At 39.3% G+C, this 57,671-nt stretch carries 55 protein-coding genes; 38 read left to right on the top strand and 17 right to left on the bottom strand.

Features of this window, described 5'->3' with window-relative positions; all coding sequences use genetic code 11:
* Positions 1–197: 197 nt before the first annotated feature.
* Both rpe and trpS read left to right on the top strand, forming a co-directional pair.
* The gene (gene rpe, locus H4J59_RS10605) at positions 198–869 is read left to right on the top strand and encodes a ribulose-phosphate 3-epimerase (protein ID WP_182137327.1); all 672 of its coding nucleotides are present in this window, start codon (positions 198–200) and stop codon (positions 867–869) included.
* 61 nt (positions 870–930) lie between these two features.
* Positions 931–1,935 (top strand): tryptophan--tRNA ligase, encoded by a 1,005-nt coding sequence (trpS, locus tag H4J59_RS10600; protein WP_182233750.1) that lies wholly within the window; start codon positions 931–933, stop codon positions 1,933–1,935.
* A gap of 226 nt (positions 1,936–2,161) precedes the next feature.
* Here trpS and H4J59_RS10595 read toward each other — a convergent pair whose 3' ends face one another.
* Together H4J59_RS10595 and H4J59_RS10590 are read right to left on the bottom strand one after the other, a co-directional pair.
* Positions 2,162–3,130, bottom strand: coding sequence for an FHA domain-containing protein (locus tag H4J59_RS10595; protein ID WP_182239208.1), 969 nt, complete (start codon positions 3,128–3,130; stop codon positions 2,162–2,164).
* Entirely contained in the window at positions 3,121–4,374 is a 1,254-nt protein-coding gene (locus tag H4J59_RS10590; protein ID WP_182239206.1) for a serine protease, read from the bottom strand. Before H4J59_RS10590 ends, H4J59_RS10595 begins: the two co-directional genes overlap by 10 nt.
* A gap of 586 nt (positions 4,375–4,960) precedes the next feature.
* Here H4J59_RS10590 and H4J59_RS10585 point away from each other — a divergent pair.
* The 5 genes from H4J59_RS10585 to H4J59_RS10565 all read left to right on the top strand — a co-directional run bounded on the left by H4J59_RS10585 (position 4,961) and on the right by H4J59_RS10565 (position 10,671).
* Positions 4,961–5,191, top strand: a complete 231-nt coding sequence (locus H4J59_RS10585) for a FeoA family protein (protein ID WP_182239204.1) — start codon at positions 4,961–4,963, stop codon at positions 5,189–5,191.
* Positions 5,188–7,368, top strand: coding sequence for a ferrous iron transport protein B (gene feoB / locus H4J59_RS10580; protein WP_182239202.1), 2,181 nt, complete (start codon positions 5,188–5,190; stop codon positions 7,366–7,368). Before H4J59_RS10585 ends, feoB begins: the two co-directional genes overlap by 4 nt.
* Positions 7,369–7,523: 155 nt before the next feature.
* Complete coding sequence (locus H4J59_RS10575; RefSeq protein WP_182137333.1) at positions 7,524–7,916, top strand: MmcQ/YjbR family DNA-binding protein; 393 nt, start codon at positions 7,524–7,526, stop codon at positions 7,914–7,916.
* Positions 7,917–8,416: 500 nt separating this feature from the next.
* A complete protein-coding gene (locus tag H4J59_RS10570; RefSeq protein WP_259369483.1) occupies positions 8,417–9,355 on the top strand; it encodes an ABC transporter substrate-binding protein in 939 nt (312 codons plus the stop codon).
* Between the two features lie 26 nt (positions 9,356–9,381).
* Positions 9,382–10,671 (top strand): GGDEF domain-containing protein, encoded by a 1,290-nt coding sequence (locus H4J59_RS10565; RefSeq protein ID WP_182239200.1) that lies wholly within the window; start codon positions 9,382–9,384, stop codon positions 10,669–10,671.
* A 239-nt stretch (positions 10,672–10,910) separates the two neighbouring features.
* Here H4J59_RS10565 and H4J59_RS10560 read toward each other — a convergent pair whose 3' ends face one another.
* A complete protein-coding gene (locus H4J59_RS10560) occupies positions 10,911–11,798 on the bottom strand; it encodes a LysR substrate-binding domain-containing protein (RefSeq protein ID WP_182239198.1) in 888 nt (295 codons plus the stop codon).
* A 130-nt stretch (positions 11,799–11,928) separates the two neighbouring features.
* On the opposite strand from H4J59_RS10560, the gene H4J59_RS10555 reads away from it, so the two are divergent.
* The 3 genes from H4J59_RS10555 (at position 11,929) to H4J59_RS10545 (ending at position 14,231) form a co-directional block, all read left to right on the top strand.
* Entirely contained in the window at positions 11,929–12,387 is a 459-nt protein-coding gene (locus H4J59_RS10555; RefSeq protein WP_182239196.1) for a DoxX family protein, read from the top strand.
* Positions 12,388–12,460: 73 nt separating this feature from the next.
* A complete protein-coding gene (locus tag H4J59_RS10550; protein WP_182239194.1) occupies positions 12,461–13,411 on the top strand; it encodes a glutathione S-transferase family protein in 951 nt (316 codons plus the stop codon).
* Positions 13,412–13,523: 112 nt separating this feature from the next.
* The gene (locus tag H4J59_RS10545; RefSeq protein WP_182239192.1) at positions 13,524–14,231 is read left to right on the top strand and encodes a pirin-like bicupin family protein; all 708 of its coding nucleotides are present in this window, start codon (positions 13,524–13,526) and stop codon (positions 14,229–14,231) included.
* A 168-nt stretch (positions 14,232–14,399) separates the two neighbouring features.
* Here the strand turns inward: H4J59_RS10545 and H4J59_RS10540 are convergent, their stop codons facing one another.
* On the bottom strand, positions 14,400–17,372 hold the full coding sequence (locus tag H4J59_RS10540) for an EAL domain-containing protein (protein ID WP_182239190.1): 2,973 nt from the start codon (positions 17,370–17,372) through the stop codon (positions 14,400–14,402).
* 314 nt (positions 17,373–17,686) lie between these two features.
* On the opposite strand from H4J59_RS10540, the gene H4J59_RS10535 reads away from it, so the two are divergent.
* Both H4J59_RS10535 and H4J59_RS10530 read left to right on the top strand, forming a co-directional pair.
* Positions 17,687–18,304, top strand: coding sequence for an HAD family hydrolase (locus H4J59_RS10535; protein ID WP_182239188.1), 618 nt, complete (start codon positions 17,687–17,689; stop codon positions 18,302–18,304).
* A 74-nt stretch (positions 18,305–18,378) separates the two neighbouring features.
* Positions 18,379–18,990, top strand: coding sequence for a CIA30 family protein (locus H4J59_RS10530; protein WP_259369482.1), 612 nt, complete (start codon positions 18,379–18,381; stop codon positions 18,988–18,990).
* 386 nt (positions 18,991–19,376) lie between these two features.
* Here H4J59_RS10530 and H4J59_RS10525 read toward each other — a convergent pair whose 3' ends face one another.
* From H4J59_RS10525 to H4J59_RS10490, 8 genes are all read right to left on the bottom strand, one after another.
* Positions 19,377–20,123, bottom strand: a complete 747-nt coding sequence (locus H4J59_RS10525; protein ID WP_182239186.1) for an SDR family NAD(P)-dependent oxidoreductase — start codon at positions 20,121–20,123, stop codon at positions 19,377–19,379.
* Positions 20,086–20,511 carry a thiol-disulfide oxidoreductase DCC family protein gene (locus tag H4J59_RS10520; RefSeq protein WP_182186169.1) on the bottom strand — a complete coding sequence of 142 codons (426 nt, stop codon included), beginning with the start codon at positions 20,509–20,511 and terminating at the stop codon, positions 20,086–20,088. The genes H4J59_RS10525 and H4J59_RS10520 overlap by 38 nt, the downstream gene beginning before the upstream one ends.
* A 131-nt stretch (positions 20,512–20,642) precedes the next feature.
* Complete coding sequence (locus H4J59_RS10515) at positions 20,643–21,302, bottom strand: flavin reductase family protein (RefSeq protein ID WP_182239184.1); 660 nt, start codon at positions 21,300–21,302, stop codon at positions 20,643–20,645.
* Between the two features lie 259 nt (positions 21,303–21,561).
* Positions 21,562–23,319, bottom strand: coding sequence for an alpha-amylase family glycosyl hydrolase (locus tag H4J59_RS10510; RefSeq protein WP_182239182.1), 1,758 nt, complete (start codon positions 23,317–23,319; stop codon positions 21,562–21,564).
* Between the two features lie 15 nt (positions 23,320–23,334).
* Positions 23,335–24,561: a glycosyl transferase gene (locus H4J59_RS10505; protein WP_182195928.1), complete on the bottom strand. Its 1,227-nt coding sequence runs from the start codon at positions 24,559–24,561 to the stop codon at positions 23,335–23,337.
* Positions 24,562–24,574: 13 nt separating this feature from the next.
* On the bottom strand, positions 24,575–25,417 hold the full coding sequence (locus H4J59_RS10500) for an HAD-IIB family hydrolase (protein WP_182239180.1): 843 nt from the start codon (positions 25,415–25,417) through the stop codon (positions 24,575–24,577).
* The gene (locus H4J59_RS10495) at positions 25,414–26,295 is read right to left on the bottom strand and encodes a kinase (protein ID WP_182239178.1); all 882 of its coding nucleotides are present in this window, start codon (positions 26,293–26,295) and stop codon (positions 25,414–25,416) included. Before H4J59_RS10495 ends, H4J59_RS10500 begins: the two co-directional genes overlap by 4 nt.
* A 348-nt stretch (positions 26,296–26,643) precedes the next feature.
* Positions 26,644–27,516, bottom strand: a complete 873-nt coding sequence (locus tag H4J59_RS10490; protein ID WP_182239176.1) for a LysR family transcriptional regulator — start codon at positions 27,514–27,516, stop codon at positions 26,644–26,646.
* A gap of 107 nt (positions 27,517–27,623) precedes the next feature.
* Here H4J59_RS10490 and H4J59_RS10485 point away from each other — a divergent pair, with 107 nt between their 5' ends.
* The 4 genes from H4J59_RS10485 to H4J59_RS10470 all read left to right on the top strand — a co-directional run bounded on the left by H4J59_RS10485 (position 27,624) and on the right by H4J59_RS10470 (position 29,059).
* Complete coding sequence (locus H4J59_RS10485) at positions 27,624–28,127, top strand: lactoylglutathione lyase family protein (protein ID WP_182137349.1); 504 nt, start codon at positions 27,624–27,626, stop codon at positions 28,125–28,127.
* A gap of 184 nt (positions 28,128–28,311) precedes the next feature.
* Positions 28,312–28,581, top strand: a complete 270-nt coding sequence (locus tag H4J59_RS10480; protein ID WP_182239174.1) for a DUF6482 family protein — start codon at positions 28,312–28,314, stop codon at positions 28,579–28,581.
* Entirely contained in the window at positions 28,581–28,847 is a 267-nt protein-coding gene (locus H4J59_RS10475; RefSeq protein WP_259369481.1) for a DUF3081 domain-containing protein, read from the top strand. Before H4J59_RS10480 ends, H4J59_RS10475 begins: the two co-directional genes overlap by 1 nt.
* On the top strand, positions 28,844–29,059 hold the full coding sequence (locus H4J59_RS10470) for a TIGR02450 family Trp-rich protein (RefSeq protein ID WP_182137351.1): 216 nt from the start codon (positions 28,844–28,846) through the stop codon (positions 29,057–29,059). Before H4J59_RS10475 ends, H4J59_RS10470 begins: the two co-directional genes overlap by 4 nt.
* Before the next feature lie 428 nt (positions 29,060–29,487).
* Here the strand turns inward: H4J59_RS10470 and H4J59_RS10465 are convergent, their stop codons facing one another.
* Together H4J59_RS10465 and H4J59_RS10460 are read right to left on the bottom strand one after the other, a co-directional pair.
* On the bottom strand, positions 29,488–30,522 hold the full coding sequence (locus H4J59_RS10465; protein ID WP_182239172.1) for a GGDEF domain-containing protein: 1,035 nt from the start codon (positions 30,520–30,522) through the stop codon (positions 29,488–29,490).
* Positions 30,523–30,872: 350 nt separating this feature from the next.
* Positions 30,873–31,289, bottom strand: coding sequence for a DUF3429 domain-containing protein (locus H4J59_RS10460; protein WP_182239170.1), 417 nt, complete (start codon positions 31,287–31,289; stop codon positions 30,873–30,875).
* A gap of 147 nt (positions 31,290–31,436) precedes the next feature.
* Between H4J59_RS10460 and H4J59_RS10455 the strand changes: the two genes are divergently transcribed.
* From H4J59_RS10455 to H4J59_RS10380, 16 genes are all read left to right on the top strand, one after another.
* Positions 31,437–31,949, top strand: coding sequence for a DUF2878 domain-containing protein (locus H4J59_RS10455; RefSeq protein WP_182239168.1), 513 nt, complete (start codon positions 31,437–31,439; stop codon positions 31,947–31,949).
* Complete coding sequence (locus tag H4J59_RS10450) at positions 31,939–32,574, top strand: chalcone isomerase family protein (protein ID WP_182239167.1); 636 nt, start codon at positions 31,939–31,941, stop codon at positions 32,572–32,574. Before H4J59_RS10455 ends, H4J59_RS10450 begins: the two co-directional genes overlap by 11 nt.
* The gene (locus H4J59_RS10445; RefSeq protein ID WP_182239165.1) at positions 32,571–33,122 is read left to right on the top strand and encodes a DUF3833 domain-containing protein; all 552 of its coding nucleotides are present in this window, start codon (positions 32,571–32,573) and stop codon (positions 33,120–33,122) included. The genes H4J59_RS10450 and H4J59_RS10445 overlap by 4 nt, the downstream gene beginning before the upstream one ends.
* A 411-nt stretch (positions 33,123–33,533) precedes the next feature.
* Positions 33,534–34,100 carry an LON peptidase substrate-binding domain-containing protein gene (locus tag H4J59_RS10440; protein ID WP_182239163.1) on the top strand — a complete coding sequence of 189 codons (567 nt, stop codon included), beginning with the start codon at positions 33,534–33,536 and terminating at the stop codon, positions 34,098–34,100.
* Between the two features lie 76 nt (positions 34,101–34,176).
* Complete coding sequence (locus tag H4J59_RS10435) at positions 34,177–34,803, top strand: sigma-70 family RNA polymerase sigma factor (RefSeq protein ID WP_182239161.1); 627 nt, start codon at positions 34,177–34,179, stop codon at positions 34,801–34,803.
* Positions 34,796–35,485, top strand: coding sequence for a ChrR family anti-sigma-E factor (locus H4J59_RS10430; protein WP_182239159.1), 690 nt, complete (start codon positions 34,796–34,798; stop codon positions 35,483–35,485). The genes H4J59_RS10435 and H4J59_RS10430 overlap by 8 nt, the downstream gene beginning before the upstream one ends.
* An 11-nt stretch (positions 35,486–35,496) precedes the next feature.
* A complete protein-coding gene (locus H4J59_RS10425; RefSeq protein WP_182239157.1) occupies positions 35,497–36,456 on the top strand; it encodes a DUF523 and DUF1722 domain-containing protein in 960 nt (319 codons plus the stop codon).
* Positions 36,457–36,643: 187 nt separating this feature from the next.
* Positions 36,644–38,050: a deoxyribodipyrimidine photo-lyase gene (gene phrB / locus H4J59_RS10420; protein WP_182239155.1), complete on the top strand. Its 1,407-nt coding sequence runs from the start codon at positions 36,644–36,646 to the stop codon at positions 38,048–38,050.
* Positions 38,051–38,218: 168 nt separating this feature from the next.
* Positions 38,219–38,698 carry a nuclear transport factor 2 family protein gene (locus H4J59_RS10415; protein ID WP_182239153.1) on the top strand — a complete coding sequence of 160 codons (480 nt, stop codon included), beginning with the start codon at positions 38,219–38,221 and terminating at the stop codon, positions 38,696–38,698.
* Positions 38,695–39,492 carry an SDR family NAD(P)-dependent oxidoreductase gene (locus H4J59_RS10410; protein ID WP_182239152.1) on the top strand — a complete coding sequence of 266 codons (798 nt, stop codon included), beginning with the start codon at positions 38,695–38,697 and terminating at the stop codon, positions 39,490–39,492. Before H4J59_RS10415 ends, H4J59_RS10410 begins: the two co-directional genes overlap by 4 nt.
* Positions 39,489–40,772 (top strand): NAD(P)/FAD-dependent oxidoreductase, encoded by a 1,284-nt coding sequence (locus H4J59_RS10405; RefSeq protein WP_182239150.1) that lies wholly within the window; start codon positions 39,489–39,491, stop codon positions 40,770–40,772. The genes H4J59_RS10410 and H4J59_RS10405 overlap by 4 nt, the downstream gene beginning before the upstream one ends.
* The gene (locus H4J59_RS10400) at positions 40,765–41,613 is read left to right on the top strand and encodes a DUF1365 domain-containing protein (RefSeq protein ID WP_182239148.1); all 849 of its coding nucleotides are present in this window, start codon (positions 40,765–40,767) and stop codon (positions 41,611–41,613) included. The genes H4J59_RS10405 and H4J59_RS10400 overlap by 8 nt, the downstream gene beginning before the upstream one ends.
* Positions 41,614–41,655: 42 nt before the next feature.
* The gene (locus tag H4J59_RS10395) at positions 41,656–42,882 is read left to right on the top strand and encodes a cyclopropane-fatty-acyl-phospholipid synthase family protein (protein ID WP_310733181.1); all 1,227 of its coding nucleotides are present in this window, start codon (positions 41,656–41,658) and stop codon (positions 42,880–42,882) included.
* A 351-nt stretch (positions 42,883–43,233) separates the two neighbouring features.
* On the top strand, positions 43,234–44,817 hold the full coding sequence (locus tag H4J59_RS10390) for an alkaline phosphatase (RefSeq protein ID WP_182239146.1): 1,584 nt from the start codon (positions 43,234–43,236) through the stop codon (positions 44,815–44,817).
* Between the two features lie 24 nt (positions 44,818–44,841).
* A complete protein-coding gene (locus tag H4J59_RS10385) occupies positions 44,842–46,665 on the top strand; it encodes an alkaline phosphatase (protein WP_182239144.1) in 1,824 nt (607 codons plus the stop codon).
* A gap of 96 nt (positions 46,666–46,761) precedes the next feature.
* Complete coding sequence (locus H4J59_RS10380; RefSeq protein ID WP_182239142.1) at positions 46,762–47,469, top strand: hypothetical protein; 708 nt, start codon at positions 46,762–46,764, stop codon at positions 47,467–47,469.
* Between the two features lie 212 nt (positions 47,470–47,681).
* On the opposite strand, the gene H4J59_RS10375 is transcribed toward H4J59_RS10380, so the two are convergent.
* Positions 47,682–48,647: an NAD(P)-dependent oxidoreductase gene (locus H4J59_RS10375; RefSeq protein WP_182239140.1), complete on the bottom strand. Its 966-nt coding sequence runs from the start codon at positions 48,645–48,647 to the stop codon at positions 47,682–47,684.
* Positions 48,648–48,714: 67 nt separating this feature from the next.
* On the bottom strand, positions 48,715–49,197 hold the full coding sequence (locus H4J59_RS10370; protein WP_182239138.1) for a putative 4-hydroxy-4-methyl-2-oxoglutarate aldolase: 483 nt from the start codon (positions 49,195–49,197) through the stop codon (positions 48,715–48,717).
* 693 nt (positions 49,198–49,890) lie between these two features.
* On the opposite strand from H4J59_RS10370, the gene prmA reads away from it, so the two are divergent.
* The 6 genes from prmA to purD all read left to right on the top strand — a co-directional run bounded on the left by prmA (position 49,891) and on the right by purD (position 56,470).
* Positions 49,891–50,772, top strand: coding sequence for a 50S ribosomal protein L11 methyltransferase (gene prmA / locus H4J59_RS10365; RefSeq protein ID WP_182192496.1), 882 nt, complete (start codon positions 49,891–49,893; stop codon positions 50,770–50,772).
* A 207-nt stretch (positions 50,773–50,979) separates the two neighbouring features.
* On the top strand, positions 50,980–51,957 hold the full coding sequence (dusB, locus tag H4J59_RS10360; RefSeq protein WP_182239136.1) for a tRNA dihydrouridine synthase DusB: 978 nt from the start codon (positions 50,980–50,982) through the stop codon (positions 51,955–51,957).
* A gap of 5 nt (positions 51,958–51,962) precedes the next feature.
* Positions 51,963–52,250, top strand: coding sequence for a DNA-binding transcriptional regulator Fis (fis, locus tag H4J59_RS10355; RefSeq protein ID WP_044832893.1), 288 nt, complete (start codon positions 51,963–51,965; stop codon positions 52,248–52,250).
* A 184-nt stretch (positions 52,251–52,434) separates the two neighbouring features.
* Positions 52,435–54,048, top strand: coding sequence for a bifunctional phosphoribosylaminoimidazolecarboxamide formyltransferase/IMP cyclohydrolase (gene purH / locus H4J59_RS10350; RefSeq protein WP_182239134.1), 1,614 nt, complete (start codon positions 52,435–52,437; stop codon positions 54,046–54,048).
* A 238-nt stretch (positions 54,049–54,286) separates the two neighbouring features.
* Positions 54,287–55,114 carry a class I SAM-dependent methyltransferase gene (locus H4J59_RS10345; protein ID WP_182239132.1) on the top strand — a complete coding sequence of 276 codons (828 nt, stop codon included), beginning with the start codon at positions 54,287–54,289 and terminating at the stop codon, positions 55,112–55,114.
* 69 nt (positions 55,115–55,183) lie between these two features.
* Positions 55,184–56,470, top strand: a complete 1,287-nt coding sequence (gene purD, locus H4J59_RS10340) for a phosphoribosylamine--glycine ligase (protein WP_182239130.1) — start codon at positions 55,184–55,186, stop codon at positions 56,468–56,470.
* A gap of 82 nt (positions 56,471–56,552) precedes the next feature.
* On the opposite strand, the gene H4J59_RS10335 is transcribed toward purD, so the two are convergent.
* Positions 56,553–57,296 (bottom strand): hypothetical protein, encoded by a 744-nt coding sequence (locus tag H4J59_RS10335; RefSeq protein WP_182239128.1) that lies wholly within the window; start codon positions 57,294–57,296, stop codon positions 56,553–56,555.
* Positions 57,297–57,671: the final 375 nt, after the last annotated feature.

The raw sequence follows: 57,671 nt of genomic DNA, 5'->3' as shown, positions 1-57,671 counted from the left end.
GACTAATGTACAAAAAAGGTGCACAGCATTGCTGACAATAACCACCAGTATTGAGCGTAATATGGCGTCATTGGCGTAAATTTTAACTTTAATCTACTGGTTATTATTACTTTTAATATCGATTTTTGTGCGGGTTCTCAGTCGCAAAATTACGGAAATTGAGGTAAAGTAGCGAAAATTTTTTTAAGGTTATCATTATGTCTAATTTTTTAATTGCTCCCTCAGTTTTATCGGCAGACTTTGCTCGTTTGGGTGAAGATGTTGCTAATGTGCTCAGCGCTGGTGCTGATGTAATTCATTTTGATGTAATGGACAATCATTTTGTGCCCAACCTGACTTTTGGTCCAATGATCTGTAAGTCATTACGAGATTACGGTATTACCGCGCCGATTGATGTGCATTTAATGGTAAAACCTGTTGATCGTCTTATTCCTGACTTTGCCAAAGCGGGCGCTGATATTATTACCTTTCATCCCGAAGCGAGCGATCATATTGATAGAACTTTGCAGTTGATTAAAGATCACGGCTGTAAAGCAGGTTTAGTGTTAAACCCAGCAACGCCGCTGCATGTGTTAGATTTTGTCATGGATAAGCTCGACGTTATTTTATTAATGTCAGTGAATCCTGGTTTTGGTGGCCAATCTTTTATTCCTACCACCTTAGATAAGCTACGTTTAGTCCGTGAAAAAATTGCGGCCAGTGGTTACGACATCCGCTTGCAAGTTGACGGTGGTGTTAAAGCTGACAATATTGCTGAAATAGCCGAAGCGGGGGCTGACATGTTTGTTGCGGGCTCAGCCATTTTCTCCAAGCCAGATTACAAAGTCGCGATTGATGAAATGCGTGCAGAACTTGCAAAAGTAAAATAAAAAAATATTGATTAAAACACGATTAAATCACATTACATTAAGAAAAGTTGAAGGATAAAAAATGAGTAAACCTATTGTATTAAGCGGCTGTCAGCCATCGGGCGAGTTAACTATTGGTAATTACCTTGGCGCGTTAAAGCAATGGGTGGACATGCAAGATAGCCACGAATGTTATTACATGCTGGTTGATCAACATGCGATTACGGTGCGTCCTAAACCTGAAGACTTACGTAAAGCGACCTTAGATGGTTTAGCCTTGTATTTAGCTTGTGGTGTTGACCCAGAAAAAAGCACCATTTTTATTCAGTCGCATGTGCCAGAGCACGCGCAATTGAGTTGGGTATTAAATTGCTACACCCAAATGGGTGAGTTAAACCGCATGACACAATACAAAGATAAGTCGGCAAAGTCTGAAGCTAATATGAACTCAGGTTTATTTACTTATCCGGTATTAATGGCGGCAGATATTTTATTGTATGGCGCGAACAAAGTGCCAGTTGGCGATGACCAAAAGCAACATTTAGAATTAGCCCGCGATATAGCGACTCGTTTTAATAATCTACATGGTGAAACCTTTAAAGTACCAGAGCCTTATATTCCAGAATTTGGCGCCCGGGTGATGAGTTTATTAGAGCCCACTAAAAAAATGTCAAAGTCTGATACTAACCCGGGTAATTTTATTGGTTTATTAGAAGATACCAAGAAAATTACTAAGAAAATTAAACGTGCGGTAACTGACTCTGACGAGCAAGCGAATATCTATTTTGACATAGCTGAAAAACCAGGTGTGTCAAACTTGTTGTCACTTTTATCGTGCACAACCGGTAAATCAGTGGCTGAACTTGTGCCTGAATATGAAGATAAAATGTATGGTCATTTAAAAGGTGATGTAGCTGAAGCCGTGGTTGCTTTATTAGCGCCCATTCAAGCGCGTTATCATCAATTTCGTAATGACCAAGCTTATCTAGATGAAGTGATGCGCAAAGGTGCTGAAAAAGCCTCTGCGCGTGCGAGTAAATTGCTTGCTGAGGTTTATCAGGCGGTTGGTTTTATTGCTAAGCCTTAATCTCTGCACTACTCATGCTGACGAGTTATTAAACTAGCGATTAAGTCAGTCACTAAGTAAATCACTAAGTCAGTCACTTAGTAAATCAATAAGTAAGTCACTTAGTAAATCAATAAGTAAGTCATTAAGTCAGACATAAAAAAGCCGTCGTATTTACGACGGCTTTTTAGTTTTTATTTTTCAATTCAGTCTTAAAGCTGTTTAAGTGTTCAGGGCTGAATGACCGCTATTCTTTATTATCTTCAGCGGCCTCTTTCGTTACTTTTTCAAATAACTTAGCACTGTCACTGACAAAGTTTTCAACATCACTGCTCGGTGTAAACAAAAAGGCTGGCGACATTATGGTGGTGTCAAACTGCGGCCGGGGATTAAAGTCGGGTTGTTTACTTAATTGGACGATAAAACTACCGCCAAATAACAACAATACCAAACATAAAGACACGAAACTTCTGCGTTTTAATGTCATATGAAAGCCGACGTAACAGTTGAGCCAAAACAAACAAAAAGCCAATAACAAAGGAATAATGGCGAGTAGCGATAACATTGAAGCGTTGCTTGAGGTATTAAAGTGCACAATGTTTTCAAAAATATCACTGAGCCACATCAAGTTGAAGAAGATATAGCTAATGCCCATTTGGGTCCAAAAACGGCCATCGTGTTTGGTTAAATGCGACACTAAAGCAATACCTGCTGGCCATAAGGCAAAACCTAGCGTTAAGCCAATGGTTGGCACGAGTATTTGCGTTAAGCTAACTTCGTTAACATTGTTTAAATTAATAATCCAACCGCCAATAAAGGCAAATAAGGTCATGCTTAACGCCACTACCATAGGGTGACGCGCTAAGTTAATTAAGCCTTCAAACGGGCTAATTGCTATGCTTTTTGAAACCGGATGGCTGGGAAAGACAAAACGAACTTGGCTTTTTCCAATGGTGATAATGTCACCAGAATGCACTTGGTGTTGAATAACGTTGTCTTTACTGTTTTCAAGATAACTGCCATTCATTGAACCTTGATCATTAACTAGCCAATGTTCACCATTAAAATGCAGTTGCAGGTGATCAGCGCAAACGTGAGGGTCACTAATGATTATATCGTTATCGTAACCGCGGCCAATGGTAATGTTATTTGAGGCAAACTTGTGGCGGCTTAATAATTTGTGGCCATGGCTGATTTCTTCAATGATTATTTCCATGAAACCGACTCCATAAATTTAGCTAGAAAGGCTAATGAGGTTTCTTGTGCAACACCTGAAATCGTAAAATGGCTGAGCAATGCGTATTGTTCGTGATCTACCGAGATGGCAATGTAAAGCACATCGTAAAGTGCGGGGAAGTCTTTATAAGCGCGGGTACAAAATACCGCTTTATTCTTAATATTACTGCTGTTGGGCATAACAATGTCATGGTGGCATTGATATTCAGTGACATCCTCTTTACCGGCTTTATTACCTGGTGCGGCTTGGTTTAACTGGCGTTCAAAAATATGGTAAAACTTAGTGCTACCAATTTTATCTGATTCCATATAGCGGTATTCCATTTCTAACGAACCGGTAAAAAAGTCAGAAGAAATGTAAGTGTTCTCATCTAGGTCACAATTAGCAACAGCCGCCATAATTTGTGCGTCGGTTTTATCTGAGTTGGATTCACCCCAGCAACGTATAAAAGGTACGTCAATGGTTGGAATTAAGCCTTGTCCTAACTGTTTTAGTTGCCAATCACTGTTCAGTATTGTGGTGATTAACTTTTCTTGATTTTGCATAAGTTGTGCAGCCATTTGCTGCTCAATACTTTCTGGTGGCTTATTTTTATAGGCCTGATAAAGCTCAATTAGCTTGTCGTGTGGCACTAAAAAGCCAATTTGATTACCCGAAGTAGCGACATTAATACCAACAACTTCGGTATTTTTGTTAACCACTGGGCCGCCGCTCATACCTGAGTTAACCGAGCCGGTAAAATGAATGCGGTCATTAAATGATTCCTTTTTTAAACCATTATAAGTGCCGGGTACGACTATCATGCCTAAATCATGTGGGTTGCCTAATGAATATAGTTCTTCACCTTTAGTCGGGGCTTGTTGGGCAAGCTGAAAAAAGGGCATTTCAGCCGTGACTTCACGTTGCACTATAGCTAGGTCATTAATGACATCAACGCTTTTTAAGGTTAATGGCGCTTGGTTACCTTGGTTGTCTAAATATTCAATGTTGTATTTATTGGGATGACGGGCAAAACCGGAAATAACATGATAATTAGTGGCAATAAGGCCACTGCTGCTAATTTGAAAACCCGAACCAATGGATGATTTTTCACCACTGGCTTTGTCAATTAAGCGAATTTGATAAAGTGATGGGGCCAGTTGTTTAAAAATTTCTTCGGCCTGCTCAGCTGCGAAACTTAATGTACTAAAGCACATAAGTAGCAGAGCAAAAATAGCTTTCATTGCATATCCTTTTGTATTATTACCTTGGGAACTGTTTGATATTTAGGCAAAGCAGAACTTGTCTGATTACCATTGTGCCAGTGTAATCAAATTTGTCATCTTTTATCCGACAATATGACTATTTTGCTTGATGTAATGCACTAGTTTAAAGGGATAAAAAATCCCATGATGAATAGCCAAGCTAATTTGTGCTATTTGAATACCCGTTTAATGCCTGCAGAAGCTTATGAAACTAATAGCTGCCTATTTAAGCAATAAAAGCGTGAGATTATTGCGTTCGTCACTAGCATTAAATTTGTGATCTTATTGTGTTCAGATAACGTAAATAAAATCGTTATGTTTATTGTTCCAGATTAAGCACAAGTGCCGAAATATTTTTTGGTAAACTGCTCTCAATTACCCTAGCAGGTTATTGTGATGGACAGCTAAATTACCTTGGTGTGTTTTAATCAGCATAAGTGGGTAATAATTTAATGAAAGTGGTACCAGATCAAGGTAAGGTTAAACATTTATTTAATATCTTGTTGTCTGCTACTAGTTTTAGTATGATTAAATGATAATTGTTATCATTTAGATGTAGGCTACTATGACCTTATACGAATTGCCCCTTAATCAGCCAGCTCATATCAGTTATTTACCGGCAGACTTTGCATTAAGTGCGCAGTTAATTGAACAGGGCTTCGCATTGAAAAGTGAAATATCACTAGCCCATAAAGCGCCTTTTAATGGGCCGCTTGCCTTTCATTTGCATGGTACAAAAATGTGCCTGCCAGCTAATATTGCCAAGCAAATTAATATTGAGTTATTAACCAAATGATCGAACAAAATATTGCACTGGTCGGTTTTGCTAATTCAGGAAAAAGCACGCTTTTTAATGCGTTGGCGGAGGCAAAACAGAAAACAGGTAACTGGACAGGTGTCACAGTTGCCGCCAAGCAGCAGCAATGTCAGCTAAATAACAAACTGACATTACTTTCTGATTTACCTGGCATTAGCTCGTTAGCGCAGCGAAGTCAGCAAAGTAAAGATCTGTCGGTTACTCATGATTTTATTAAGCAAAACCCCATTGATTGTTTAATTAATGTGATTGATGCCACACAACTTAAGCGCCAGTTGTATTTAACTACACAACTGCTTGAGCTTGGTTTACCTATGATAGTGGTGCTAAATAAATCAGATCGTAAAGAAGCTGCCAATATAGATTTGCAAAAACTGTCTGCTCAGTTAGGTTGCCCAGTAGTTACTGAAAATAGTGTTGGAAAAGATGCGGGCAAAAAAATTACCGCCGCATTACAACATATTCCTAGCCCGCGGGTCGCTGGGCACTTATTGACCCTACCCGAAGCATTAGCTGATTACTCAGGCATGCCACTTGAACTAGAGCGCCAAGCTTGCGGCAAAACATCTGGCTGCCAATCAACCGATAAAAAGGCTATGGCGGTGATGCAAGCAAGGTATGACTTTATTCATCAACTGGTTGCTGACGTGGTTACGGCCCCCAGTAATAATGCTCAATTTAGTGACAAGTTAGACCGTTGGATGTTGCATCCGGTTTTAGGTGTGCCGATTTTTTTAGTAATGATGTACTTGCTATTCATGTTTGCGATTAATGTTGGCGGTGCTTTTATTGATTTTTTTGATATTTTAGCTGGCGCAATATTTGTTGATTATCCACAACACTTTTTAAGCGCTTTTAACTTACCCGCTTGGCTAAGTACTATTATAAGTGGTGTTGGTTTAGGTATTCAAACCGTGGCAACATTTATTCCGATTATCGCCAGTTTGTTTATTGGTTTATCACTGCTAGAAAGCAGTGGTTATTTAGCTCGAGCTGCATTTGTGGTAGATGCCGCGATGCAAAAAATTGGTTTGCCGGGTAAAGCCTTTGTGCCATTAATTGTTGGTTTTGGTTGTACCGTGCCAGCGGTAATGGCAGCGCGTATTTTGGATAACGAAAGAGAAAGAATCACCACCATAATGATGTCGCCATTTATGTCTTGCGGTGCTAGATTACCTGTTTACGCCTTATTTGCGGCGGCTTTCTTTCCAGAATCAGGACAAAATTTAGTATTCTTGTTGTACCTTATTGGCATTGCTGCCGCGGTATTGACTGGACTGATGTTAAAGAAAACTATTTTAATGGGTAAAAACTCTATTAATATTATGGAATTACCTTTGTATGAATGGCCAAAGCTGTCATATTTGTTTAAACGGGTTTGGCAACGTACACGCTCCTTTATTTTTGGCGCGGGTAAAACCATCATAGTGGTGGTCTGTGTTTTAAACTTCTTTAATTCTTTAGGCACAGACGGTGAATTTGGTCATCATGACACGCAAGACTCTTTGCTAAGCAAAAGTGCGCAGGTGCTGACACCCTTGCTTGCGCCAATGGGGGTTAAAGAAGATAACTGGCAAGCCAGTGTCGGTATTATTACTGGGCTGTTTGCAAAAGAGGCGTTAGTTGCTACTTTTAATAGTTTATATTCACCGGTTTCACAAGCGCCAACAGCACCCGATCCCATGCCGGTATTATGGCAGCAAGCGCTAGCGAGTATTAGCGATAATTTACAAGGCATAGCAGCAGACGATCCCTTAGGTACTGATATTGGTGATGTGTCTAGCGTAGAAGTGGCCGCACAAGCACAAGGCGTTGAACAAAGTACCATTACCATTATGCAAGCCGCTTTTGCCGGTAAAATTGGCGCATTTTGTTATTTACTTTTTATTTTACTTTATACACCATGCGCGGCGGCAATGGGGGCAATTAAAAATGAAGTGGGTACACGTTGGGCAATGTTTGCTGCATTATGGAGTTTTACGTTAGCCTACTTATCGGCAGCAGGATGTTACCAACTTGCGGTGTTTTCATCACAACCTGTTCACTCGTTCATCAGTATTATGGTGATCATGGCAATATTTTTTAGCATATATTACGGTTTAAAACGAGCAGGTAAAAACATTCTGACCATACCTACGTTGGTTTCTTATCGTTAACACTCAGGCCTTTAATTATCGTTAAGTCATCAATTCGACTGATATAGCACCTGATAACGCTATCTTTGAACAACACAGCGTTATTTATCTTGTCGAACATTACTAAACAGCTTAGGCTATATTGAATCTTAGTTGTAAAAAGCAGTATTGAAAATATGGATAACATACAAGCAAAGCGTTATTTACTGAATAAAACTGAAACTATTGAATATACTCCATTTGGTCCTGATGTGAGTGTTTTTAAAGTAAAGCATAAAATGTTTGCGACATTATCGCTAGGTAAAGGTAATGAAAAAGGCACTAATGGTAAAATGGCAGGGCATTATTGCATCAACTTAAAATGTGACCCTGACGAAGCCGTTATGCTACGTGATGTTTTTGATGCGGTTATACCAGGCTACCATATGAACAAAACGCAATGGAATACGGTCATTTTAGATGGTTCAATTCCACAAGGTGAAGTTGAACGCATGATTGATAATTCCTATATGCTAGTAGTAAACAAGATGCCCAAGCAAGACCAGCAGTCGCTTCTAATGCCTTTATAAAATTAACATTAGCGCTAAAAAAGCACCAAACTGATGAATGGTGCTTGCTAACCTGAGCTATTAAACTGATGGCCTTAAATTTAGCCAAGACTAATGCTATTAGTCTTGAATCTAAACCCAAACTCAAACTCAAACCCAAAACCAAAACCCAAAATAGCTAACGCCATAGTATTGAGCTTACAGACCTTGTCTGCAATAACTGCTCCCCATTGCATTTACATACGATTTGCTGAATCGTTAACCTGACACTCACCTTATTTTTAACAATATCATCAATTCAACCTTGTAATCATGATGCTTTTTGTATTCTTGAGTGTCTCCACCACACAATTAATTTATGCCACCTAAATACTGTTATTTTAAATAAAGCTCAATACTTATGCTGTATTTGTTGCTAAATTAACCTTAGGATAAGATAAAATAACAGGCTGATAGTGTTGAATCTAAAATACCCTTTGGTATCTTTTATAACCTTACTCATTATTTTGGGGCTTGGGATCTTGTCTTTTAATCTACAAGGTTTTTGGCATCAGAAAAAATACTCAGTGATTATTGCGGTTTCTAAAACCCCCTTGTCTACACCTTTTTATATTGCTAAAGCGATAAATGCTTTTGATGACACCTGCGTTAGGGTTAAATATGAGCAGGTAATAGGAGGCAAAGCCGCATTTGATAAGGTGATGAGTGGTGAGGTTGATTTTGGCACAAGTTCTGATTCGGTGATTGCTTTTCAAAGCTTGACTACGCCATCATTTGTCAGCCACGCCATGTTTGTCCAATCTGATAATGATGTGAAATTAATTACGCATTCTGCCGATAACATAAAATCAGCCTTGGATCTAAAAGGTAAAAAAGTGGGTGTTACCCAAGGTACTGCCAGTGAATACCTCTTAAGTACCCTGTTAGCTATTGAAGGCTTAACTATGGCTAATGTGAAGTTATATTATGATAAACCGCCACAATTGCTACAAGCTTTTAGTCGTGATGAGGTTGACGCTATTGTGTCTTGGGAGCCCTTCGTTTTTCAATTGTTGCAAGCACTTGATAAAAAAATAAAAATTCATGATACCAAAAGTTTAAGTACATTGAGCTTTAACTTAATTTCTCAAACCGCAGACAGTCAACGAGTAGAAAAAGCAAAATGTGTTATTCAAGGACTACAAACTGCCATCCATTACATTGCTTCACATCCGCAAGCCGCTAAACAAATAGTGATAGAAGAGCTAAATTTAGATCCCGCATTTATTGACTGGGTGTGGCCTGATTATATTTTTAAGCTCGGATTGAATCAATCATTGATATTAAACATTAAATCTCAAGCACTATGGGCAGTGGAAACACAAATGAGAGTATCTAAGAGTTTACCTAACTCATTGCGCTTTGTTGATAGTAGGGCATTGCTACAGGTCGATCCTGGAGCCGTAGATATACCTCGTTAGATATTCCCTGGTAAATAAGGATTCTTATGAAGATAAGCTTACAGCAACATATTTATTTTTTTACCCTGAGTACTGGTTTATTATTCACCGTACTTGTGGGGAGTGTTTTATGGTCTACTCAAGTAGTCGAAGTTGCTTTAGAACGTGAAAATTATGCCAATAAAGTTGAAAATCATACTAACATTTTAAAGCAATTGCTTATCAATGAAGACATTTATGCCAGCGATTACAACACCGATAATTGGCTGGTTTTAGACCGTAAATTTAATGACTTACTTAGACGTAATCCTAGCTTGACACCTGAACAACAAACCATCCAAAACAGTATTGAAAGCCAGAATAAGAATGTACAAAGGTTATTTAATACCATCAATAAAAATCAACTAAAAAATGCCGATGAGAGAATTAAAAAGCATTTAAAAACCAGGTTAATCACGCAATTAGAAGCTATTCGATCTGACACAATACAGCTGTCCAGCATAGTTCAAAAAGATATTGCAAACGTTATTAAGCAACAGATCATATTTATTCTATCTATACTCGCACTTAGCCTTTTTATTCTAGTTTATGGTGCGGTTAAATTAGTTAAAATTTTTAGCACATCACTCAATGAAGTCAAAACAGCCTTTGAAAAAAATCGCAGTGGTAACTTTCAAAAAATACAACTTTCTAATCAATCAGAAGAGTTTAATGGTATCGCTAATGCCTTTAATAACATGAATAAAGAATTGAGTGAAACGACGATTTCTTTAGAGTCAATGACCAAAATTGTTGCAGAAAGAACTCAAGTATTAGAGCAACTATCTAATACCGACCCTTTAACTAAAGTGGCCAATCGTCGGGCACTATTTGAACGAGGCAATGATGAGTTTTCTCGTGTACAAAGAAGCAAAAACCCATTGGCTGTTATTTTGTTAGATTGTGATTTATTTAAAAATATCAACGATCAGTTTGGTCATTTATTCGGTGACGAAGTTTTGAAAAACATTTGCAAAGTTTGCACTGAAGAAATACGCAGTATTGATTTTTTTGCTCGTTATGGCGGCGAAGAATTTATCATTATTTTACCCGATAGTGGTGTTAATGCAGCGGTAGAAACAGCCCATCGTATTCAACACGCTTTAGCTGATCATGGCATAGCATACGAAGGTAAAAATGTTTTTGTGACCGTCAGTATCGGTATTAGTACTGTTAATGATCAACATATTGATTTCGAAAACTTAATAAAAGATGCGGATTTAGCTATGTATCAAGCGAAGGAAAACGGCCGCAATAGAATTGAAGTGTTTGGCGATAATATCGTTTATGAATGGTAATATCAGTAATGGTTATTATCTCAATATGTACGTAGTAAGTTAGGCTATTTTCATTCTTTGAAACATAGCGTTCAAACCACAATATTCAAGTTAGCTTTTGCGCAAGTGATAGAGCTTACTGTTCTACAATAACATTCTAAAAAAGCGTGCTAAAAATTATTGAAAAGCAGTTGTTTATTAGTTTTTATGAGTTAGGTTTATTGTATCGAGATACAATGATGTAATGCTTAACACTAGTCTCAACGCCTTGATAAAATTGTTATTAACTTATTTAAGCCCTTGCCTTTATTCGTTATTTTCCATGCCATGAATAAGTCTTGAGGTGGACGTTCTTCAGCTAATTTGAGCACAATGAGCTCGCCTGACTCAATGTGATCTTGGATCAGGTCTTTGGGTAAATAGCCAATACCGATGCCGGCAATAATAGCGGCAGTTTTGATGGTAATAGAGCTGACAAAAAAATGTTGGCTGCCTGCAATCATATTGACTGACCATGGAATTTGATGCTGTGCTGAGTCATGAACAACGACATTTCTATAGCCTGATAACTGTTCTAATTTAATTGGCTGCTTAATAAGTGATAACTCATGTGCTTTATTGACCACTAACACACTGTTTAACTCCGCTATTTTTATTGCTCGGATACCTTTTTGATTAGGCACAGGTGCAGGGGCGCCAATCACCAAATCGACTCGGTCGTCAATTAACGCTTCCCACGTGCCGTTCATGACCTGTTCTTGCACATCAATCTCAATACTGTGATGTGCAGCTAAAAACTCTTCTATGCCATTAAAAATAGTTTTTATATCCATAATTGAATCACAAGCAAGACGAATTTTTGGCTCCCAGCCATTAGCAATGGTTTGCGTTTGCTCTGATAAGGTATTGATCGCAGTCAAGACTTTACGCCCCTCAGACAATAAATGCTTACCTGCTGGCGTAAGAACAGCACGACGACCTTGGCGCTGAAATAGTGTGACATTTAACTTTTCTTCAAGCTTCTGCACAATATAAGAAAGCGCTGAAGGCACTTTATTTAATTGCTCTGCGGCCGCCGCATAACTGCCACGAGTTTCAATGGCATCTAATACAAGTAATGCTTCCAGGCTTATAGGTGGTGTCTTCATGTTGTTTAATCCAAACACTTAATTGTTCAAATTATTTGAACATAACAAACAAATACTAGGGGTTATTCAACAGCAATTCAACTTATACAATAGCTATACACTCAATTAACAACACTTAAGGGCATTTAGCATGGCAATTACCAACATCATTAAGAACATCACTAAAACTGAACAATCTTTATCACAGTTACCACTACGACTAATCGCAGGGCTTATTTTTAGCGCTCACGGTGCGCAAAAATTATTTGCTTGGTTTGGTGGTTATGGCTTAGACGGTACAGGCCAGTGGATGGAATCGATAGGGCTTACGCCAGGATTTTTAATGGCATTGCTGGCTGGTAGTGCTGAATTTTTTGGTGGTTTATTACTCATCGTTGGTTTTCTCACTAGACCGACAAGTTTTGTTTTAGCCGTTACTATGATAGTTGCCATTTTTAGTGTCCATATAACGAGTGGCTTTTTTATCAGTAATAATGGCTATGAGTTTGCTTTAGCGCTATTAGCTATAACTCTCGCCTTATTTATTCAAGGTGGCGGTAAATACTCAATAGATAACACAGCTTATCGCCAGTTAAACAAGAATGCTTAACTGGCGCTTACTCTCTTTTATCACAGCCATTAGTGATGCTATTGGCTAAAGCAAAAAAATTTAGGAGTTTATTATGGGATTAATTGTTAACGGAAAATGGGTCGACCAATGGTATGACACCAATAAAAGTAAAGGACAATTTGTTCGTCAAGATAGTCGTTTTAGAAGTCAAATTTCAGCCGCAGAAAATAGTCAATTTAAACCTGAGGCAGGTCGTTATCATTTATATGTTTCATTGGCTTGTCCTTGGGCACATAGAACCCTAATCTTTCGCCAATTAAAACAACTCGAGGATGTTATTTCGGTCAGTGTTGTAGAAGCCGCTATGATGGAAAATGGTTGGGAGTTTGGTGAAAAAGGTGATCCGCTTTATCAGTTAAATTATGCCTACCAGTTATACTTAAAAGCAGATCCCAGTTACCAAGGCCGTGTTACTGTGCCTATTTTATGGGACAAAAAGACCCAAACTATTGTTAATAATGAATCAATTGAAATCATGAGAATGTTTAATTCAGCATTCAATGAATTAACCAGTAACGTTGATGATTATTACCCACTTGCTCAAAGATCAGCAATAGACACCGTGAATGCCCGTATTTATGACAGCATTAATAATGGGGTTTATAAAGCAGGATTTGCCACCACACAAGTCGCTTACAATGATGCTTACCAGGCTTTATTTGCTAGTTTAGACTGGCTAGAAGATCTTTTATCAACACAGCGTTATCTCGTGGGTGAAAACATTACTGAAGCGGATTGGCGCTTGTTTACTACCCTGATTCGTTTTGATGCGGTATATCATGGTCATTTTAAGTGTAATCGCGAAAAACTGATTGAGTTTCATCATATTAGTAACTATGTTAATGAGCTTTATCAAGTACCTGGTGTGAAAGGAACGGTTGATCTGGAGTACACGAAAATCCATTACTACGCGAGTCATTTAACGATTAACCCTACTCGTATTGTCCCTTTAGGTGCGCGTCAACACTTTGATGCGCCACACGATAGAGATCGTCAATATTAAGGGCTAAAAAGTGTTAATCGTTTAACTATCAAATACAGCTTTATAGCGTTAAAAATGTATTACCAAAGCCATGAGTTATAAGGTTTCATTCAATGAGTGCTGAGGAAAGAGCATGATCAAACATTATCCCTATAAAAGCTTAGGCAAGGCTAACTACGGCTGGCTGAAATCTAACCATCATTTTAGTTTTGCTCATTACTATAATCCAACACGTATGGGTTTTGGAAAACTACGTGTAGTCAATGACGACTGGGTAGAAGCCGGTATGGGCTTTCCTTCGCACCCACACCGTAATATGGAAATTATTAGTTTTATTCGCTCAGGTGCTATCACTCATCAAGACAGCACGGGTAATAAAAGCATAACTAAAGCAGGTGAAGTACAAGTGATGAGTGCAGGTACGGGGATTGTGCATTCAGAATATAACCGCACTAATAAACCATTAACTTTCTATCAAATTTGGCTTGAAAGCAATAAAGATAACGTAGCACCGCGCTGGGAAAGTAAAAAATTTCCTAGCGAGTATGGCTCAGCACTGACGTTGTTAGTCTCAGGTTATCCAGAAGATAAAAGTAAGGCATTGTTTATTAACCAAGAAACTCGAATCTATGGTGGGAAATTAACTAAAGGAAGCGTTATTGAACATAAAATCAGCCATCAAGCTTATATTTTAGCCTCTGATGGTATGTTTAAAGTAGAGGACAGCTTAAAAACGGTCACGATGAACAAGGGCGATGGGCTGGAAGTTACCCAATCCAATGCCATTTTACTCAGAGCTGCTACCGACTGTGAAGTGATTATTATCGATACTATCGATTAGTTTTTCCTACATATAAAGTAGACCAGCTAATTAATGAAACGGCTATAATCATTAAAAAACAAGGTGTTATCTAGAGTCTAAAACCTAACTATTGCCAAAAATAATTCACATGTAAAGGTGTTAATTGGACAATAGCCAGTGCTAACCGTAATAATTAAAGGAGATCTTTTAGGACAACCAAGCGTTATCAGGCTGCCAACTGTCCAGCCATGTTAGCACTTCACTGGCGGGCATCGGCCTTGCAATGCCGTAACCTTGTGCTAATTTACAACCCAGTTGTAATAATTCAGTGCCATGTTCAACAGTTTCCACCCCTTCTGCGATCACCTCAAGCTGGAAGGCTTTTGCCAAACTAATAACGCCCATCACAATGGCTAAGTCATCGGGATCAATGAGCATGTCGCGTATAAAACTCTGATCTATTTTGATCTGGTTAGCGGGTAGGCGCCTGAGATAAGTTAGCGAGGAATAGCCAGTACCAAAATCATCTAGGGCAAACTGCACACCAAGGCTAATACAAGATTTCATGGTCGCTATAATATAGTTGATGTCATTTAATGCGCTGGTTTCTAATACCTCTAGTTCCAATAAATGCGGTGATATATCAGGATGTGCAGCCAATAATGTCGCCAGGCGTTCAACAAAATCACTTTGTTGGAGCTGATAAGCACTGATGTTGACGCTAATAGGCAGTGTAACTCCGATACTTTGCCATTGGCTTATTTGATTCAGCGCGCTATCGATAACCCATTCACCTATATCTAGGCTGATGGCCTGGTTTTCTATTAGTGGTAAAAAATCTAATGGTGGCACTAAACCGCGTACAGGGTGTTGCCAGCGGATCAAGGCTTCTACACCCACGACTTCACCCGTAGACATATTCACTTTCGGTTGATAATACAAAACCAGCTCACCTTTATCGAGTGCTGCACTGATATTGTTAATGTTTTCCTGTTCAAGGTTAACGGCGTCATCGAGGGCGCTATCAAACAAGTGATAACAATTTTTACCCGCATTTTTCGCCATATACATGGCTTGGTCGGCATGGCGGATAAGTATTTCTGCATCGGCATCATCTTGAGGATAGAGAGTAACACCTATGCTAGCGGAGACATTTAACACCAGATCATGAACTATTACTGGCTCTGAAACCACCAGTAGTAAACGCTCCAATATCTTGCTAAACCCTTCAGTTTTCGCTAAATCGGTTAGTACCAAGACAAACTCATCACCACCAATACGAGCAAGTGTATCGCCCTCACGTAATGCCTCTTTCATGCGGAGTGAGATAATAATCAATAGTTCATCACCGACATGATGGCCATGGGCATCATTAATCGTTTTAAAATCATCTAAATCTAGAAATGCTACAGCGAGGGAATTATGCTGGCGTTTGCTTTGTAATATAGCTTGGTTCAGGCGCTCAGCGAGTAATGTGCGATTGGGCAAGTCGGTTAAGTCGTCGTAATGAGCCATGCGCTGTAGTTGACTTTGATGGCTTTTGTTCAGCTTGGTAATGTCAGAATAGAGTGCAACATAATGGCTGACTTCACTAGCCGAATTTTTCACCGCACTTAGGGTCAGGTTTTCTGGGTATACTTCACCATTTTTACGACGATTCCAAATGGTACCAACCCAATAGCCTTTGCTGTTAACCGTTTGCCACATCAAAGCATAGAACTCAGCTGACTCACTGTCTGATTGTAAGAAGCGTAGATTTTTACCGACCGCTTCTTGACGTGAGTAACCGGTGACTTCAGTGAAGGTGTTGTTGACTTTGATTATGCTCGCGCTCGCATCAGTGATGATAATGCCTTCACGGGTGTGAGAAAATACAATAGCGGCAAGGGCTAGCTCAGCTGCGCGTTTATCTTTCTCTTCGTTGGCAAGTTTAAGCTTTTTCTCACTTTTTTTATGTTCAGTAATATCGGTACGAATTGAAGTATAACCACTAAGCTTTTCGTTGACATACAAGGGTATAATGGTGGTATTAACCCAATACTCTTGTCCATCTTTAGCAAGATTACAGATGTCATCATTCCAGAAGCCGCCTTTAGATATAATTAAATACATCTCACGCCAATAGTCTTTCGGTTGCTGCTTAGAATTAAGCAGGCGATGATTGGCTCCAATGAGTTCCTCTTGACTATAACCACTGACAGTACAAAATTTGGTATTGGCATAGTTAATCGTGCCTTTAACATCAGTAATCGACACTAACGAATGCTCATCCATGGCTGCTTTTTGTGCTAGGAGTGCAGCCTGAGCAGCTTTGATAGCCAGAGTGTCTTGTTCTGTTTGTGCTTTAGAGCGGTGATCAAGTTCATGTAAAATTTCTGCTTTAACTAACACTTCGGCGTTTAAGCGCTTAACTAGTTGTTTGTACCTTAGTAAGTGCGGAATGAGCATAGTGAGCAGTAATAGCACTAAAATCACCACAGTGACAATTAAGGCTAATGTGGTTGGAGAGACCTCCTTGATAACTTGGTCTGTAGTTTGCGGAATAAAGTGTACGGCTGTCATCGCACTATAGTGCATACACGAAGATGCCAAGCCCATAACCACAGCACTCACTAGATTTTTTTTAGTTATAAATTGATATCGGCTTTGATTAATAGCGCCATACTGTATCTTTAGTGCCACCATAGCTAAGATCACCGCAATCAAGACAGACAAATAAACTAACGTCATATCATGAACCATTACGGCTTGTAATCTCATGGCGGCCATGCCTAAGTAATGCATAAGGCCAATACTTGGACCTAACAACAGCCCAGCGATTAATAATCGATAATAGCTAAATGTTTTTAGTGTCATCAACCACAGGACAATACTAGAGGCAAAAATTACCGGTAGAATAGACACCATCATTGTGGCTACGTCATAGCTAACCGGTATTGGAAATGTTAACGATAACATAGCAATAAAATGCATGGCCCAAATACCGATACTCATCATTACAGCACCGAATAAATTCCATGATATTTTTTGACTTTGTTGGGAAGTGGACATACTTCGTTCAACTATGCCAAAAGCACTTAATGAGGCTAACATGGCAATTACCATGGATAGAACGACTAATTTGAGATCATAAGTGGTCGTGAGCGCTGCAACGGTTATACCGTTATAGTCGTGATTCATTGATATTAAACCCCAAGCATAGTGTGAATGTTTAGCGAACTTTTTTCTGCAATATACACTGTCCACAAGGCATTTGATACAGCTGTGAATACTTTTGATTTGGTATATAAGTTAGCTAAAAGACAGTTAAACATTTGCTATTAAACGAGCGTTTATTCATTTTATCGGCTGAGTTGCTGGCCTAAAGCAGGGACAGTTTGATCTTATTTTCATTTTGTTGCGTATTTAACTTTAGTTAAAGAGATACTCGTTAGTTTTAGTTAATTCACCGTTCTGATGAATGGAGCTATAAGAAAAACAGGAGTGATGGAACATTGTTAGCAGAGAAATTGTTAGGCGTTATATTTGATTTAGATAATACTTTAGTTTCTTCATCTTTAAATTTTGAAGAAATAAGAGCGTCTCTAGGTTGCGCAAAAGATATCGACTTATTAGATTTTGTTGATGCTTTGCCAACAGAGCAGCAGATTCATGCCAATAACTCGTTAGTTGAATTTGAAGTGAGTGACGCGCTTAATGCGAAAAAACTGCTCGGCACTGACCAACTTATAACGCTATTGTCTGAATTAGATATACCTTGTGCCATTGTTACGCGAAACTGTCGTCAAGCGGCTTTGATAAAAATGCAAAATAATAATATTGCTATTACCCTGCTATTAACTAGGGCCGATCACAAGGCTAAACCTGCTCCTGATGCTTTATTGCATTTAGCACAATTATGGCAAGCACCTGCTGAAAATTTATTATATGTTGGTGACTATTTATACGATCTACAAGCCGCACAAAATGCTAATACTATGTCATGTCTGGTGACGCATGGCGAAACGCCTGATTATGCCAATTTAGCGAATATTGTAGTGAACGAACTGACCGAGTTAAGTGAGGTTATTAGGCAAATTTTTATTCGTGAGGCTGCTGGTGTCTCTGGCTAAAGTTCATCACTCAACAGTCACTAGTCACCGTTCACCAGTTAACATTCACCAGTCAAGAATAGGAGCGCAAGCCAATGCGAGTTACTGTTTACGCACTTTTATTATCTACTGTTCTTGCTGGTTATAGTCTTGCTAGCACTGAGCTTCAAATACAGGCCAAGCAAGATAAACAGCTTACTGCTATGGCCAAAAAAGAGTCTGTCCTTATGATTAATTTTACTGAGCAACAAAGCCTTGATAGTTGGCGCATTACTAATGACGGTGTCATGGGAGGTAAATCTCAAGGTCAGATTTCATTACAAGCAAACAAAGCAATATTTTCAGGTGATATATCACTAGCAAATAACGGTGGGTTCAGCTCAGTATTTCGCCCAATAGAGCCTTTAGCTAAAGCGCTTGAAACCGTAACAATAGATATTGAAGGTGATGGACTGACTTATCAATTAAGATTGATTGTTAACCTTGACGGTTACCGTATGGCTTATAAACAGAGTTTTGATACGGTGGCAGGCCAACAAACACAACTAAGTTTTACATTGGCTGACTTTCAAGCATCATTTCGAGGCCGTGAAATACCCAATGCGCCGGTACTAACATCTGAAAATATTCGTGAAGTGGGTTTTTTAGTGACTAGCAAAGTTGCTGGCCCATTCTCTTTAATTATTGCTAGCGTGTCTTTTAAATAAACTAGCTTATGGCAATGCTCTTGGCTTACAGGTTTTTTTCTGTTCAATTCTATCATCAGGGGTAATTAGGTATTGATACACTGAACTTTACCCGCTAACGCTCAGTTTACGGTGTATTCTGGCTAATCTACTAATTGTGTAACTACCATAGTTTGAGCGCTTGGAAAAAATCAATTAAATAAAACTATTAATAAAAGATAACTAATTGCTCTATAAACAATTACTGATTAATTATTTATCAATGACTTAATGAAGTTTCCCTGTTGATTTTTAAAAATAAAGCTTGTTATAAGTCTTGTAGTAGCAGTGATGAGTGTTGATCTCATTTAGCACAATGCCTAGCAATAATGCTATTGACTAGGCATTGTTATAGCATTTATTCAAGACTACCAATTGATAGATTCTCCCTGCCAATCGAGATAGCTTGCTGTTTGATCTAACGCAGTGTTCTCAACAATGTCTAGTAGCTGTTTAGCGACAAATTCTGGGGTGAAAAGCTTATTAGCTGGAACATTTTTTTGAAACGGCTTTGATAATGGCGTATCAGTAGTGCCCGGATGAAAAGCGATTAGCTTGATGTTTTTTGCTCGACGGGCTAACTCTATTGATGCGGTTTTAACTATCATGTTTAATGCCGCTTTCGACGCCCGATAACTATACCAACCCCCTAAACGATTCTCACTAATACTGCCTACTCGGGCACTAAAGAGCACGAATTTGCAGGGTGACTTCCCGGTCAATAAAGGGGTTAATTTTTGTATCCACAACATTGGTGTTAAAGAATTTGCGGTCATAATTTCAATAAAGGCTTGTCCATCAAAGTCTTCTAAACGTTTTTCTGGACGAATATGATCATTATGCAATATGCCATTACAGACAAATACCCGCGTTATTGGCGCATGCTTATGCTGAGCTAATTCTGCGACCGCTTGGTCGATTGATTCTGCTTGATAGTCTTTAAGACTAATTTTTGTCACATTAGCGCCTATCAAGTCACTAGCAACAGGATTAGGCTGTGCTAGGTCTCGACTAATCAGTATTAATCCAGTGTTTTCTGAAGCTTGTATTTGCGCAGCAATGGCTTGGCCAATATCGCTATTTGCGCCGATGATCAGTGTTTGTTCGGTTATCATGACAAGTTCCTGAATTACAGTGAGTGGTTTTAATATTAAACAATTTGGCGAGCAGTGCTGAAATTGGATGACGATATTTAGCTAAGCCTAAATAGACCCAGTGGCTGACAGTTTTAATGACTGGCCAATTAAGTGGTGCAACCCAAAAACCTTTGCCAACTAAAGTCCATGCTCTGTGTGTAACGGCTAGGCCCAATAATACTTGGCCGTTGTAATGGCCATGCAATATTTTCATTGCGCCATCAAAACTGACGCTAGGGTGGAGCGTAGCAAAATTGTCTTGGTGGATATCGACCAAAGTTATTAAATCGTTTTGATCATGTTTTTTTAGTTGAGCCATTTCTGTGGCACATAATGGGCAGTTACCATCATAAAATATTGTTAGCATTAATTTAGCCCTAAAATTTACTATATATGGCAGTTAAGCCTTGGAAAAATCTTAAAAAATTAAGCGGGTATAGCGAGATGATTTTTAACTTACTCTTAATGCGCTTAACGTCAGATTAATGCTTAGCTCGATTACTTTTCTGCTTGGCCATCGACTGAAAGTTTTTGCTGCGATTCATCAGGTTTTGCATAACTTACACGCGATAATCGTTTACTGATGTGATAACTGTCGAGCCCAGAAACCATGACGGTATTTAATGACTCAATATCAATGTAACCGTCACTTTTTATTGCGGCTTGTTCACAAAGAATATCAGTTATTTCGCCAATCACTAATACGGTATTATTAAGTTGTATTGGCACTATTTCTTTTAGCGTTAAGGCATATTTAAGTCGACTTTCTTGCACAAATGGCGCATTAACGCCGTCGATGAAATGTGGCGTTAATCCAGTTTGTTGAAATTCACACTGATCATTGCCGTAGCGTGCAGAGGTTTGATGAGCTGCTTGCCAAAAGCTTTCATTGACTTGGTTAATCGTAAATTGTTTAGTTTGCTGAATATTGCGTAACGTATGTCGGTCAACACTGTCGGGGCGTGAAATAAAACCGACTAAAGCGGGTGAAGCACCCAGGTGAAATACCGAGCTAAACATAGCCAAGTTATTGATATTTTGTTCGTCGCGGGTGCCAATAAGATTAGCACTTTTAAAACCAGATAAGCTGTTGATAACCTGAGCTCTATAGCGAGGTTCCATATTAACCAGTTCGTCGTGATTGATAATATATTGCATTTAAGTGCTGTCATATAAGTTGACTTGTGTACCCAGTATACGTAATTAGGTGGGTTTGCGATCACTCAACGCATTTAAACTTATCAGGCTTGAACTTATCGACTTCTGTTGGTTAGACTTATCGAATTTTATTGGTTAATAGCTAGGTTTATTTGTGGTCATAAGCTTTACCTGCCTGTAAAAAAGCTATAAACAGTATAGCGCCACAGCACATAACCATCATAAAACAGAGCCATACCTGCTTGCACAAAATGGCGCGTTATATACGCTCTGCTTTGTTAGCTATCCATACGGTTTGATAAGGAGATAATATTATCTCTTGGTTTAACTCAGTAATATTTTCCCCCGTGATTAATTCTATCCAAGCTTGGGTAACGATCAAATTAAGTTCGCTTAACGGCAAGGCGATAGCTTGGTCTGAGACGTTACTGACACAAAATATACTTTGTTTTCTGTTTTGGCTTTGTCGCCAAAAACCAAATAATTGTAAGCCTAAATGTAAAGTAAATTGGGTGGCGTTGGGATGAAATGCGGGTTGTTTAATACGAATATTTAACAATGTTTTTAAGCCTGAAAGCACTTTTGCGTGATGCAAACTACTATCAGCTAATGCGGCCTCTAGTGCCTCTTCATGCCAACGATGGCGATTGATTGAGCGGTTATTATGCGTGTTGGCCAATTTTTTACAGTCGTTTTGTGTTCCTAGCATGCTGTGAATATAAATCCCGGGTATACCTTCAAGGGCAAACATGATCGCATGTGCACAAATAAAGCGTTCAAAGTTCCATTGGTCTTTACCTGCAACCGTACCTTGTAGCGCATCATAAAGGGCAATATTCATTTCATAAGCTTTTTGCTCGCCAGTGTTTGAGGTTCGCCATGAAATTTTACCGCCAAAGCTCTCAATAGTATGAATTAAACTATCAAGCTCAGTGTCACTTAATAATCCTTCTGCTGGACGCAGACCAATGCCGTCATGTGAGGCAATAAAGTTGAAATACAGGGTGCCGTCTTGTGAAGGTGGCATGCTCATTAACCAGCGTTTTAAATATAAACAATTACCGGTCAGTAAAGTGTTGATGAGTAAGGGTGGCAATGAAAAGTTATAGATACCGTGTGCTTCATTAGCGTTACCAAAGTAGGTAAGGTTTTGGGTGTTAGGAATATTGGTTTCAGTAATGATAATCGCTTGCGGGTCTGCAGATTCAATTAAGGTGCGTAATAAGCGCACAATTTCATGAGTTTGAGGTAGGTTAATACTATCGCGGCCAACAATTTTCCAGATAAAGGCAATGGCATCAAACCTAAATATTTTCACCCCGCTATCAAGATATTGTCGAATAATTGCAGCGAATGCTTTTAATACTTCGGGGTTACGAAAGTCAAAATCGACTTGGTCGTGACTAAAAGTACACCAGACAAATTTTTGCCCTTTGCCGGTGTTCACTTCTTTTAGTAAGGGTGATGTGCGTGGTCGTACTACTGCAGACAAATCATCATCTAACTGCGCGGTAAAGAAAAAATCATGCCCGGTTCCTTCGCCTTTGATGAAGTTATCAAACCAAACACTGCGGCTTGAGCAATGATTAATCACCAGATCTGACATCAGTTGATAAGCTTGACTTATTTCAGTGATATCTTGCCATGTTCCCAGTGACTCATTAACCGAGGAGTAGTCAATAACCGAAAAACCATCGTCAGAGCTATACGGAAAAAATGGCAATATATGTACACTGTTGATGGTGTTTTTTAGATGATTATCTAAAAATACTTTTAAAGTGTGTAACGGTGGCTGAGCTGTTTTTATGATGCTATCACCATAGGTAATTAAGACAATGTCTGCTTCTGACCAATGATTGCTAAAAGGTGTTGGCGCCAGTAACTCGCTTGGTAAGCGCATAATATCAATCAGCGCATCGGCAATATCATCCGTGGGTTGTTCAAGTGCCACCTCGTGATAAATAGTTGAAAGCTGTTGAATTAACTTGTTTTTTAACGGTTCAATTGGTGCGGGCATTGGCGACATCTTCCTTTATGTTTGATTAAATTCTTCGTTGTCTAACTCTACGGCGGTTTTTAATTGAGATAAAATATCGGGAATAGCACTCACCACACGGTTCCAAGAGGGAATAAAAGGCGTTTCCATTGGGTTTTCTAAGAAAGTGTTGCCTGCAGTTAAAATATTTTGCGCGAACATTTCCACTGCTTTTTCTTCATTATGAATATCAAGTTCCAGTCCATTCATCATCGCGTCATTGCGATAGGTTTCAACATAATCTAAAGCAATGCGATAGTAAGTTGCTTTTAAGGTTCTAAACTTTTCAGCGCTGAAGGTTTCACCTTGAGTGGCAAGTTTACGAATGAAAGCTTTGCTGATATCAATCGACATTTTTGATAGACCACCCGCGGTATTATCTAACGATAAGTCTTGATGCTTATGATCATAAGTGGCGGCAATATCCACTTGGCATAAGCGGTTTGGTGAATAGTTGCGATACATTTCAGATAATACGCCAATTTCTAAACCCCAATCACTTGGAATACGAATGTCATTTAATACATCGCGTCGAAAGGAAAATTCACCCGCTAAGGGATACAAAAAACTGTCCATATATTCGAGGTAGTCGCAATGGCCAACCGTTTTTTTCAGCGCTTTGATCAAGGGGGTGACCAACAAGCGAGAAACCCGGCCATTTATTTTTCCGTCAGCAACACGAGCATAAAACCCCTTGGCAAATTCATAGTTAAATAATGGGTTGGCCACGGGATACAGCAGTCGGTCGAGTAACTCTGTTTCATAAGTGAGAATGTCACAGTCATGTAGGGCGATAGACTCGGCTTTACCTGAGGATAAAATATAGCCCATGCAATACCAAACATTGCGGCCTTTGCCGAGCTCTTTTGGTGCTAAACCTAAGGCTTGTAATTTTGCATCTATTGCTTGTAGTCTGGGGCCATCATTCCATAACACCCTATGGTGTTGAGGTAGCTGAGAAAAAAATGACAACGCGTGTTGGTATTGCGCTAAATCTGCTCGGTCTAAGCCGATAACAATTTCAGAGAGATACTTTACCTGTTTTATTTTATGAATAATATCGGGTAAAGCTTTACCCTCTAACTCGGAAAACAGCGAGGGTAAAATGAGCCCTAATGAACGTTTTTTTGAAAACGCTAGTAACTCAGCAGCCATGTTTTCTGGCTCGCGCTGGGCTAAGTTATGTAATGTTGTCACCGTACCATTTTGATAGAAGTCAGCCATGATTTACCTTAGATTAAGTTGCTTGTGAATCTAGTTGTTTTGCTAATAGTTGTTGAATCGCTTCTGCCCAGCCTTCGGGGCCATATAATTGGCTTTGACTGGTTTTGTATTGTCGATACAGGGGCGGAAAATCGTGCACCGGTGAGCGTATTTGCACGGCAATATCTGCGGCTTCTAACATGGGCGTGTCATTTTCACCGTCGCCTAGGGCAATGGTGTAAACCGTATGGTGGCTAAAATATTCGCGATATTGTTGGCTTAACCAAATAAGCGCTTGGCCTTTATCACAGTAACCACCAACATGAATAAAGCGCCCTCCTTGGACAACGCTGGCGCCTAATGCCACTAAATGTTCGATAAAGGCTTTTTTTGTGGTGCTATCGCCTATCCATTGCACGGGTTCACTATAGTGTCGCTGTTTTGCCCGCTCAGCTTGCGCTAAATCTAAGCCTGTTATTTTGCCCACGGCTGAGGCTGACAGGGTTGAAAAACCGTGGAAATATGGCTGAAATTTTTCACTGTGCTCGTTCAGTAACTTTAGCCAATGTTGTCTTGGTAAACAGAATGATTTTACCCAATAGTTACCGATGAGTTCAGTATCTGCCGGTTGGGTAATAAAGGTATTAACAGGGATGTAAACGGCAGCGCCATTTTCGATAATAAAGGGCGTGTCAAGCTTGAGTTCAGCGCGAATAATGTTTAATTCAGCCAGTGTTTTACTGCTATTTAAGATCACTGGAATCTTGGCTTTGCGTAACTGTTGCAGTGTTTTACGTGCCGGCGTTGACTGATAGCTATAATGGTCAAGCAGCGTGCCGTCGAGGTCACTGAAAATAATGGTTTTTGTCGCACTCATAGATCTTCCATAAAGGGCGTTTTTGAAATGTTTCTCGCGTAATCTAAGTAAAAAATAGCATCAGCAGACTGTGAAATGCTCAGGCATGCTTGCACACTCAATCGTTGAAAATATTGCGTGAAATTTAAGATACCAGCAGATTTCATTATTTTTGAATTTGGTAAACCCATATTCTTGTCTTGCAATTTTTGCTCTTGCTCTAAGCGCCATTGGTAAACACAGTCGAATGACGGTGCTTGCAGTGCTAACCAGAAATTCATTGTTTTATATAAAGGTTGATAGTTATTTTTAAGTTGTTGATTAACATAATGGCGCCATTCACCCTTGCTGTCATGCTTGAGTTCAAGTTCATTAACCGGGGCTTTTAATTGCTCGTCAGTTTGTGGCTTTACGCCCCAACACCATCCTTCTAATAAAATAATGTCTGCTTGCTTGTTAACTATCGGCCACTGTGCTTCAGGGTATGGTTCGTCAGTGGCTTTATTAAACCTTGGGATAGCAAAGCCTGTTTGCTGGGCTTTTAACTTTGTTAAGGTACTTGCTAACATTGTCATGTCGTGAGTGCCAGGCACACCACGAGTTGCTAATAACGGGTGAATGTCATCAGCAAGCTGCTGGCGTTTTTTACCGGTGAAATAGAAGTCATCTAACGACATCACTACAATGGTTAATTGATAGGTGGTGGCTAAATATTCAGCGATAAAATCAGTCAGTGTTGATTTACCGCTACCTTGACAGCCATTAATACCGACAAAATAAGCGCCATTATTTTTCGTAAACTCACTGAATATTCGCTCAGCGAGCGGTTGGTAGTGCTCTTGTGCTGTTAGTCTAAATTTTTCCGGCAGTTTGTGCTGTTTGATAAAAGTTGAGAGCATAATTTTTACTTTAGCTAAATAGTAATATAATTATACCTTCAACTCTTATGCCATCATTTTAGCTACTGAATTTAGGTCGTAATCTATTGTAAAATAATGATTATTTTATTTTTTTTGATGAATGTCACAAAATGACAACGCAGCGTAAAGGGCAGTAAATGAACAATTTGCTTTATTTTGGTGCAATTAGCCACTGTGCGTAACCATTGCGACTAGGGAGTACATTCGTTAAGCACGGTTTTAAATATGACCCTGTTTATTGGCCTAATTTCATCAGTTAGCATTACATCAGTCAATATTGCATCACTGATAGCGGCTTTGTTTCAATAACTAAGATAGCCAAGATAACTAAGCGATAAAGTCAATAATAGTGCTTTTGATATATTTGCTGCGGTTGTTTTCAAGTGAGTGTCGGTTTTGACATAAATACAGGGTTTCATTCACCGAATGTGCTAATACATGCACCTTTATTTTTTCTGGTTTACTAAAGGCTTTTACAGCATATAAGGGCAAAACGGTAAAACCAAGTCCGCGGCTAACCGGTTCAAGTATTAAGCTAATTTGATTGGAAAACCCTTGGTGCTCAAATTGGCTAATGTGTTCAAATTGAGCATAGTTTTTACTGAGCAGCGCTTGTGCATGGTGCTCACCGTCAGGATGGTCAATAAAGCCTAGTGTGGTTAGTGTTTGCCAAGTGATGGTACTAACCGTATTTGGAGTGACTAGCACTAGTGGCTCAACCGCAACTTTTTGGCTGATAATAGTGGCCGCTTTACTCAGCTCAGTGAGCAAGCCAATATCGATTTTACGCTCAGTTAAGTCTTGCTCAATATTTTTATTCGGCGCAAATTTGTAGTCGATGGCTAATTGCCTATGCTGTTGTTGAATATCGAGCATATAAGGATAGAGCTTTAAGCCAATACTGCCTGGCGAGGCAATTTTTACTGTACCTATGTAAGGATCATCTTGTTGGATTGATTTTTCTAACTCTGCTGAGCTTTGCAATAAGCTTTGTCCTTGTTGATGCAATTTTATGCCGGCGTCGGTAAGCGAAAAAGACTTGCCTTCGCGCATCAGTAACAAGGTGTTTAGCTGCTGTTCTAGCTTTTTTACTTGTTGACTAACCCCAGACTGCGTCATAAAAAGCTGGTCAGCAGTTTTAGTAAAGTGGCCCACATCAATCAGTGTGCAAAAAGTTTTTAACCAAACAAGATTAATCATAACAAAACGTACTTAACTTCATAACTAATGATAATTTTTTATAATTTATAACATTGTCTATACTTTGTCCATCACATTAAAAGAAGTTATTAAAAGAGGTTATTAACATGAGCAAAGCATATCCAAGAACATTTTCACATATTGGTATTTCAGTACCGAGTGTAGAAAAAGCCGTTAAATTTTATACTGAGGTTTTAGGTTGGTATTTAATTATGGCGCCGACAGAAGTTATTGAAGACGACAGCGCCATTGGCGTAATGTGCACTGATGTTTTTGGTGCTAATTGGGATAAATTCAAAATTGCCCATATGTCGACTGGCGATCGTATTGGCGTGGAGTTATTTGAATTTAAAAATCAGCAAAATCCAGAAAATAACTTTGAATATTGGAAAACGGGTATCTTTCACTTTTGCGTGCAAGATCCAAATCTTGAAGAGTTAGTGGAGAAAATAGTCGCTGCCGGTGGTAAAAAACGTATGGCAGAGCCACGTTACTATTACCCAGGTGAAAAACCTTACCGTATGATTTATATGGAAGACCCCTTTGGTAATATCCTTGAAATTTACAGCCATAGTTATGAATTAACTTATGCTCAAGGCGCTTATCAATAATAAGTGTTTCTAATGTATACCCTTCCACTTCTAGCTTAGCTCCCTGTCGGCAAGCCGAGAAAGGGTCATTTTGAAGTGGAACGGTTATATAAGGTCAATCATATTGAACTTTATGTCTATTTAACTCGTATATCTTGTTAATAAAGGTATACGATTAATACGAGAAATAGACCAATGGAGGTTTATGATACAATCAAGTTCAATACCTTCTTCAAAGCCGATTATTATCGCTGTTGCAGGTGCTACCCATTATTTAGTCGGGGTTATCGATTCAAGTGATAACTTTGTTGGATTAGGAGAAAATTCGGTAGAAGTTGTTAATTCTATCGTCGAAGCAAAAGCGTATTTAAGAGGCAACAATATATTTTCTGCACTGCTTGAGATAGACAGTGCTTTTGATGAAATGTGTGGCCAATCGAAGAAAAGCCGTTACCGTCAGAGGATCTTGTGCTAATGATGAAAAATAATACTGTCGCCTTAAGTGATTTATTACAGGTGTTTAATTTAGTCACCACCCAAGGTAGCAAAACTGAGGGTAATTATGAGTATCAAGGTATAACCGCTTGGCATGACTTCGATGGTTATACTTGTTTTTTAGGCTATAAAGACTTGACCTTAACCTTGTTGTTTCATGGTCGTTATACTTTTGATTTTGAGCAGCAAGAAACTCTAGATGTGTTCTTATCTAAGGTAAATAAACTATTGCTGGTAAAAACATGAACAGAGTAAATCCAAAAGTATTGTTGCATAGTAAGTGGACTAAGGTGAGTGTTGAAAACCGAGAAAAGCATTTTGTCATCACTGAGGTAGAATTTGATGAGCAGAAAAATGTTATTGAGTGTCTTATTACCGCGGTTATTAATCATAATGAATACTCAATAAACTGGCGAGATTTAAAACAGCCTACGCTCTGGCGCTTTGGCTGGCAGTAAGTCTTGGCAAACAGATTAATTGAGGCTTTATTTTTGCATTTTCACCTATATTAAATAAGGTTTTAAAACCAAAAAAATATTAAATCAACCATATGCATTACTCATCTGATTAAGCGAGTTCTTCGACTACAAACATGTGCTAATCAACGACAGTACCATCGCCTTGACCATTTAAAACCAGGTCTACTGCTCCCTTTATATTTCACTATATTGGCGGAGCGCTGGTATTAATATGAGTAATCTATCCAGCTTTCCCTTATTGTGAATAAGAAAAAAGATATTACTACCCAGCATTGCTTTGCTAGAACATATTCATCAGTGGAAAAAGGTGCTTAAACACAAACATCCGTTTTGATAATCCTAAAACCAATTTCCTTATGCCTGGCATAAAAGTTAAGTGATATTTATTTATCTTCTTTTAAATTGTTTTAAAAAAAGTCTACGCTACCACCTTGAATGTCAGATTTTTTAGCTATTCCTTTACTCAGCATATTTTCAAAAAAAGTAATTTGATTTTTACCACTTCTTTTACTTTGATATAAAGCCTGATCAGCATAATCGATAGACGTTATATGAAAGGTGTCTTTCTTAAATTCAACTACACCAATACTAACGGTTACTGTATCTAAATTTGGAAATTGATATTCTTCCACATTACGTCTAAAACGTTCTAGAATTTGCATGCATTCCATTTGGTTATTAGCACTCAATAGAATAACAAACTCTTCTCCTCCAAAACGGAATTGTAAATCTTCATTTCTAAAGTTTGAGCGAATAATTTGTGCTAAATGAATTAATATCTCATCACCATAAAGGTGTCCAAATTCATCGTTAACACGCTTAAAATCATCGATATCAATTATCACTAACCAATATTTATGTTGCTCTTTAACTATGACTTTATTCGGTGCTCTTCTTTCACTTTCTACTTTTTCGTGCTCTTGGGGTAGCGCGTTAAAAACACTTGAAATAGCAGAGTCAAATGTTTTTCTGTTGGCAAGCCCTGTTAATTCATCCGTTTGAGATTCATTTAACAGTTTAATAAAGTTGCTGTATATGCTGAGAATACCTGACAGAATATAGGCATTTTCTTTGGCCATTTTTTTTTCTAAATTAATGATTAAGAATTGCTCGCTTTTCCTATCATGGTGCAGTAGATATATTACTGAATAACCAGTTTCAGTTTTTAAGGTCAAGGCAGCCATAGAAGAGTCATTCATGTGCTCAAAACTATGTCTTAACGCACTATCTATCTCAATAGAGGTGTCATTAACAGTATAATGGTCGTTCTCAAAGGAGATGTTAGCTCTAATATCTCTCTTTTTATCAATAGTAATTATCTTTGTTGATGAGCAACTAATCATGTTATTAACGCTTTTCAATAGACTGAAAGCTAATAGCTCTGTGTTACGCTGAGAAGTGAAATCAGCTATATGATTGATAATTGTGCTCGATTGATACATTTAAATACTACTTTTAGTTAATGCTAATTGAGGGGAAATATTTTCATATCCCTAGCAAGGGCTCTAATAATATTTTGTTCTGGTGTAAAGCCCAATTATCAAACTATTACTCTAATTTTATAGGCTTAGAAAAATAGTAACCCTCTACTATATTAAGCCCTGCACTACATTAAGCATACCTTTGCGATGAGTCTTGTTGATAGTTTTAACGATAAACTGTGGGTATATGCTAACTAAGTATATACCCACTAAGCATTTACTGCCATGGTGAGAAAGTTTTTATATTTAGCACGGTACTTTATCGCGGTGTTAAGTTTTATTTTCATTTCTGAACCTATACAACTGCTCGGCTAAGTACACCACAAGAGAAGCGCAATGATATGCATCATTACCACTAGCATAGTCAAGTTCAGCCGCATGCGTAAATAAGACTTGTGTTCATTTTTAGCGGCATCAAAGTAGTATTCACAGTATAAAATCGCTGGGTAAATCACCGCCAATATTACTAGCGCTAAATAGTTGGGCAATAACAGGGCAAAAAAAGCAAGTAAACTGAATATGTTACTGTAGAGCTGTAATTTAATACTTAATTTATCATTGTGCTTGCGCCACAGTGTGCCAGCGATAAAGCTTAAGATGATAGCGCTGTAAAATATAAATACCTGCTCGGCGGCGATATTAAATAATGCAGGACTGAGCTTTTCAAATACTAGTGCTAGTAAGAAGGGAGCTAATCCTAAATAACCTAAGGTTTGTTGCATTTGCATAGTAAGCTCTTTTCAATATTTATTTTTCAGCATACGAAATTATTTAGCATATAGATCATATAAAACCTTAGCAGACTAATCTTGTTTGCAGTTTATTACGTATGAATAACTAAGTTTGTATAAAGGCAAAGTTATGAGAATAAAGTGATGAAAATTAAATCCCCACTATGGAATTTAGTCGCGTTCAATCTTGCTTGGTTTGGTTTGGTTTTTATTGGCGATTTATTTATTCCGATTGCAGCCATTTTTTTTGGCGCACAGTTTTGGTATTTGAAGGGTACTAAAAACGAAATATTATTAATCTGCCTAGTGGCAGCGCTTGGTATTTGCTTAGACCTTGCTTTAGTTTATTCAGGTGTTTTTATTTTTCCAGGTACCGACGGTATTCCTTTTTGGCTTATTACTTTGTGGATTGTTTTCGCTAGTACCATACGCCATAGTTTAGCTTTTCTAGCCAACTCTAAGTTACTGCAGTTTGTTGTTGGCGCCATATCAGCGCCACTAAGTTATCTGGCCGGGGCAAAATTAGCCGTGGTTGATTTAGGGCTATCAGTAGGGGTTAGTTATTTATTACTGGCCTGTTTTTGGGGGCCGTTAATGGTATTTATGTTTGCGCTAAGTCGTTGGTTACTGGTAAAGGAAAGAAGTTATGTTGGTTAATGTCAATCTTATGTCTACGCTTACCCTATTCGTCTGCCTATTTTCTTTAAATGCGCTAGCGAATAACCCGATTGAAAGTGTTACCCCTAGTGAAGTGGCAACCGTCAGTGATGAAGGTTTGATGAAGTGTCAAGTTTCTGAACAAGTGTCTATTATCGCTAGCGACTTAACAAAGCAGACTACCGAACAGCACTTTACCTTGTTGGGTAAAGCCAAGTTCTCAGTTTTGTTTTGGGATATTTATGAAAGCTCGTTATTCACCACCGACGGCCAACGACCCTTTAGTAACCTATGTCAGCATGCCTTATTTGAAATACATTACTTACGCGACATCAGTAAAAAAGAATTAATAGATAACACCGTATCGCAATGGCAACATTTATCGCTTAATGAAAATGAATATCTAGCTTTTCTGCCTTTATTAGAAAAAATATGGCTAGATATTAATGCTGGAGATAGCTTGTCGATGTTAAGCCAAAAAGGTACAAGCGTATTCTATTTGAATAGGCAAAAAATAGGTGAAATTGAAAGTTTAACTTTTGCCAAAACATTTCTTCGTATTTGGTTAGATGAAAACACCAGCGAACCTAAACTACGACAACAGCTATTAGGGAATAATATATGAATAAACAGGCTAAATTGGCAGCACTTTTTTGCTTAGTCTTTGTACTTTCAAGCTGTACAACAAAATTAGAAGATTACCAGGCTACTGCTCCTCAACTCGATATACAGCAATATTTTTCTGGTAAGTCGATAGCCTGGGGCATGGTACAAGATTACAGCAGTAAAGTGACTCGGCGTTTTTGTGTTGAGCTTGATGGCCAATGGCAAGGTGACGAAGGCGTGCTAAAAGAAGTATTTTACTTTGCTGATGGTGAAGTTACTTTTCGTAACTGGCAGCTAACAAAGTTAAAGGAAGGTAAATACTTGGGTAGTGCTGGAGATGTTGTTGGTAAAGCTGTCGGTCAACAAATGGGTTTTGCCTTTCAATGGCAATATGAGTTACTGGTACCAATAGACGGTGAAGAAGTACAATTGTCACTTGACGATTGGATGTATCGAATTGATGAGTACCGAGTATTTAACCGCACAAAAATGAAGAAGTTTGGTGTTACTGTGGCTGAAATTACTTTATTTTTTGATAAAGAATTACCTGTAAAAAGTTGTCAATAAAGCCTTGCATTTATCCTTGTAGCTGGCGTTGACTATCTGGATAAATTACTGTCAGACCCTTTGCCATTTGATGGGGCTTTTTTTGCTCATTGCTGTGATCGTTTTTTGCTTTTATAACGTATAACTCTTCAACATTGATAAAGATTATTGCTCGTTGTATTTCCTGTTTGACTCTTTGCCCCATCTGACTCTTGATGGGGCTTTTTTTTGCTCATTGCTGTGATCGTTTTTTGCTTTTACAACGTATAAGTTTGAAATATTGACAAAGATTATTGCTCGTTGTATTTCCTGTTTGACTCTTTGCCCCATCTGACTCTTGATGGGGCTTTTTTTTGCTCATTGCTTTGATCGTCTTTTGCTTTTACCACGTATAACTAGTATCAATCCATTAAGATTAGTTACTGTAAATCTATGCCAACTATTAATTTGCCTATTTTCCCATTGCCAATATTTTTGTTACCTCGAGGGGTAACCCGACTGCGTATTTTTGAAGCGCGTTATTTAAAAATGGTCTCGCTAGCAATGAAAAACCAAGGCTTTGTTATTTTTTCGCATGACAGGGATGCAAAAGTTGAACCTATGTCAGTCGGCAGCTGGGTCGAAATTATTAACTTTGACCAAGGTGAAGACGGGGTATTACTGATTGACGTACGCTGTAAGTGCTTAGTTGATATCAAGGCGATTACCCAAGACACCGATAAACTGTATCACGGCGATGTCACCGCTAAAATCCATTGGCCTGATATCAGCCTAGATAAAACTACCGATAAACTTGCTAAGTCATTAAGTAAAGTGTTTATCGACAATGACGAGTTAAATGCCTTATATCCAAAGCAACATTTTGATCAAGGCGATTGGGTGGTAGCGCGCTGGTTAGAATTGATACCGGTTAAACTTGCTGAAAAAAGTTTGTTTGTCGACAAAGATTCGTATAGCAAAGCGAAAGAACTGTTACAACGTATTATTTTACCTGAGTAGAGAAGATAAAAATAATGTGATCTAGATCTATTTTTGCTGCGTATAAAAAATATATGTCAAAAAATGGGTAAGAATTATGCTGTCAGTGCATTCAGTGTTGCCAAGTCATAAGGCAAATGCTACATCTAATAACATGACTAATAAAATCAATCATCCAGAACTCTGTCAATGGCTGAAATCAATCGCTATTGATAGAGACAAGCAAGCATTTACGCAAGTGTTTAAGTTTTTTGCACCCAAAATACAGCGTATTGCGCAAAGTAAAATTAATAGTGAAGCACTCGCTGCAGAAGTTGTTCAAGACACTATGAGCAATGTCTGGCGCAAGGCGCATTTATTTGATGATAGTAAAGGGGCTGCTACTACTTGGGTTTATACCATAATGCGTAATGTTACCTTTGATCTATTACGTAAAATGAAAGCCAATAAAGAAGACAACCTCAGTGACGATATATGGCCGCTTGCTGAATTGGCGAACACTGAAGAAGAGGTGTTTACCGACCATATTCAAAGTCGAAATTTACAAGGCATAATTGCCACGCTGCCCGAAAACCAACAACAGGTAGTGAAAGGTTTCTATTTTATGGAAATGTCACAAGAGCAGCTTGCTGTTCATCTTAATTTACCACTTGGCACAATAAAATCACGACTTCGGCTTGCACTTGGCAAACTTAAGTTAAAACTAGGAGACCACAATGATTAAACACCACCCTAAATTTGAGTTGTTACAAGGTTTTGTGGATGGTGACTTACCCGCTTCACTTGCTGCAGGTATAGCGATACATACTGACATGTGTGCTTCTTGCCAACAGCAAGTAAGCCAACTAACAGAACAAGTTGCAGAGGCCAGTTTTGAGCAGAGTTTTCATCATGAAATTATAGTTAATGATGAGGAAAACTTAATGGAAATCGCCGAAATGGACTTTGATGATATGATTAACCAGATTACCGCCTCTGATGACGTTGAACCAACAAAAGCCTTTTATGATGAACGTTCAATTGACTTTAAAGGTACGCAGTACACTTTACCCAGTGCCCTGCGCAATATTGAGTTAGGTAAAATTGCACAAATAGGTAAATTATCACGCGCACGGTTAAATTTAGGCGAAGGTGAAATTCATACTAATTTATTGCATATAGGGCCGGGTGGTTCGATACCTGAACACACCCATAAAGGTTTTGAGCTAACACTATTACTAGCCGGTAGCTTTGCTGATGCAAAAGGTCAATATGTGGCAGGTGACTTTATTATGCTTGATAAACGCGATCAGCATCAGCCAGCTACTGAGCATGGTTGCCTTTGTTATACCGTTGCTAATGACGCACTACACTTTACCCAAGGTATCAATAAGTTACTGAACCCTATTGGTGCTTTCATTTACTAATTGAGCTGGCTATGTATAAAGATTTTGAAAAAGCAGATGTTATTATTGGCATTAGTGCATGCTTAATAGGTGAAAAAGTTAGGTTTGATGCCAGTAACAAACCGTCAAATTTTTGCATAAAAGAACTTGGTCAGCATGTTACTTTTAAAGCCTACTGCCCTGAAGTGGCGGTTGGCCTACCCGTACCTAGGCCCACTATACGTTTGATTCAAGATGAGCACATGATAAAAGTGTCGCGTCCAGATGGCTCAGGCGACGTAACGAGCGCAATAAAAGCTTACGGTAAAAGAATAGCCGCCATGTCTAAAAACCTCAGTGGTTATGTGTTTTGTGCTAAAAGTCCAACTTGCGGCATGGAACGCGTTAAAGTGTATTCACCTACTGGTAATCAGCTACAAGTCCAAGGTGTTGGGGTTTTTTCACGAGAGATTATGAAAGCTAATCCGCTGTTACCCTGTGAAGAAAATGGCCGTTTGAATGACCCCATTATCCGAGAAAACTTTGTGGCACGGGTGTTCGCCTATCGCCATTGGTTAGCATTGGTTGAATCTGGCATCACTAAGCATAAATTGACCAGTTTTCATGCCCAATATAAGTATACCTTGATGAGTCATGACTTTGTTGCGAGCAAGAAACTAGGGCGTTTGTTAGCCAGTGCTAATATGGCGCTGGAGCAAATGGCTGAGCAATATATCTCTGGTTTAATGGCCGCATTAACGCTTAAAGCAACACGTAAAAACCATGCTAATACGCTATCGCACATTCAAGGCTATTTTTCTAAGCACTTGGACAAAATGCAACGTAAAGAGTTATCCGAACAAATTGATGCTTACCGCTCAGGCTTAATGCCATTAGTGGTGCCACTGACCTTGATTAAACATTATTTATTAGCGCACCCTAAGTCTTATTTAGCCCAACAGTCTTACTTGAATCCCTATCCTGAGTCGTTAAAACTCAGATACGGTTATTAATACCCATTTCATTACTTAGATGGTCTACTTTATACGCAGGGAAAATGGCCAAATATAAGGCATTTATTTAATCACTAGTTGTTGTAATTATTAAATAAATAACGCAGTAGTGGGTTGTTGTAACTAGTAAAAATGATCAGATAATGAGTGAGATTGGTATAACATAGTTAATTATTAAGGAACGTCCTTGTTACTTTGGTTTCGCAACGATATAAGAATTCACGATAATCCCGCCTTAGATTATTTCCTTGCACAAAATAAGGGTACTGAAACAGCTCAGGCGATATTTTTTGTCAGTGAAAAACAGTGGTCAGCTCATGATTGGTCAACAATAAAAATTGATTTTATAAAACGTCATGTCAATGCACTCGCCGAGCAGCTATTACCTTTAAATGTTAGTTTGCAGGTTGTTCATTGTGATGATTTTTCTGAACAAATTTCATTTTTAAAAAATTATTGCCAGCAACATAATGTTAGTGAAGTAGTGGCTAACAAAGAGTTAGAAGTTAATGAAAACCAACGCGATAAGTCTTGTCTTGAGCAAGGTATTCCACTACGCATGTTTGAAAGTGATGTTATCGTTGAAAAAGGTAAAGTGCTAAATAAAAGTGGTGAAATGTATAAGGTATTTACCCCGTTTAAACGCGCTTGGTTAACTTATGTAAAACAGCATAGTTTTCCTTACCTGGGTAAGCCTAGCCCTAAAGATTCAACCACACCAAATCCAAACAGCCAAGCACCGCTGACATTAAACACGCCTTTACACTGTTCTAATGAATCGGCGGCATGGCCTTTGGCTGAACAAGTTGAACAACAAGTTATTCCTGACTTTTACCGATATAAAGTGGCAGGTTACGGACAAAAACGTGACTTTCCCGCCATTAAAGCAACCTCGGGCTTATCACCTTATCTAGCGATAGGTGCGATTAGTCCACGCTATTTATTGCTGTTATTTATCCAACGTTTTCCTGATATTTTAGTCGCGTCAGACAGTGAGGAATTTACCTGGCTCAATGAGCTAATATGGCGAGAGTTTTATCGAAATTTAGTTTTTCATCAACAGAGTTTATCGAAACATCAATGCTTTAATCCTAAATATCGCACTATGACTTGGCCTAATGACCCAAAGTTATTCGATGCATGGTGTCAAGGAAAAACCGGCTACCCCTTGGTTGATGCTGCCATGAGGCAACTGAATCAAACAGGCTGGATGCATAATCGACTGCGTATGGTGGTAGCAAGTTTTTTGACTAAGCATTTACTTATTGATTGGCGCTGGGGAGAAAAATACTTTATGCAGCAGCTTATTGATGGTGATCTTGCGGCTAATAATGGTGGTTGGCAATGGGCGGCAAGTACAGGTTGCGATGCACAGCCTTACTTTCGTGTATTTAACCCGATTAGACAAAGCGAAAGGTTTGATCCAAAAGGCACCTTTATTCGTAAATATGTACCAGAGCTGGCGAAATTACCTGACAAAGAGATCCACTTTCCACACCAATATATGGCTAAAGAAAAGTTATTATCTTATTGGCCAGCAATAGTAGATCACAAGCAAGCTAGGTTAGCTGCTCTTGAGTTTTATAGGGTGTGATCGTCATTAGGTATTAATGTTTAGTCTTGAGCAATACAAATGTGTTCTTGAAAGTTTAGCCTTGTTACTTATGCTGAAATAAAGCCATTGCATTATTTAGCCTAAGTAATGCAATGGCTATGATTTTTCGCATAAGGGATTAATGTGATGATAAAATAAAGAGTATTTATGTCAAATAAAAATGTTACGCAATCGGCTAAATTTAGTGCTCAACCCCAAGATCCATTGTGGTTAGCTAAGTTTATTGATACCTACCAAAGGCTCTCAACTGATAATTTGCAGTTGCTAGCTGACGTTTACCACCAAGACATTGTCTTTACTGATCCTATGCATCAACTAACAGGCTTTGAGCAGTTAAAAAAATACTTTAACCAACTTTATCAAAAGCTTAGTTATTGTGATTTTACAATCGAACACGTCATAGCGCACGACTCAGAGGCGGCTATTTATTGGCAAATGAGTTACCAACACCCGCGCTTAAACTCAGGTGAAATTGTCACTGTGCAAGGCAGTTCTCATCTTAAAGGCGTTGGTGATAAGGTTATTTATCATCGCGATTACTTAGATTTAGGTGCTATGCTTTACGAGCAACTACCTTTGTTGGGGCGGGTTATTCGCTCGCTTAAAAATAGGGCCGCAAACGCATGAATATAAAACCTACCATTCTCATCACAGGCGCTACTTCTGGCATAGGTGAGTCATTGTTACAGCATTATTTAGCCCATGACTATCAGGTTATTGCTTGTGGTCGTAATCAAGAAAAGCTTAAACAATTAGCCACTGATAATGACAATGTTGTTCCCATTGCTTTTGATATCACGGATAAAGAGCAGATCCGTACTGCAGCCAATAAAATTAGCGCTATAGAGCGCATTGATATTTTAATGCTTAATGCGGGTGATTGTCGCTATATTGATAATGCTAAAGCCTTTGATGGTGAATTGTTTGCTAGCGTTATAGCGACAAACTTACAATCTCTGGGCTATTTACTCGAGCACTTTTTGCCAAAAGTTAACGCGGGGGGGCAAGTCGTATTTGTCAGTTCTAGTGCAACTTTATTGCCTTTTCCACGGGCAGAGGCTTATGGCGCTTCTAAAGCTGGAATTGATTATTTAGCCAAAAGTTTGCGGCTGGATTTAAAAGCAGAAAATATAGCGGTAACCTTAGTTCATCCTGGATTTATTAAAACGCCATTAACCGATAAAAATGACTTTGCTATGCCATTTTTATTGACCAGTGAGCAAGCGGCTAGTCGTATTTACCAAGGCGTGAGTGGCCGGAAAAGTTACCTGCATTTCCCTAAAAGGTTAACCCTGATCATGAAATTATTTGCACTGCTGCCAGACTTTATTTGGCAAAGTATTGCTCTAAAAAATGAGAAAGCTTTAAGCAATGAAAAAGCCTTAAAGAAGAAAAAAGAGTTAAGGAATAACAAAAAATGAAACGTATCGCCATTATAGGTGCCGGTGTCTCGGGTTTAACCACAGCTTATTTATTATCGAAAAAGCATGAAGTCAGTGTTTTTGAAAAGTCGGCCCATATTGGCGGACATACCGCGACCGTGGATGTTGAGTTGGAAGGTCAGTCTTATGCCATTGATACCGGGTTTATTGTATTTAATAATAAAACCTACCCAAATTATTTAGCCTTACTAGACGAAATAGGGGTTGGTAAGCAAGAAACAGAAATGAGTTTCTCAGTGCATAATTCAACTACAGGCATGGAATACAACGGCCATAACCTCGATACCTTATTTGCTCAACGCCGTAATATCTTTAACCCTAAGTTTTGGTGGTTGGTAAAAGAAATTCTCCGATTTAATAAGCTGTGTAAGCAAAGTTATCAAGTGAAAAACTATCAGGATAGTTTAACTTTGGGTGAGTTTTTACAAGCAAATAAATTCAGTGACTATTTCGCTGAGCATTATGTATTACCTATGGGGGCGGCTATTTGGTCCAGCTCGTTGGCGCAGATGCAAGTTTTGCAATTTCATTTTTTTGTTAAGTTTTTTCATAATCATGGTTTATTGAATATCGCTGATCGTCCACAGTGGTATGTAGTACCCAAAGGTTCAAGAAGTTACTTAGCTCCGCTATGTAAGCCCTTTGCGGATAATATTCACCTTAATGCGGATATTACCGCGGTGACTAGGGAAAACAATGAAGTGCAGTTACATTTTGCCAATGGTGAAAGTCAAACCTTCGATGAAGTGGTTTTAGCCTGTCATTCAGATCAAGCTTTAGCGTTACTGTCTGATGCTAGTGAACAAGAGCAAAAAATACTAGCTGCTATACCTTATAGCGCAAACTCAGTGGTGTTACATACCGATATTAATTTATTACCAAAAAGAAAAAAAGCTTGGGCGAGTTGGAACTATCAATTGAGTGCTAACAGAACTAAACCCGCTAGTGTTACCTACAATATGAATATTTTGCAGGGCTTGAACGCCAAGCACACGTTTTGCGTCACCTTAAATCAGCGTGAAGATATTGACCCAAGTAAAATTTTACGCGAATTTACTTATCATCATCCGGTGTTCTCAACTAGCTCTATTAACGCCCAGCGCCAACGCTCAGCTATATGCGGTAAGCAAAACACCCATTTTGTCGGTGCCTATTGGTACAGCGGCTTTCATGAAGACGGTGTTAGAAGTGCGGTAGATGTTGGGCAGCGATTTGATTGTTATTTACAAAAGAATCAGCCGGAACATCACGATGGTTGAGCCTTCAAGACATAATCACATTTATAGTGGCCAGATAACTCATCGACGATTTACACCAAAGTCGCACAGCTTTAGTTACCAACTATATATGCTGGCACTAGACGTTGATGAGATGCAAGCGAAGCAAAGTCCAAAAGGTATTTTTGGATTTTCTTGGTTTAATCTCTTGAGGTTTAAAGAAAATGATTACCTTAGAGATGAACCAGAATGCCTTAAGCAACGTATAGTGAATAAAGTGCATACCTTATCTTGTGGTGAAGCATCTTGTGTTGAAGAATCGAGTGCCGCAGATATAAGTCGCATCACAATGTTAGTTCAGGTTAGGTGTTTAGGGCTATATTTTAGTCCAGCAAATTTTTATTTTTGTTATAACGCCGATGAAATTTGTACGCAAGTCTTGGTTGAAGTCAGTAATACACCATGGAATGAACGGCATTATTATTTAGTGCCGCTAGCAAGTGGTGATATTAACGACCCAGATTTAACGCCACATGTTACCGATAAAAATTTTCAAGTATCGCCTTTTATGGATTTAAATATGAGCTATAAATGGCTGATTAAGCCGCCAATGGCTGATAGTTCAGCATTATTAGTACATATAGAAAATCACCGTAACATTGTTAATGATAATGGCAGTGAGGTAAGCACGGGCGGAAAAATATTTGATGTAACCATGAAATTAACCAAAGCGCCTTTTTCGACGGCGTCGTTATGGCAACTCTGGTTTAATATGCCCGTGATGACCTTAAAAATAGTGTTTGGCATATATTGGCAAGCTATGAAGCTCTTCTGGAAACGTATACCCTTTATTGGCTACCAAAAAAGTAAGCCTGATAAATAAGTCAAAAAGTTAAGCCAAAAAACTTAAATTAGGAGTCTAGCAGTGGAACAAGTGTCAGGATTGAAAATTAAAAAGCAAGCAAGCTGGTTAGACAAGCGTTGTCGTAGTTTAGTGCACTCGGTTTTTGCAAAACTGAAAGTTGACCAAATTGAGTTAGTTGATAATGATGAGCACTTTCTTTTTCCAGAAATTGCTCAAAGCAACGCCTTACTCGGGCGTATGAATATACATGACAGCAGTGCGTACCGTGATTTTGTTAAAGGCGGCTCTATTGGCGTAGCAGAAGCTTATATTGCTGGTAAATGGAGCAGTCCAGATTTAACCGCTATTGTGCGCATATTTGCTCGTGCCCAGCAAGAAACCGATGCACTTGAAAAGCAAAGACCTTGGCTAACAAAGCTTAAAGACACCTTGCTACATCGAAGTAATGGTAATAGCCAAGCAGGTTCAAAAAAGAATATTTTGGCTCATTATGATTTAGGTAACGAACTTTATTCACGCTTCCTTGATCCTGAAATGATGTACTCATCAGCGATTTACCCTAATGAGGAAGCAAGCTTAGCGCAGGCACAACTGCATAAAATGTCGACTATTTGCCAACGCTTAGAGCTGACAGCTGATGATCATTTACTCGAAATAGGGACAGGTTGGGGCGGTTTAGCTATTTATGCCGCGCAGCAATACGGTTGTAAGGTTACCACGACAACAATTTCTGATGCCCAGCATGCATATGCTAAAGAGCGCATTGAGCAGTTAGGGCTAGCAGACAAAATAACCTTGTTAAAAGAAGATTATCGCGACTTAACCGGTGAATACGACAAACTGGTTTCAATTGAGATGATAGAAGCGGTTGGTTTTGAATATTTACCCAGCTTTTTTAAGCAATGTAATGCCAGATTAAAACCGGGCGGTAAATTGTTGATACAGTCTATTACCATTGCCGATCAGCGTTTCGACCATTACAAACAAAATGTTGACTTTATTCAGCGCTATATTTTCCCTGGTGGTTTTTTACCCTCTATTACTGTGCTTACCGGTCACCTGACCGAATATACGGGTTTAGTCACAGAATCGATTAACGACATAGGTTTAGATTATGCCAAAACTTTAGCGCATTGGCGTGAAGCCTTTTTAAACTCTTGGCCTGAGCTTAAACCTTTTGGCTATGATGAAGAATTTAAACGCCTTTGGCTTTATTACTTCGCTTATTGTGAAGGCGCTTTTCTTGAGCGTGCCACCAGTACCGTACATTTAGTCGCTAGAAAGTAACGGCTATTGCTGCATTGATCAAAGCAGAAACAATAACTATACAAGTTATTTTTTCTGCTTTTTTTTATTCATCACACTTGCACTTAGTGTTACCCCCTACAACTTAAATTACCGCCAATTTACACCGCTACTTTACCTTTAAGCGCATTGTTATTGTGTTGTGTAGGCTAAGTTATGCTGTATTTTCTGCTGCTTATCTCATTGGTTGTCACACTTACGTTATAAAACCTTCATCGTTCGGTCATTTTTCTTTTACCTTACTGTCATTTTTACTGCTTAGCATGCTAGTGGTGTTAATGCATCGGCATTAGCAAACTTACTTTAACTAAAAATAACATCAAGGGAAGCATTATGAACTCGACATGGGTTTCACTTTCAGCTTTGTCATCTTTTTTACTCTCTAGCGTCGCTATTGCTGGGGTTTTACCAAACGTACAAAAAGACAGTCAGTGGTTTGTTGATGGTCAGCAATCGGTGATGGCTAAAACCAAACTAATAACCCGTAATAAAGCTAAAAATGTCATTTTATTTGTTGGTGACGGCATGGGCTTGTCAACCTTAACCGCTGCACGAATTTTAGCCGGGCAAAACGAAGGAAGAACGGGCGAGGAAGGCTACTTAAGTTTTGAAAAATTTCCTTATTCTGCGCAAGTCAAAACCTATAATGTTGACGCACAAACGCCAGATTCTGCCGGCACCATGACCGCGATGATGTCAGGTGTAAAAACAGATGTTGGTGTGATTGGTGTTGATGAAGATATTGAACGTGGTGATTGTTCAACAGTGAAGGGCAATGAATTAGTCACGTCATTAGAAGCTGCTGAAATTAAAGGCTTGTCAACCGGCATTATTTCAACGGCACGTATTACCCATGCGACACCCGCGGCAACATTTGCAAAATCAGCGGATCGAAATTGGGAAGATATTTCTGATATGCCAGCAGCAGCCATAGCAGGAGGCTGTGTTGATATTGCAAGCCAACTTATTGATTTTGAAAAAAACCTAGAGCAACGTTTCCCCGGCGTTGACGTTGATGGTATTGAAGTGGCATTTGGCGGCGGTCGTCGACACTTTCTACCGAAGGATGCAAGTTTTAACAGTGCAGATGCCAGTAGTGCCGTTGAAGGCGATCGCACCGATGGTGTTGATTTAACCGCCAAATGGCAAGCACAATATCAAAACGGTCAGTATATTATCGATCAAGCAGGCTTCGATGCCATTGACGCGAGTAGTACTGAGCGGGTGTTGGGGCTATTTAATGAGTCGCATATGCAATACGAAGGCGATCGCAGTAATGATATTGCGGGTGAACCTTCGTTAACCGAACTCACTAGTAAAGCCATTGATATTCTTGATAATAACGACAAAGGCTTTTTTCTTGTTGTTGAGTCAGGGCGAATTGATCATGGTCACCATGCGGGCTCTGCTTATAATGCCTTAACCGATACCATCGAGTTCTCTAACGCAGTACAAGCCGCTATCAATAATACCAATCCTGAAGAAACATTAATCTTAGTTACGGCGGATCATAGCCATGTATTTACCATTGCCGGTTACCCAAAACGCGGTAATCCAATATTAGGTAAGGTGGTTAATGTTGGCGCAACTGAACCGGCTCTAGCAAGTGACGGCCTGCCGTATACCACAGTAGGTTATACCAATGGTAAAGGCTTTAGAAACTTGGTCAATGAAACCAATGCAGACGTAACCTATAACGATGATGCACTGGCCGGTCGTCAAGATCTAACCACAGTAGACACCACCACCACAGGATTTCATCAAGAGGCTACCGTGCCACTGAGCTCTGAAACCCATGCAGGTGAAGATATTAGTTTACACGCATCAGGACCTGGAGCGCACTTGGCACAAGGCGTTATCGAACAAAGTGTTGTGTTTCATATCATCAATCAATCGCTTGGCTTAATTGCTAACTAACTGGCTAATCGAAAGGAATTAATCATGAAAACAGTAAAAAATTTATCATTAGCCGTGTTGGCTGTATTAGCAGGTTGTGGCGGAGATGACGGTTCAAATGGTAGCAATGGTATTGACGGCGAAAGTGCTTTCAATAGTCTGGTTAGCCAAACCTTATTAAATGTTGGCCATGCACAATGCCTTAATGGTGGTGTAAAAATTGATTCAGGTGTTGATGATGATAGCTCTGGCGTATTGGATACTAATGAAGTCGATGCAACAGAATTTGTTTGTTCACCGACACTAACGCAAACACAAGGTTCGGCATTGACCGCCACCACTCATAATTTATGGTATGAGCAAGGCCAAAGTGTTTTAGCACAAGCCGCAATCAATTCTCAGTCATTGGTTAATACTAAAGGCAAAGCGAAAAATATTATTTTGTTTGTTGGTGATGGTATGGGTATTTCTACTGTGACGGCAACGCGCATTTTAGCAGGCCAACAGTTAGGTAAATTGGGTGAAGAACATCAATTAAGTTTTGATAAGTTCCCTTTTTCTGGTTTTGCTAAAACCTATAATGTTGATGCACAAACGCCAGATTCTGCGGGCACCATGACCGCGATGATGTCAGGGGTTAAAACTGATGCAGGCGTTATTGGTGTAAACGAAGCCATTAGTCGCGGCGATTGTGCTTCAGTCTCCGGTAATGAGCTAGTAACCGCATTAGAATTAGCAGAAATTGCCGGCAAATCAACAGGTATTATTTCTACTGCGCGTATTACACATGCTACGCCAGCGGCAACTTATGCTAAATCGGCAGAGAGAAACTGGGAAGATAACTCTGATATGCCAGCTGCTGCTGTGGCCGCGGGCTGTGTTGATATTGCCTCACAATTGATTAGTTTTGAAAATGATATGCAAAGCCGATTTTCTGGCGCAAAAGTTAACGGCATAGAAGTAGTACTAGGCGGCGGAAGACGACACTTTTTACCAAAAGATGCGGCCTTTAATAGTACCGATGCGGCCAGTGCTATAGAGGGTGATAGAACCGATGGCCGAGATTTAACCGCAGAATGGCAAGCACAGTATCCAGCGGGCAGTTTCGTTACCGACCAAGCGGGCTTTGATGCGGTTGATGCTAATACCACGCCGCGGCTGTTTGGTTTATTTAATGAATCGCACATGCAGTATGAAGCCGATCGTGGCAATGACATTGCCGGTGAGCCGTCTTTACGCGAGATGACCAATAAAGCGATTGATATACTTGATAATAACGAGCAAGGGTTTTTCTTAATGGTGGAAGCCGGCAGGATTGATCATGGTCATCATGCCGGTAGTGCGCATGGCGCTTTAACAGATACGATTGCTTTTGCTGATGCAGTACAGGCCGCGGTTGATGCGACCAATCCAGAAGAAACCTTAATTATTGTTACCGCGGATCATAGTCATGTCTTTACGATGGCAGGCTATCCAAAACGCGGTAACCCTATTTTAGGTAAAGTGGTGAGTGTGGGTAGCACAGAACCAAGCCTAGCAAGTGACGGCATGCCATACACAACATTAGGTTATACCAATGGCAAAGGCTTTAGAGATTTAGGTGCAGAAACTAATGCCGATGCGAGTTATAGCGCTGACGCTGTCACTGGCCGTCAAGATCTTAGTATGGTGGATACCCAGTCTACGGGCTTTCATCAAGAAGCCTTAGTGCCAACAAGTTCGGAAACCCATGCGGGTGAAGATGTGGGTGTTTACGCCCAGGGTCCTGGTGCGCATTTAATTACCGGTACCAATGAGCAAAGTGTGATTTTCCACGTGATGGATTATGCCGCAGATCTTGTTACAAAAGCTGAGCAAGCGCTAAATTAACTCCTGCTTTAGCAAATGCTGTAGCAGGGAAGTTGTCAGATTAAAATGGCAACTTCCTTTTATTTATTGACCTATGTACCCTGAGTTGGTTTTATTATGAAAATTATTTCAGCATTATTATGTCTTTTGTCTTTGAGTATTAGCGCCAGTGAGTGCAATATTTCGCCTAATGTGATCAGTGCTTATTATCAACTAAGTACTCAAGCAGCTAATAGCAAGCGGATAACAAAGCCAGTTCAGCAATTGTTTGAACTACACCGCAATAATAATACCGTGCTGCAACGAAATGTCAGCGCAGGTATTAACGATATTTGGTTGTTGAACGGTAATCGATTATCGCTAAATCGAGCCTTTGAAAAGTATCAACACACCATTGAATATCAACCCAATGAATTAAGACACCAGCCGCAGTGGCAAGATGCTTTTCAGTTGGTTATGACACCCGAACTGAGTCAGATGCAACTGGTAGAGCAGAACAAAGCGGGTTGTTTACTTGAGCAACACTTTGTACTGAAAGATAAACACAGAGAATATCAGTTAACTTGGTTACCAAAATTACAGTTAGTAAAATTCTTTCAAGTAAAAGATGCCGAGTTAACGCGACGATGGCAGTTGACAAAATTTCAACCTAATGCGGAAAAAACAGTATCACTACTTAAGCAATACAGGAATTATCAGAGCACAGATTATGCTGATATCGGCGATAATGAAGGTATACCGTTTTTAGCGACAATGATTAATCAAGGTTTTTCAATGCCGGTGCATAATCGTCCAGCTTTGGTCGACAAGCCGCATCAACATTAAGTTACCTGATCTGCAGAACAGCCAAATTATTGCGTTAGCGGCAAGGGTGTTGGTTTTTTTATTAGCCATTTAAAACCGTGAGCTCTTTGTTAGAGCCCACGGCTAGTGGTATTACTTTATTTTGGTGTTATGTCGTTGCGGGAGTAACTTTACTTCAGTATTCGAATAGTCGTTACCTTAGGCCTTAGGCTTTAGTCACTCAACTCAACGCATTAGTTGCCACTATATATATGCTTGGTGATAATAGCGCTTTCTGCCAAGGTTTTATTCTCAGGTAATTCGACAGCGCCACTGAGTAAGTAAATCACTTTTTCACCTTGGTCGGCTAAATCTAATGCGTGTTGAACATTAATCAAAATGCTTGAGGCGATTGCTTGAGGAAACTTGCTGGCGTCACGTCGAATATATTCAATCAGGTCGATATTAACCGCTTGGTCGTAAAAAACCGCGTCGGCAAATTGCATTTCTCGATGGGCATTAAGGGTTAAATGATCGGGGTTACCGTCACGGGTATGGATAAAAACAATTTCCCCACTGGGTGGCGGCGATTGTGTTTGTAAGCTGGCAATTAACTGTTGTTCAGCTGAAGTGGTTTTACCATCTAAAATGGCTTGTCCGATACTGCCGCGTAAAGTGCGCTCCCAAAAAGTGCGACGCTCGCGTAAACTTTTCACGCGCGCTTTTACGTGGTCTCTAAATTTAAAAGAAAAGTCAGCTAATTTTCCATAACCATTAGGTAATGTTTTTTCAATTTGCTCGCGTAACATCCGCAGTAAAATAGGTGCGCTGCCAGAACTCGACATGGAAATTATGATGGGACTTCGGTCAATAATAGCCGGGGTTATATAGGTGCACAGTTTAGGTTGGTCAACGACATTGGTTAGTAGTTTTAACTGAGTGCTTTCTGTGGCCACCGCGCTATTAACTTCAACACTGTCGGTGGCAGCAATGACAATATTACTCTTACTCAGGTGGCCGGGTTGATAATTATGCTTGAGCCAATTTAATTGGTGCAAATTCACCAAACGCTCAACGCTGCTATTCAGTGTTTCAGACATAATAGAAATGTTAGTTGTCGATTTTAATAACAGCTCAATTTTACGTGCTGCTACCTCGCCGCCACCTATAATCATAGCGTTAATATGTTTGGCATCTAGATATATAGGAAAGTACTTCATTATTTCACTCTGTTTTTTGGCTTTATTTACCCGCTTAGCGATACTGTGCTGACTAAGTGGGTAATAATTAAAAGGGGATTAAGACTTCGCTAATGGCTAAACCATTAGCGTCACCATAAATATATTGACCAGGATTAAAGCTTAAGTCGGCAAAGTGAATAACCTGGTTAATTTCACCTTTACCCAGTTTCTCGGTTTTTATTGGGCAGCAGCCAAGGGCTTTTACCGCGATGGGTAAAGTGGCAATAGTACCCGCGTCACGTATACAGCCATTAATAACAATAGCTTGCCAGCCATTTTTTACGGCTAGCTCAGCTAGCATGTCACCGAGTAAGGCGTTAGTCATACTCGCTTTGCCATCAACCACCATCACTTTGTTGGTACCGTCGGTGGCCACCAGCTCTTTGACTTTGGAATTGTCATTATGACAGCTGACAGTCACTATTTCGCCAGAGAAGATAGTGTGACCACCATAGTCATTAAAAATCGGCTGAGCTAAAGAAAGCTGTTCGCTATGATCATCAAATAAGTCGGGTAGTAGATCTAACATTTTTATCCTTAATGTATGCACGCTAGTATAGTGAGTATAAATGAAGTTTTACTTTATCAGAACAGGCAATTTATATCTGCTCAGCGTAAGTAATATCGAGTATAAAGCTAAGTTATTTTCCTTGGCGGTAAGGCTCTATTCATTTTTTCATTGGCTTAAAGTCATTGGGTTAAGTCATTTGGTAACCTACATCAGCCTTGATATTATCTAAGGTCTTTGTTCATACGAACATAATAGCTTTTTAGATTTTTTAATCTTACGGCACTATATAAGTCGGTTGCATAAGTCAGTGGCAAAGTTAGGCACTTGAAGGTTGAGTGCCACTGAGTTGGGAGCAAGGCCAAGGAAAGAATTTTATCTTGGCAATTTGGTGCGCGGCTATTCGTGTTACTTCAATTATATCGAGCCTCGTGTCGCTAGCCTGACTTTTTCTATTAAGCAGTTGTTATACACTAGCCTCTTTACCGACAATGTTGAGTGGTTTGATAGCAAGTTAATACAGCTGTAAACCTTAGGAGTAATGATATTATTTTCAGCATTTTGATAGCGTTTATTTTGCTATTACTCTAGCAATGACGAAAGGTTATCAATAGCCAAATTATCTGTAGTTATTGCCTGAGTATATGGCTAAAGTAACTATTTTGTCGTGGTAGAGGGTGATAAACTAGCAAAAAATTTTAATGAGAAAAAAACATGCCTTGGATCCAGCTTAGATTAAGTGCCAATGAAGAGACAGCTGAAAAATATAGCGATTGGTTGAGTGCTTGTGGCGCACAAGCGGTGACCTTTATTGACGCTAAAGATACACCTATATATGAGCCACTTCCTGGTGATGAAGTCATTTATTGGAATAATACTGTGGTAATGGGCTTATATGATGCCAGTCATGATATGGACAAGGTGTTGAATTATTTAAAAGGTATTCATCCAGACAAAGCTAAAATGGTCTATAAGCTTGAACAGCTAGAAGACAAAGATTGGGAACGTGAATGGATGGACAATTTCCATCCGATGAAATTTGGCCAACGTTTATGGATTTGTCCAAGCTGGCGTGATGTTCCTGACCCTAGTGCGGTGAATGTTATGCTTGACCCCGGTCTAGCATTTGGTACGGGTACCCACCCAACAACTGCTTTATGTTTAACTTGGCTGGACGGTTTAGATTTAGTCGGCAAAACCGTGGTCGATTTTGGTTGTGGCTCAGGTATTTTGTCATTAGCTGCGCTTAAATTAGGCGCAAAAAAAGTGATTGGTATTGATATCGATCCACAGGCGTTACAAGCGAGTTTAGAAAACGCTAAACGCAATCAATGTGAAGACCGTTTGGCATTATTTTTACCGAAAGACCAACCTGAATTTAAAGCCGATGTAGTAGTGGCAAATATCTTAGCCGGACCATTGCGTGAACTTGCTCCGGTTATTATTAACTATCTAGCGAGCAATGGTGTGCTTGCTTTGTCTGGTGTTTTAGAAGAGCAAGCCGAACAATTACAAACTCAGTATGCTGAATTTTGTCAGATGGACGCGATTGCTGTTCAAGACGAATGGGTGCGTTTATCTGGTGTTCGTTATTAGTTTGTTATGAGTTGGCGATTAATGGCCTAAAAACGAGCAGCTTTTGTTATCAAATTGTACAGAAACTGCTCGCATCAACACTTTAGAAAATGTCAACACGAAAAACGTGAAAAAAAGCGCATTTTGTTCAATTTATATCCTTTTCAATCCCAAAAAAAACACGTAAACTTAGCGCCCTTTTGAATAGTAGCTCAAAAAAACAGCAGCGTGAAGATAGGTCCATACACTTTAGCAAGCAATACTATGCTTGCACCCATGGCGGGTATTACCGATCAACCATTTAGACAACTATGTTGTCAGATGGGGGCAGGCTTAGCGGTATCTGAAATGATGTCATCTAATCCAAAAGTGTGGAATACCGGTAAATCTCAGCGTCGAATGTTGCATAGCGAAGAAGCAGGTATTCGTTCCGTACAAATCGCGGGCTCGGATCCTGAAGAATTAGCTTTTGCGGCTAAGCATAATGCTGATAATGGCGCACAAATTATTGATATCAATATGGGCTGCCCAGCAAAAAAGGTAAATAAAAAATTAGCAGGTTCAGCGTTACTGAAAGAGCCTGCATTAGTCGAGCAAATTATTAAAGCTGTGGTTAATGCGGTGGATATTCCTGTCACGTTAAAAATTCGAACCGGCTGGTGTGAAAGCACTCGCAATGGTATTGAAATAGCCAATATTGCTGAGCATAACGGCATACAATCACTTGCTGTGCATGGCCGTACTCGTAATGACTTTTATAAAGGTAATGCAGAGTACGACACCATTAAAGCAATCAAGCAAGCGGTGAGTATTCCAGTTGTTGCTAATGGCGATATTACTTGTGCCGAAAAAGCGGAGCAAGTGCTGAATTACACTGGGGCTGATGCCATTATGGTTGGTCGTGGTGCCCAAGGGAGACCTTGGATTTTTCGAGAAATTAATTATTTCTTGAAAACGGGTAGGCATTTGCCTGCTCCTTCAACGGATGAAGTACGCACAATTTTGATTGGGCATGTAATGGAATTACACAAATTTTACGGTGAATTTATGGGTTTACGTTTTGCCCGTAAACATGTTTCTTGGTACATGCAAACGCATGAACAAGGAAAATCGTTTCGTTCTATTTTTAATGCACTCGAGTCAGTTACTGAACAACTTGACGCATTAACTATGTATTTTGATAATTTAACTTTAGAAAGAGTCTGAACTTTATGTTTGAACAAAATATTTCCTCTCCATTTATTACCGGTGACCTACAAACTCAGACAAAGGCATCGCCTTTACGCACACAAGCGAAAGTAGCCATTAAAAACTACTTGTCTCAGTTAAACGGTAATGACGTTGATGATATGTACGACCTTGTACTTTCAGAAATTGAAGCGCCAATGCTTGAAGAAGTCATGCAATATACGCGCGGTAACCAAACCCGCGCCGCTAACTTATTAGGCATCAACCGCGGTACTTTACGTAAAAAGTTAAAAAAATACGGCATGAACTAAGAAGTACGACAGGCTAGCCTGTCAATTAAAAGCACCCTCGGGTGCTTTTTTGTTTTTAGAGAGATAAAAGTTATCCAAGTAGTCAGCTTTTATGCCATTTAAGAACTACCGCATGTCAATAATGTAAAACAGATATGTGTCATAGGCCAGACAATCATTTTAATTTATAGGTAATTAGAAAACCATGGATACACCACGCCCAATCAAACGTGCACTATTAAGTGTTTCAGATAAAACCGGTATTGTTGAATTTGCTCGCTCGTTATCACAAAAAGGTGTCGACCTTTTATCAACAGGCGGCACCGCTAAGTTATTGGCCGAAAATGGCATTAAAGTCACTGAAGTATCTGATTACACCGGGCATCCAGAAATTATGGATGGTCGAGTTAAAACCTTACACCCGAAAGTACATGGCGGTATTTTAGCGCGTCGTGGTATCGACGAAACTGTTATGGTTGAAAACGACATCAGTGCGATAGATTTGGTGGTGGTAAATCTTTACCCATTTGCCAATGCCGTTGCTGATGAAAATTGTTCATTAGAAAATGCCATAGAAAACATCGATATTGGTGGCCCAACTATGGTGCGCGCAGCCGCTAAAAATCATAAAGACGTCACCATAGTAGTCAATGCCCATGATTACGACCGTGTGTTAGCAGAAATGGCGACAAACAATAATTCTTTGGTTTATCAAACACGTTTTGATTTGGCTATTGCTGCCTATGAGCACACGGCAGCTTACGACGGTATGATTGCTAACTACTTTGGTAAAATGTTACCTGCGTATGGCGCAACTGAATCAGCAGCATCTGTTGACTCATCAGTAGGTGAAAAAGTTAAATTTCCACGTACTTTTAACAGCCAGTTTATTAAAACTCAAGATTTACGTTATGGTGAAAACTCGCATCAAGAAGCAGCTTTTTACAAAGAAGCGAATCCTGAAGCAGCGTCAGTTTCCACTGCAACTCAATTGCAAGGCAAAGCCTTATCTTATAACAACATTGCTGATACGGATGCGGCATTAGAGTGTGTTAAAGAATTTGACGAACCCGCTTGCGTTATTGTTAAGCATGGAAACCCATGTGGTGTTGCTATTGGCGATAATATTTTAGCGGCTTATGAAGGCGCTTATAAGACGGATCCAACGTCGGCTTTTGGTGGCATCATAGCGTTTAACCGTGAGTTAGATGCCGATACTGCGCAAGCAATCGTTTCTCGTCAATTTGTTGAAGTTATTATCGCACCTAGCGTGTCAGATGCAGCTGCAAAAATTGTTGCCACTAAAGCTAACCTGCGTTTATTAGTCTGTGGTCAATGGACAAGTAAAACTACTGGTTTTGATTTTAAACGCGTTAATGGTGGTTTATTAGTTCAAGACACGGATCAAGGTAGCGTAACAAGTGACGACTTAACGGTAGTGACTAAACGCCAACCCACAGACGAAGAGATGCGTGATTTACAATTTTGTTGGAAAGTAGCAAAATTTGTTAAGTCAAACGCGATTGTTTACGTTAAAAATAGTGCAACTATCGGGGTTGGTGCAGGCCAAATGAGCCGAGTTTACTCAGCAAAAGTAGCGGGTATTAAAGCGGCAGATGAAAACCTTGAAGTTAGAGGCTCTGTTATGGCATCAGATGCATTCTTCCCATTTCGTGATGGTTTGGACGCTGCTGCTGAAGCAGGCATTACTGCGGTAATTCAGCCGGGTGGCTCTATGCGTGATAATGAAGTTATTGCTGCAGCAGATGAGCATAATATCGCCATGGTATTCACTGGTATGCGTCACTTTCGTCATTAAGTCAAAATGGTACAGTGGTAAAATAAAAATGCTCAGATAGAATTAATTATTCTGAGTGTTTTTATTGTAGAAATCATGCTGAGTAGTGTCTGGGTAATAAAATTAATCATTACACACACTCAATTAAGTTCAAATGCTGTTTTTTTGTCGATAAGATAAGAGTAACGGCACTGATCATCTGAACGAAATCTGCTATAACTAGCCTGTATAAAAATTCACTAGTTAATGGAAGATAACAATGTATACAACAACTCAAACTCTCAAAAAAGTTTTTACCGCGTCAATCGTGTCTGCAACTTTATTATGTTCTGGTTTTGTTAACGCTCATCAGGATGCTCATCAGCAAAGTCAGCTTGAAAAAGCTATCGCTGGAGAACATCGTTCAGCAAAAAATAAAGCGCGAGATGAATATCGTCATCCGTTAGAAACTTTAGCCTTTTTTGGTTTTGATCCGTCAATGACAGTAGTTGAAATTACCCCCGGTGGTGGTTGGTATACTGAAATTTTAGCCCCAGCAGTAAAAGGTAAAGGTAAACTTTACGGTGCTCATTATCCCGATACTGGCGAAGATAACTATTATAGTAATTCACGTAAAAAGCTAGTTGAAAAATTAGCCAGTGACGACGTATTTAGCGAAGTAGAGTTAACTAACTTTATTCCGCGTCAAGCAAGTGAACTTGCACCGGCAGGTACAGCCGATTTGGTACTGACTTTTCGTAATTTACATAACTGGCGCGATGAAGGTGTAGAACAAGCTTTTAAAGACGCTTACAAAGCATTGAAAAAAGGTGGCGTGTTAGGTGTGGTAGAACATCGTCTGCCTGAAGGCGTCGACGCTGAAAAAGCAAAGGGTTATGTATCGCAAAGCAAAACTATTGCACAAGCCAAAGCGGCAGGGTTTACTTTAGTAGCAAGCAGTGAAATCAACGCTAATGCTAAAGATATGGCCATCTATCCAAAAGGTGTATGGACTTTACCGCCAGTATTACGTTTAGGCGAACAAGATAAAGCAAAATATATAGCGATTGGCGAAAGCGATCGTATGACATTAAAATTTGTAAAATAACATAATTGAGCTGCTATAACTTGATCTCTGTAGGTTATAGCAATTTTAAAATATTAGGAATGTAAGTAAATGAATGTTTTGGTCATTGGTAATGGCGGTCGTGAGCACGCATTAGCGTGGAAAGCTGCACAATCATCTTCAGTAACAAAAGTATTTGTTGCACCGGGTAATGCAGGAACGGCTACAGAAGCCAAGTTGGAAAATATTGCAATATCAGCTGGCGACATTCCAGCCTTAGTCGACTTTGCCAAAAGCAACGAGATCGTGCTAACTATTGTTGGGCCTGAACAGCCTTTGGTAGATGGCATTGTTGATGCTTTTCAAGCAGAAGGTTTAATGATTTTCGGACCCAGTGCAAAAGCGGCACAACTTGAAGGTTCAAAATCATTTACTAAAGACTTTTTAGCAAGAAATAATATTCCAACCGGTAGTTATCAAACCTTCACTGAAATCGAGCCTGCACTTGCGTACGTTCGTGCACAAGGTGCGCCAATTGTTGTTAAAGCCGATGGCCTTGCCGCTGGCAAAGGCGTTATTGTTGCGATGACATTAAAAGAAGCTGAAGACGGTATTAAAGATATGCTTGCCGGCAATGCTTTTGGTGATGCGGGTCATCGTGTGGTGATTGAAGAATTTTTAACAGGTGAAGAAGCTAGCTTTATTGTGATGGTTGACGGCAAAAATGTTTTAGCCTTTGCTACCAGCCAAGATCATAAGCGTGCTTATGATGGTGATAAAGGGCCAAATACTGGTGGTATGGGCGCTTATTCTCCAGCACCTGTTGTGACACCAGAGATCCATCAACGCGCTATGAATGAAGTTATCATGCCAACCGTTGAGGGCATGGCGAGAGAAGGTGCACCTTATACCGGCTTTTTATACGCGGGCTTGATGATTGACACTGATGGTACCCCAAAAGTTATTGAATACAATTGTCGTTTTGGTGACCCTGAAACCCAGCCAATCATGATGCGATTAAAATCTGATCTGGTTGAGTTGTGTATCATGGCTTGTCGTGGTGAGTTAGATCAAGCAACAATCGATTTTGATCCTCGCCCTGCAGTAGGCGTGGTAATGGCAGCAGCTAATTATCCTGCTAGTTATCCCAAAGGCGATGTTATTTCTGGTCTAGAGACAAATACGGTCACTGATCGAAAAATATTCCATGCAGGTACAGCTGAAAAAGATGGTGCAATAGTTACCGCAGGCGGTCGTGTCTTGTGTGCAACAGCATTAGGTAATAATGTCACTCAAGCGCAGCAATCAGCCTATGAATTATTAAAACAAATTTCATGGCAAGGTGTTGAGTATCGTACTGATATCGCTTATCGAGCGATCGAGCGCGAACAAAGTTAGCTGAGCGCAATCACAACCGTATAATATAATCGTATAAAAAAGCCCAGTAATTACTGGGCTTTTTTATATAACAATTAACAGCTTAGTTATTAAGTTTTGCTAAGGTTTCTTGTGTTGCACCACCGGCTATTGCAGCAGCAATTGCTGAATCTCTATCAAATCCTAAATCAATAGCGGCTTTAACAATAGCATTATTATGATTATCAGTGCTTTGATTGACGGCGGTTGCAATTACTCGGTCGGCTTCACCAGGAAATAAAGCTAATATATCTTTCACTATATTACTTGCCTGTTCCGGTATGGCTGTAATAGCGGCTGTTAAAATATTCAATATCTGGCTAGGGTAATTTGATACGGTGTTGTTAACGATGTTACTAACGTCGTAAGGTTCAGTCCTAATGGCAACTCGGACAATATTTTCTATTTCACTTGGATTAAATTTAACCGCGGTATTAACTATTTCTTGAGCATAAGCGGGCTCTGCGGTGATAGCTATTTCAACTAGCTCACTGCTAGGGGCAACTTTAGCTTTAATCGAATTCTGTATGACATCGCAGGCTAAAACAGGCTGAGCAGATAAAGCACCCAACATGATTTCACGATATTTTTCTGGGTATCGAGCAAAAGCTACTGCCATAACAACATCTACTTTCTCTGGATAGCGTGAAAGTATGGCATGGACACTACTTTGAATTGTTCTCTGTTTCTTTACTTGTTGGTTTAATATCTTAGCAATCAAACGTTCATGTTTATATTCGGCAACATCCTTCGCCACAACTGTACTACTAATGCCAGCAAGCATTAACAAGATGATAAGTTTTTTCATTTGTTATGCTCTCTGTACAAACATTGTGGTAAGTCCACTTTATCTGTAGTTTGTTATTATTATTATGCGCAAATACAATATAGAGCATAAAATACATTATATCTCCTGTTTATTTGTACATAAGAATATGGTTTTTGGAAAGATTGCTAGCCAAATTTTGCTAACCACATAATGATTAGTCCATAAAGTAGTCGAATAGTTCAATTAAAAAGCAAACAGTCATTTAATCGCAATTTAATTGATATTAAGGGTTGACGTGAAGCCAGAAATCTCTAGAATGCGCTCCAGTTCCAAGGGGTAACCCAAACGAACGGTTTTAATGAGTTATCTAATCTAGTCTAAGCTGATTAAGTTAACTTAACGTTTTAAAAGTGA

Source organism: Colwellia sp. MB02u-10, from assembly GCF_014077185.1.
In the GTDB taxonomy this organism is placed as follows: domain Bacteria; phylum Pseudomonadota; class Gammaproteobacteria; order Enterobacterales; family Alteromonadaceae; genus Cognaticolwellia.
This window is presented reverse-complemented; position numbering and strand designations above follow the sequence as displayed.

What these genes read in the sequence shown, in the direction of transcription:
- H4J59_RS10455 (WP_182239168.1), top strand. Translation starts at nt 31,437, where the DNA reads ATGAAAATTAAATCCCCACTATGGAATTTAGTCGCGTTCAATCTTGCT.
- purH (WP_182239134.1), top strand. Translation starts at nt 52,435, where the DNA reads ATGGATACACCACGCCCAATCAAACGTGCACTATTAAGTGTTTCAGAT.
- H4J59_RS10495 (WP_182239178.1), bottom strand. Translation starts at nt 26,295, where the DNA reads ATGCTCTCAACTTTTATCAAACAGCACAAACTGCCGGAAAAATTTAGA.
- H4J59_RS10435 (WP_182239161.1), top strand. Translation starts at nt 34,177, where the DNA reads ATGCTGTCAGTGCATTCAGTGTTGCCAAGTCATAAGGCAAATGCTACA.
- H4J59_RS10575 (WP_182137333.1), top strand. Translation starts at nt 7,524, where the DNA reads ATGGATAACATACAAGCAAAGCGTTATTTACTGAATAAAACTGAAACT.
- H4J59_RS10470 (WP_182137351.1), top strand. Translation starts at nt 28,844, where the DNA reads ATGAACAGAGTAAATCCAAAAGTATTGTTGCATAGTAAGTGGACTAAG.
- H4J59_RS10445 (WP_182239165.1), top strand. Translation starts at nt 32,571, where the DNA reads ATGAATAAACAGGCTAAATTGGCAGCACTTTTTTGCTTAGTCTTTGTA.
- H4J59_RS10440 (WP_182239163.1), top strand. Translation starts at nt 33,534, where the DNA reads ATGCCAACTATTAATTTGCCTATTTTCCCATTGCCAATATTTTTGTTA.
- H4J59_RS10565 (WP_182239200.1), top strand. Translation starts at nt 9,382, where the DNA reads ATGAAGATAAGCTTACAGCAACATATTTATTTTTTTACCCTGAGTACT.
- H4J59_RS10430 (WP_182239159.1), top strand. Translation starts at nt 34,796, where the DNA reads ATGATTAAACACCACCCTAAATTTGAGTTGTTACAAGGTTTTGTGGAT.
- H4J59_RS10530 (WP_259369482.1), top strand. Translation starts at nt 18,379, where the DNA reads ATGCGAGTTACTGTTTACGCACTTTTATTATCTACTGTTCTTGCTGGT.
- H4J59_RS10540 (WP_182239190.1), bottom strand. Translation starts at nt 17,372, where the DNA reads ATGAATCACGACTATAACGGTATAACCGTTGCAGCGCTCACGACCACT.
- H4J59_RS10370 (WP_182239138.1), bottom strand. Translation starts at nt 49,197, where the DNA reads ATGTTAGATCTACTACCCGACTTATTTGATGATCATAGCGAACAGCTT.
- H4J59_RS10480 (WP_182239174.1), top strand. Translation starts at nt 28,312, where the DNA reads ATGATACAATCAAGTTCAATACCTTCTTCAAAGCCGATTATTATCGCT.
- H4J59_RS10550 (WP_182239194.1), top strand. Translation starts at nt 12,461, where the DNA reads ATGGGATTAATTGTTAACGGAAAATGGGTCGACCAATGGTATGACACC.
- H4J59_RS10335 (WP_182239128.1), bottom strand. Translation starts at nt 57,296, where the DNA reads ATGAAAAAACTTATCATCTTGTTAATGCTTGCTGGCATTAGTAGTACA.
- H4J59_RS10585 (WP_182239204.1), top strand. Translation starts at nt 4,961, where the DNA reads ATGACCTTATACGAATTGCCCCTTAATCAGCCAGCTCATATCAGTTAT.
- H4J59_RS10510 (WP_182239182.1), bottom strand. Translation starts at nt 23,319, where the DNA reads ATGCCCGCACCAATTGAACCGTTAAAAAACAAGTTAATTCAACAGCTT.
- H4J59_RS10555 (WP_182239196.1), top strand. Translation starts at nt 11,929, where the DNA reads ATGGCAATTACCAACATCATTAAGAACATCACTAAAACTGAACAATCT.
- H4J59_RS10590 (WP_182239206.1), bottom strand. Translation starts at nt 4,374, where the DNA reads ATGAAAGCTATTTTTGCTCTGCTACTTATGTGCTTTAGTACATTAAGT.
- H4J59_RS10595 (WP_182239208.1), bottom strand. Translation starts at nt 3,130, where the DNA reads ATGGAAATAATCATTGAAGAAATCAGCCATGGCCACAAATTATTAAGC.
- H4J59_RS10465 (WP_182239172.1), bottom strand. Translation starts at nt 30,522, where the DNA reads ATGTATCAATCGAGCACAATTATCAATCATATAGCTGATTTCACTTCT.
- H4J59_RS10405 (WP_182239150.1), top strand. Translation starts at nt 39,489, where the DNA reads ATGAAACGTATCGCCATTATAGGTGCCGGTGTCTCGGGTTTAACCACA.
- H4J59_RS10475 (WP_259369481.1), top strand. Translation starts at nt 28,581, where the DNA reads ATGATGAAAAATAATACTGTCGCCTTAAGTGATTTATTACAGGTGTTT.
- H4J59_RS10490 (WP_182239176.1), bottom strand. Translation starts at nt 27,516, where the DNA reads ATGATTAATCTTGTTTGGTTAAAAACTTTTTGCACACTGATTGATGTG.
- H4J59_RS10345 (WP_182239132.1), top strand. Translation starts at nt 54,287, where the DNA reads ATGTATACAACAACTCAAACTCTCAAAAAAGTTTTTACCGCGTCAATC.
- H4J59_RS10505 (WP_182195928.1), bottom strand. Translation starts at nt 24,561, where the DNA reads ATGGCTGACTTCTATCAAAATGGTACGGTGACAACATTACATAACTTA.
- purD (WP_182239130.1), top strand. Translation starts at nt 55,184, where the DNA reads ATGAATGTTTTGGTCATTGGTAATGGCGGTCGTGAGCACGCATTAGCG.
- fis (WP_044832893.1), top strand. Translation starts at nt 51,963, where the DNA reads ATGTTTGAACAAAATATTTCCTCTCCATTTATTACCGGTGACCTACAA.
- H4J59_RS10515 (WP_182239184.1), bottom strand. Translation starts at nt 21,302, where the DNA reads ATGCAATATATTATCAATCACGACGAACTGGTTAATATGGAACCTCGC.
- prmA (WP_182192496.1), top strand. Translation starts at nt 49,891, where the DNA reads ATGCCTTGGATCCAGCTTAGATTAAGTGCCAATGAAGAGACAGCTGAA.
- H4J59_RS10500 (WP_182239180.1), bottom strand. Translation starts at nt 25,417, where the DNA reads ATGAGTGCGACAAAAACCATTATTTTCAGTGACCTCGACGGCACGCTG.
- feoB (WP_182239202.1), top strand. Translation starts at nt 5,188, where the DNA reads ATGATCGAACAAAATATTGCACTGGTCGGTTTTGCTAATTCAGGAAAA.
- H4J59_RS10525 (WP_182239186.1), bottom strand. Translation starts at nt 20,123, where the DNA reads ATGATAACCGAACAAACACTGATCATCGGCGCAAATAGCGATATTGGC.
- rpe (WP_182137327.1), top strand. Translation starts at nt 198, where the DNA reads ATGTCTAATTTTTTAATTGCTCCCTCAGTTTTATCGGCAGACTTTGCT.
- H4J59_RS10385 (WP_182239144.1), top strand. Translation starts at nt 44,842, where the DNA reads ATGAAAACAGTAAAAAATTTATCATTAGCCGTGTTGGCTGTATTAGCA.
- H4J59_RS10560 (WP_182239198.1), bottom strand. Translation starts at nt 11,798, where the DNA reads ATGAAGACACCACCTATAAGCCTGGAAGCATTACTTGTATTAGATGCC.
- H4J59_RS10380 (WP_182239142.1), top strand. Translation starts at nt 46,762, where the DNA reads ATGAAAATTATTTCAGCATTATTATGTCTTTTGTCTTTGAGTATTAGC.
- H4J59_RS10485 (WP_182137349.1), top strand. Translation starts at nt 27,624, where the DNA reads ATGAGCAAAGCATATCCAAGAACATTTTCACATATTGGTATTTCAGTA.
- trpS (WP_182233750.1), top strand. Translation starts at nt 931, where the DNA reads ATGAGTAAACCTATTGTATTAAGCGGCTGTCAGCCATCGGGCGAGTTA.
- H4J59_RS10460 (WP_182239170.1), bottom strand. Translation starts at nt 31,289, where the DNA reads ATGCAAATGCAACAAACCTTAGGTTATTTAGGATTAGCTCCCTTCTTA.
- H4J59_RS10375 (WP_182239140.1), bottom strand. Translation starts at nt 48,647, where the DNA reads ATGAAGTACTTTCCTATATATCTAGATGCCAAACATATTAACGCTATG.
- H4J59_RS10410 (WP_182239152.1), top strand. Translation starts at nt 38,695, where the DNA reads ATGAATATAAAACCTACCATTCTCATCACAGGCGCTACTTCTGGCATA.
- H4J59_RS10450 (WP_182239167.1), top strand. Translation starts at nt 31,939, where the DNA reads ATGTTGGTTAATGTCAATCTTATGTCTACGCTTACCCTATTCGTCTGC.
- H4J59_RS10425 (WP_182239157.1), top strand. Translation starts at nt 35,497, where the DNA reads ATGTATAAAGATTTTGAAAAAGCAGATGTTATTATTGGCATTAGTGCA.
- H4J59_RS10390 (WP_182239146.1), top strand. Translation starts at nt 43,234, where the DNA reads ATGAACTCGACATGGGTTTCACTTTCAGCTTTGTCATCTTTTTTACTC.
- H4J59_RS10545 (WP_182239192.1), top strand. Translation starts at nt 13,524, where the DNA reads ATGATCAAACATTATCCCTATAAAAGCTTAGGCAAGGCTAACTACGGC.
- H4J59_RS10415 (WP_182239153.1), top strand. Translation starts at nt 38,219, where the DNA reads ATGTCAAATAAAAATGTTACGCAATCGGCTAAATTTAGTGCTCAACCC.
- H4J59_RS10400 (WP_182239148.1), top strand. Translation starts at nt 40,765, where the DNA reads ATGGTTGAGCCTTCAAGACATAATCACATTTATAGTGGCCAGATAACT.
- H4J59_RS10520 (WP_182186169.1), bottom strand. Translation starts at nt 20,511, where the DNA reads ATGCTAACAATATTTTATGATGGTAACTGCCCATTATGTGCCACAGAA.